We start from the raw sequence: 57,671 nt of genomic DNA, 5'->3' as shown, positions 1-57,671 counted from the left end.
GCTGGGCATGCTGGTAGTGACCTGGATCGTGCTCGGCACCTGGTACTGGTACACCACCAACCTGCACTGGCTCGACGCCCTGCGCCACGTGGCGCTGAACGTGACCTCGGTGGTCACCACCACCGGCTTCGCCCTGGGCGACTACAGCCTGTGGGGCAACTTCTCGCTGATGCTGTTCTTCTACCTGGGCTTTGTCGGCGGCTGCTCCGGCTCCACCGCCGGCGGTATCAAGATCTTCCGCTTCCAGGTGGCCTACATCCTGCTCAAGGCCAGCCTCAACCAGCTGATCCACCCGCGCGCGGTGATCAAGCAGAAGTACAACGGCCATCGACTGGACGAAGAAATCGTCCGCTCGATCCTGACCTTCTCGTTCTTCTTCGCCATCACCATCTGCGTGATGGCCCTGCTGCTGTCACTGCTGGGCGTTGACTGGATGACCGCACTGACTGGTGCTGCCGGCACCGTGTCGGGCGTGGGCCCGGGCCTGGGTGAAGTGGTCGGCCCTTCGGGCAACTACTCGACGCTGCCGGATGCCGCCAAATGGGTGCTGTCGACCGGCATGCTGCTCGGCCGCCTGGAGATCATCACGGTGCTGGTGTTGTGTATGCCGGCGTTCTGGCGTCACTGACTTCGGCAGGCTCCGCCCCCAGCCGGGCACGGTACTCGCTGGGGGTCACATCGAACCAGCGGCGAAACGCCCGATAGAAGTTGCTCGGGTCGGCAAAGCCCAGCAGATAGGCGGTTTCCAGCAGGGTCATGCCTGGTTGGGCCAGATACTGCTCGGCCAGCTCGCGGCGGGTGTCGTCGAGCAACGTCTGGAAGCTGGTGCCCTCTTCCTGCAAGCGGCGCTGCAAGGTGCGCTGGGACAGGTGCAGGGCCTGGGCCAGGGTTTCGCGCTTGGGCTCCCCTTGCGGCAGAATGCGGCACAGCACCTGGCGCACCCGGTGAGTCACGCGGCTTTCCGAAAAACGCGCGAGGTATTCGCCGGCAAAGCGGTCATGCAGGATGGCCATGGCTTCGTTGGCAGTGGGCAATGGCGCTTCCATGTCGGCCCGCTCGAACACCAGTGCATCGTGCGGAGCACCGAATATCAGCGGGGAATGGAACGCCACCTTGTATGGCTCGATATCCTTCGGCTGCGGCCCTTGCACCAGCACCCGCCGCGGCTGCACCGGCCGGCCACTGAGCCATTTGCACAAGGCCAGCGCGCAGGCCAACGACGCTTCGGCGCTGTGCCGGGTGGGTGGCAGGTGATCGCCATGCACGGTCAGAATCAGCGAATAGCCTTCAGGGCCGAGGATGAAGCTCAGGTCCGAGCTTTCGGCAATGATGCGCTGGTAGCGCACCAACCGCTCGAAACCTTCGGCCAGGGTGCGGCTGGACATCAACGCATAGCCCACCACATGGAATGAAGCCGGGCGCACCACCCGCGCCATGTTCAGGCCGATGGCCTCGTTGCCCGAGAGTTCGACCGCCAGCTGCCAGAGGCGGGTCATGGCGTCCTGCGGGAAGCGTGCATCCGGGTCGTCGAGTGCAGCGAAATCCAGCCCCAGCTGCTTGAACATGGCCGGGCAGTCGAGCCCTTCCAGCTCCAGCGCCTTGACAATCCCTGATGCCCAGCTGGCTGACGTGGTTCTTTCACTCATGGCAGGCTTCTTATACTGACCGCTTCATGCGGTGAACCCCAAGGATACTCATTTGGCACCTATTGTCACTGGCCGGCACCGCCAATGACTCTAGACTCGATTCAGGCTCCACGCCGTGTATCCTGTCCAAAAGTGATAATCCCGGAGCACTGCCCATGACCAGCACCGCGCAGTTTCGCAGTTTCGCCGAGTTCTATCCGTATTACCTGGGGGAACACAGCAACCCGACCTGCCGACGCCTGCACTTCGTCGGCACCAGCCTTGTGATTGCCTTGCTTGCCTATACCGTCGGCAGTGGCAAGTGGTGGCTACTACTGGCCGTACCGTTTTGCGGGTACGGCTTCGCTTGGGTCGGGCATTTCTTCTATGAGCGAAACAAGCCAGCGACGTTCAAGCACCCGTGGTACAGCCTGATCGGCGACTTCGCCATGTTCCGCGACATCCTGCTCGGCAGGATCAGCCTCTAGGCCGGCTCGCGCAGGGCCGTCGCGGCTTCGGCCTGGCGGGCCTGCGCGTCGGCCAGCCGATACAGCTCGATGCTGCCATCCCAGTGCTCGATCAGCGCCGTACACGACTCCACCCAATCGCCGCAATTGAGGTATTCCACCTCCCCCACCTGGCGAATCTCGGCATGGTGGATGTGCCCGCAGACCACGCCATGAAAGCCGCGACGGGTGCATTCATGGGCAATCGCATCCTCGAAATCGCTGATGAAGTTCACCGCACCTTTGACCTTGTGCTTGAGGTACGCCGACAGCGACCAGTAGCCATACCCGTAGCGCGCACGCCAATGGTTGAGCCAGCGGTTGAGCACCAGGGTGAACTCGTAGGCACGGTCGCCGAGGAAGGCCAGCCAGCGGTGATAGCGGGTAATCACGTCGAACTGGTCGCCATGGATCACCAGCAGGCGACGGCCATCGGCGGTCAGGTGCTCGGCCTCGTCCACCAGCTGGATGTTTCCCAGTATCAGCTTCGAGTATCGCCGCAGGAATTCGTCATGATTGCCGGTGACGTAGATCACCTCGGTGCCGCGCTTGCTCATGGTCAGCAAGCGGCGGATCACATTGGTGTGGGCCTGCGGCCAGTAGATGCCGCTGCGCAGCTTCCAGCCATCGATGATATCGCCGACCAGGTAGACGCGGTCGGCCTGGTAGCCCTTGAGGAACTGCGACAGGTGTTCGGCCTGGCAGTCACGTGTGCCCAGATGCACGTCAGATATCCACAATGTGCGCACACGCTGCTTGCGTGACGGGCGAGAGAGTTCGACATGGGTCATGGGCAGGCTCCGGCGCTGTTTGCTGGAGACTGGCAGGCACAGATGACAGGTTGGTGGCAGGGATGTGACGAGTGATGGTCTGCCACGAATGCGGCACAATGGCTGACAGCCCCACGAGGATGCCCCATGGCCGGCCCGATACTTTCCTTGCGCCACTACCGCGATGAGCTCATCGCTCACAGTCACGAGCACCCGCAATTGGTGTTCGGCCTGCACGGCCGCCTGGATTTCGAGGTGCAGGGCCATGGCGCCAGGATTGCTCGCCAGGGGCTGATGGTGGTGCCCGCTGGCGCCCATCACACATGCGCCAGCGACGTCGGCAGCGATTGCCTGGTGCTGGATGTGCCCGGTGAGCACTGGTTGCACGAGCAACTGGGGGCGCATGCCGATACCAGCCGGCACCTGCTCGACCAGCCTGGCGCCCTGGGGCTGGATGATCGCCAGCAGCAACTGGTGGACTGGCTGGCGACGAGCCCCATGGACGACCCGCTGATCGCCCGGCAAGGCGCGGTGCTATTGCTGGCCAGCCTCAACCCCAGTGCCTCGGCCAGGGTCACGCCCAGCCACCGCCTGCCCTATGCCGCGTTCGATGCGCATATCGAACAGCATGCAGCATACCCCTTGCAGGTGGCAGACCTGGCGCGCATCGCGGGTTTGTCCAGTGCCCGGCTGCATGCACGATTTACCGCCGAGTGCGGCATGACACCAATGGACTATATCCGCCAGCGGCGCCTGCTCAAGGCAAAGCGGCTGGTCACGCAGACCTTTCTACCCATGGGGGAGATTGCGGTGCAAGTGGGGTACAGCTCACAGAGTGCGTTTTCGGCGGCGATGCTACGGGCGTTTGGTTGCTCGCCGCTGGCCATGCGGCGAGAGTCTGTCGACAACTGATGCCAGGATGGCGACAGAACGTATCGGCCAGTGGCTTTACACTTTGCCTGTGCTGGCCCTTTCGCGGGGCAAGCCCGCTCCCACAGGTATTACATAGCCCTTGAGAACTGTACGATCCCTGTAGGAGCGGGCTTGCCCCGCGAAAAGGCCGGTCCTGCCATATAAAGATTCAAAGGACCCACCATGAACCACCGAACTGCCCTCGGCGCCCTGCACATTGGCGCGTTGTTCTTCGGCCTGACCGGCGTCTTCGGCAAACTGGCCGCCAGCGCCAGCCCGGCAATCATCGTCTTCGGCCGTGCCGCCTTCGCCGTGCTGGCCCTGGCACTGTTCGCCAGCCTCACCGGCCCCGGCTGGCGGCGCCTGAGCGGCCAGGACATTCGCCGCCTGCTGCTCGGCGGCGTGCTGCTGGCCGGCCATTGGGTCAGTTTCTTCATCGCCGTGAAGGTTGGCGGCGTAGCCATCGCCACCCTGGGCTTTGCCAGCTTCCCGGCCTTCACGGTGATCCTCGAAGGCCTGCTGTTCCGCGAGCGCATTCGTCGCAACGAAGGCGTGCTGGTGGTGCTAGTCAGCATCGGCCTGATCCTGGTCACCCCGGCATTCGACCTGGCCAGCCAGGCCACCGGTGGCCTGCTCTGGGCCTTGCTCTCCGGTTTGCTGTTCTCGTTGCTGTCGCTGACCAACCGTGCCGGCTCGGGGCGCTTGCCCGCCGTGCAGGCGGCGTTGTGGCAGAACCTGGTGGTCGGCTTGTGCTTGCTGCCCTTCGCCGGCCCGGGACTGACCCAGGTCGCCCGCATCGACTGGTTGTGGATCGCCTTGCTCGGGGTCTTCTGCACTGGCGTCGCCCACAGCCTGTTCGTGGCCAGCCTGGCGGTGATCAAGGCGCGCACCGCCGCCGTGGTGTTTGCCATGGAACCGGTCTACGGCATCGCCGTGGCCTGGGCGGTGTTTGCCGAAACGCCAACCCTGCGCATGCTGCTGGGCGGCGTGCTGATCATCTTCGCCATCGTGCTGTCGAGCCGCATGGCCGCCGAACAGCCACCCCGGCACAAGGCCGTGGCCGAGGGCGCCTGATCAGCGATCGTTGTGGCCCAGGTCGCGCTGCGGGTCGATCTGGTCGCGCACGCGCTGCTTGAGCACCTTGGCTTCGGGGAAGCCACCGTCGGCCTTGCGCTCCCAGATCTGCACGCCATCGCAGGTGACGCGGAAGATGCCGCCGGAGCCCGGCTCCAACGCCACCCGGGCAAGGTCGTCGGTGAACGTGCTGAGCAGCTCCTGGGCCAGCCAAGCGGCGCGCAGCAGCCATTGGCACTGCGTGCAATATGTGATGACGATTTCCGGCTTGTTGTCGGCCATGCTGAGGCATCTCCAGGTGAGGGGCCGCTTATACTAGCGGTCTTTATCCTTCGGTTTGAGACTCACGATGCGCCGCCTGCTGTTATGCCTTTTGCTGACGCTCACTGCCCTCACCGTATTCGCCGCCGAGCCTGCCCGCCCCAAGGTCGGCCTGGTGTTGTCTGGCGGTGCCGCCCGTGGCCTGGCCCATATCGGTGTGCTCAAGGCTCTGGAAGAACAAGGCGTGCACATCGATGCCATCGCCGGCACCAGCATGGGCGCCGTGGTGGGCGGGTTGTATGCCTCCGGCTACAGTATCGAGGAGCTGGAAAAACTCGCCACCACACTGGACTGGCAGCAGGCGCTGTCCGATGCACCGCCACGGGAGGACGTGCCATTCCGGCGCAAGCAGGATGATCGCGACTTCCTGGTCAAACAGAAGCTGAGCTTCCGCGACGACGGCAGCCTCGGCCTGCCACTGGGGGTGATCCAGGGCCAGAACCTGGCGCTACTGCTGGAAAGCAAGCTGGCCCACACCGCTGACATCCGCGACTTCGACAAACTGCCGATCCCCTTCCGCGCCGTCGCCACCGACATCGCCAGCGGCGAGAAGGTGGTGTTCAGCCGTGGCCACCTGCCGCAGGTGATTCGCGCCAGCATGTCGATCCCGGCGGTGTTCGCCCCGGTCGAGCTGGATGGCCGCCTGCTGGTAGACGGCGGGATGACCGACAACATCCCGCTCGACGTCGCCCGGGAGATGGGCGTCGACCTGGCCATCGTGGTCGACATCGGCACTCCGCTGCGCGACCGCAAGCAACTGGCCACGGTAGTCGACGTGCTCAACCAGTCAATCACCCTGATGACCCGACGCAACTCCGAGGAGCAGCTGGCCAGCCTGCACCGCGACGACATCCTGATCCAGCCACAGTTGGCCGCCTTCGGCGTCACCGACTTCGGCCGTGCCCAGGACATGATCGACGCCGGCTATCGCGCCACCCGCCTGCTCGACACGCGCCTAGCCGCGCTGCGCCAACCAGAGAGCGACGCCAGCCTCGCAGTGGCGCGCTCGCCAGGCCAGCGTACGCCGGTGATTACCGCGATCAGGATAGAGAACGATTCCAAGGTCAGCGACGACGTGATCCGCTACTACATTCGCCAGCCGATTGGCGAACCACTGGCGCTCGACCGCCTGCAGACCGACATGGGCACCCTGTATGGCCTGGACTACTTCGACCGGGTTCAGTACCGCGTGGTGCATAAGGGCGACGACAACATCCTGGTGATCAATGCCCGCGGCAAACGCGGCGGTACCGACTACCTGCGCCTGGGCCTGAACCTGTCGGACGACCTGCGCGGCGACAGCGCCTTCAACCTGGGCGCCAGCTACCGCATGAACGGCATCAACCGACTGGGCGCGGAATGGCTGACCCGTGCCCAGATTGGTGACCAGCAGGAGTTGTACAGCGAGTTTTACCAGCCGCTGGATGTGGGTTCGCGCTACTTCGTCGCGCCCTATCTGGACTTCGGTTCGCAGAACATCGAAGCGACCCTGGACAACGACCCGATCGCCGAGTACAGGCTGGAGCGTTATGGCTTTGGCCTCAACGTCGGCCGCCAGATCGGCACTTCCGGCGAGGTGCGCCTGGGCGTAGGCAAGGCCTGGGGCGAGGCTGACGTGCGTATTGGCGATCAGGACCTGCCCAGCGTCAGCTTCAACGAAGGCTTTTACGAGCTGAAGTACTCGTTCGACACCCTCGACAACGTGTACTTCCCGCACCGTGGCGAGGACATCGGCCTGACCTTCCGCAAGTACGACAAGTCGCTGGATTCGGACGAAGACTACCGGCAGTGGCTGCTGAACCTGGACAAGGCATTCAGCGTCGGCTCGAACACCTTTGTGCTGGGTGGGCGCTATGGACGCACGCTAGACCCAACGGAGGTGGTGACGTCGAGCTTCGTGCTGGGTGGCGCGAGGGAGCTGTCGGGCTTCCGTCAGGACTCGGTGTCAGGGCAGAACGTCAGCCTGCTGCGGATGGTGTACTACCGGCGCCTGACGCCGCGGGCCTATCTGCCGTTGGACTTCCCGCTGTACTTCGGTGGGTCGCTGGAGCGGGGGCGGGCGTGGAACAACGACAACGCGTTTGACAGTGGCTACATCAATGCGGCGAGCATCTTTTTGGGGCTGGAGACGCCGTTGGGGCCATTGAACCTGAGTTATGGCGCCAACACTGCGAATGAGCAGGCGGTGTACCTGAACCTGGGACATACCTTCTAGATGGCCGGGGCCGCTTTGCGGCCCCAGAAGATTCAGGATTTTTCGAGGTTGGCGAGGATCTTGGCATGCACCCGCATGCACACTTCCAGATCGGCCTCGTCCACGCCGGTGAACAGTTCCAGGCGCAGAGCATTGGCGATGGTCTCGATCTGCTCGATCAGCGGCTTGGCCGGTGGGCACAGCTGGATCTTCTTCGCCCGCCGGTCTTCCATCACCGCCTGGCGACGCACCAGCCCCTGGCCTTCCAGGCTGTCGAGCAGCCGCGCCAGGGTCGGGCCTTCAACGCCCACGCTCTGCGCCAGCTCGCGCTGGGTGGGCGCTTCTTCGAAGCGGGCCAGGTGCAACAACACCAACCAGCGCGCCTGGGACAGATTGAGCCCGGCCAGGCGGCGATCCAGCTCGGCACGCCAGCCACGGGACATCTGCGCCAGCTGCATGCCGAAGCGGTGTTGGTTGTCGGTCAGGGGCATAAGCAACTCATAGACTAGAACTAATTATTAGTCAGCTAACCATGCTCCGGGGCATCAGGCAAGGCTACCCGCCCCGGAAACGTCCGATAATCGTCAAAAAGGATGACAAACATCAGCAGTTGACGGAAATGCCGCCCATCAGAGCTGGAACTCCGCCGCCAGCGCCGCACGCACGCAGTACAACACGCCTTCCGGCACCCGTGCGCCGAACAACGGGGCAATCGCCGACACCGGCGGCAACTCGCCCTCGCCGTCGAGGAAGGCATCCTGCACTTCCATCATCAGGTCTTCCGGCAGGTCCAGCGCCTGCTCCAGGCTCAGTTCCTGGCGGCCAAGGGCTTCTGCCAGCAGGCTGTAGACGTTCTTCTCGCTGCAGTTGAGCTGCCCGGCGATCTGCGCCGGGGTCATGCCGGCGCGGGCCAGGCTGACCAGCTCGTGGCGCAGGTCGAGCACCACCTTCGGCGCCTCCTCGGTGCCACCGGCGCCATTGAGCACTTCGAGGAAGGCTTGGCCATAGCGTTCCAGCTTGCGCGCACCCACGCCGCTGACCTGGGCCATGTCGCTGAGGCTGGTTGGCTGGCTGCGGAGCATTTCCAGCAGGGTAGAATCGGGGAAGATGACGTAGGGCGGCACGCTGTGCTCTTCGGCCAGCTTGCGTCGCAAGGTGCGCAGCGCCTCCCAAAGCTCGCGCTCCTCGGCCCGTACCAACTGGCTGGCCGGGCTGCCGCCGCTGGAGGACGTCTTGGCCACGGTCTGTGGCTTGAGGTCACGGCGCAGCTGCAGGTTCACCTCACCGCGCAGCAGCGGCCGGCAGCTGTCGGACAGGCGCAGGCCGCCATAACCTTCCAGGTCGATATCGACCAGGCCGCGCGCCACCAGCTGGCGGAACAGCGAACGCCACTCGGCCTCGGCCAGGCCCTTGCCGACGCCGAACACCGAAAGTTTCTCGTGGCCGAAGTTGCGCACCTTCTCGGTGTCCTTGCCCAGCAGCACGTCGACCAGGTGGCCGACGCCGTAGCGCTGGCCGGTGCGGAACACAGCCGACAAGGCCTGGCGGGCCGGCTCGGTGGCGTCCCAGGTCTGGATCTGGTCGACGCAGTTGTCGCAGTGGCCGCAGGGTTGTTCGAGGATTTCGTCGAAATAGGCCAGCAGCGACTGACGGCGGCAGCGGGTTTCTTCGCACAGGGCCAGCATGGCATCAAGCTTGTGCTGCTCGATACGCTTGTGGCGCTCGTCACCTTCGGAGTTCTGCAGCATCTGCTTGAGCATCACCATGTCCTGCAGGCCGTAGGCCATCCAGGCATCCGACGGCAGGCCGTCACGGCCGGCACGGCCGGTTTCCTGGTAATAGGCCTCGAGCGACTTGGGCAGGTCGAGGTGGGCAACGAAGCGCACGTTGGGCTTGTCGATGCCCATGCCGAAGGCAATGGTGGCGACCATGATCAGCCCTTCCTCGTTGAGGAAGCGGTGCTGGTTGGCGGCGCGCGTCTCGGCGGCCAGGCCGGCGTGGTAGGGCAAGGCCGGGAAACCTTGCTCGCAGAGGAACGCAGCGGTTTCATCGACCTTCTTGCGCGACAGGCAGTAGACGATGCCGGCATTGCCGCGGCGCTCGCCAAGAAAGGCCATCAGCTGCTTGCGTGGTGCCTCCTTGGGCACGATGCGGTAGAAGATGTTCGGCCGGTCAAAACTCGACAGGAAGCGCTCGGCCCCCTGCAAGTGCAGGCGCTGGACGATCTCCTCGCGAGTTCGCATGTCGGCGGTGGCAGTCAGGGCGATCCGCGGCACATGGGGAAACAGCTCGGCCAGTTGCCCCAGCTGCAGGTACTCGGGGCGGAAGTCATGGCCCCATTGCGAGACACAGTGGGCTTCGTCGATGGCGAACAGCGAGATGTCGAGGTCACGCAGGAAGTCCAGCATGCGCGGTTGCACCAGGCGCTCAGGCGCCAGGTAGAGCATCTTCACCTCGCCCCGGCGCAGGCGCCCGGCCAGGTCACGCTGCTGCTCCGGGCTCAGGGTGGAATTCAGCGCCGCTGCGGCGACGCCGAGCTCGTCGAGGGTGGCGACCTGATCGTCCATCAGCGCGATCAGCGGCGACACCACCACCGTCAGGCCCGGGCGCAACAAGCCAGGCACCTGGAAGCACAGGGACTTGCCGCCACCGGTAGGCATCAGCACCAAGGCATCGCCGCCATTGGCCACGCATTCGATGATCGCTGCCTGGCGCCCACGGAAACTGTCGTAACCGAAGATATCCTTGAGAACGCGCTGAGCCTGTTCGAGCATGTGCAACTCCACAAATCGCCGTACCATCCTGGACACAGGCTGGACGAAAAACCCGCCCCGCACACGCCAAAAGCGTAAGCGGCTTTTGCCAGAGGGTCGGGAAAACCCGCCCCTGGATGAAAAACGGCGGAGTATACCGTAGTGACGGCCCGCACAGGATGCCCGGTGACAGACGTTCCCTTTGCCCCGCTGCCGCCGCAAGGTGCTAGAATTCACTATCGTTTATTCCCCAAGGTAGCCCTGTAATGTCCTTCGCCGAGCAACTGACCCGCCTGCAAGCCTTCCTCGACGCCGACGAGCTGCACGAAGAAGCGCTGGACTACGTCGCCGCACACGGCTACCTGACCGCGCTGTCGATCTGCTCCGAGGACGTCCCCGAGCGTGAATGGATCGACGCGCTGTTCGCCGAAGAACCCCATTACGCCAGCGATGCCCAGCGCACCGAGATCGAAGCGACGCTGGTGGCCCTCAAAGGCCACATCGCCCGCCAGCTGGCCAGCGACGAGGAATTCGACCTGCCATGCGACTTGGACCTGACCGACGAGCCGGACGATTCCGACCTGCGCGGCTGGTGCATCGGCTTCATGGAAGGCGTGTTCCTGCGTGAAGAGGCGTGGTTCGAGAACGCCGAGGAAGAAGTCAGCGAGATGCTGCTGCCGATCATGGTCGGCTCCGGCCTGTTCGACGAACAGCCCGAGTTCGCCGACATCGCCAGCAACGCCAACCTGCAGGACGACATGATCGTGCAGATCCCGGAAGCGCTGAGCGCGCTGTTCCTGCTGCTGCACGCTCCAGACGAGAAGCCGGCACTGCTCAAGCCACGCCACCACTGAGTCGGTCGTGCGCTACCTGCTGCTGGCCATCGGCTGGCTCAGTGTTGCGCTGGGGGTGCTGGGGATCTTCCTGCCGGTGTTGCCCACCACCCCGTTTCTGCTGCTGGCGGCAGCCTGCTTCGCCCGCAGCTCTCCGCGCTTTCACGATTGGCTGGTCAACCATCCCAAGCTTGGGCCGTGGGTCCGTGACTACCTGAGTGGCGAGGGCATTCCGCTCAAGGGCAAGGTCTATGCCATCGGGCTGATGTGGGCGAGCATCGGCTTGTCCTGCTACCTGGTGCCGTTGTTCTGGGCCAGGGCCTTCATGCTCACCAGTGCGGTACTGGTCAGCCTGTACATCCTCAGGCAGAAGACCTTGCGCCGGTCCGGTTGAATGCTGCTGTCTCCTGTTCAGGCCTCTTCGCGGGCTTGCCCCGCGAAGAGGAACAGGCAAATCAGACGGTATCCACCTTCAACGAATGGTCATTGATCATCCCGTTGATGATGGTCGCCGTATCATGCCCCGCCGAAATCACCCCGCCCGCCCCCGCAGTCACCCCGTAATGCTGGGCCAGATCGACCCCCGCCAGGTCGATGGTCTGGGTCGGCGCCGCCCCCGCCACGCTGCTGACTTCGATGGTCGAGACCACATTGCTGCCGCTGCCGCTGACCTTGAAGTGCAGGTAGTCATCCAGCGAAGCCGCCGTGGCATTCTCGCCCTGCAGCAGCTGCGACAGGTCCAGGTGATCGCTGCCCGGGGAGAAGTCGGTGACCGTGTCATGCCCGGTGTCGCCCTTCTGCCAGACGAAGGTGTCGTTGCCATTGCCGCCGGTCATGATGTCATCGCCCGGCCCGCCGATGAGGGTGTCGTTGCCGTCACCACCCTTCAGCACGTCGTTGCCCAGGCCGCCATCGAGCACGTTGTCACCGGCATTGCCGATCAAGGTGTCGTTGTAGTCGGAGCCGATCAGGTTCTCGATACTGACCAGGGTGTCGATGCCGGCGCCGTGGGTGTTCTGCGGGCCGCCCAGGCTGAGGTCTACCGTGACCGCGCTGGTGGCCGAGGCATAGCTGGCGATGTCGTTGCCGGCCCCGCCGTCGAGCAGATCGTTGCCGGCGCCTCCGATCAGCAGATCATCGCCATTGCCGCCGTACAGTTGATCGTTCCCTGCCCCCCCCACCAGCACATCATGGCCGTCACCACCATTGAGAATGGTGTCGGCGTTGCTTGCCATCAACACATCATTGCCGGCCGTGCCGTTCAGGGTAGTGCCGGCCTGGTAGGTGATATCCACCGCACCGGTAGCACCGCCGCCATGACCATCGGTGACCGTGTAGCTCGCCTGATGCACTTCGTTCACGGCGTTGCTGTAATCCACCAGCAGGCTCAGCTTGTAGCTCTCGGCAGCATTGCTGTGGTCCGACGGGTTGATCTGGTTGACCACATGGATGCTGTACACACCGTCGTGGCTGGCGGTGAAGCTGCCGCCATCGGCAATGGGCTGGTAGCTGCCGTTGGCATCCTTCCACTCCAGGCTCACATTGCCGTCTGGGCGATCATGGTCCAGTTGCAGGGTCTCGCCCTTGCGCAGGCTGACGGTGATCACATCCTCGCTGTTGGCATTGCTGTTGGTGATGCTGCCAAGGTAGCCGAGTACCACCAGCGCCGCGGTCATGCTGCCGGCCGCTGTGGTGAAGGCGCTGCGTTCCAGGGCTTTGAACTGGTTGTCGAGCGTATTGCCATGACCATCGAAGGAGATGCTCGCAACACTGTTGCCGAGGGTGAAGCCTGCCCCCTTGCTGGCAAAGTTCGTGTCAACGGTGATCGGCGCCGCACTCAGACGGTCGTGGTCGGCGTCGCTGTCGTTGGCCAGCAGCGCTTCGGACGGCACGGTGATACTGGCACCGGTAATATTGGTAATCACATGGTCCGCGCCTGCCACCGGCGCATGATTGCCATTGATCAGCACCAGCAAGTCGGCGCTGCTGGTATCGCCGTCATTGTCACTGACCATGAAACCAAAGCGTTCGAACTGCAAGTAGTCAGCGCCCTTGGGCGGCGTATAGGTGAACTCGCCGCTGTCCATGTTCACCAGCAGGCTGCCACCCAGGCTGGTCTTGATGGTGAGCGTATTGCCGGTGGTATCGAAGCTGGCGTTGTCCGCGCCACCGCTGGCCAGGTATCCGCCCTGCCCGGCGTTGGCTTTCGGGTCGTACGTGTAGGTAGTGCCGTCCACCAGCAGTGCCTTGATGAAGCCGCCATCGGCACCAAAGGTGCCATCGTTGAGCAGGCTGCCGGTGATCGGCGAGCCCTGCACGGTACCTGACAGCACGCCATGGAGCTGGTTGAAGTCGGTGACGATGACCGAGTTGGTATCGGTATGGCTGCTGCCGTCGTAGGCCAACGGGTTCAGGTTGCCCGCATTGATATCTTTGCCCAGGCCAATGGCGTACGACTTGATGCCATTGTTGTCGAGGAATGTTTCCCAGGTGGTTTCGCCCGAAGCGGTGATGGCATGCCCGGAGCTGGGTTCGCCATCGGAGAAGAAGTAGCTGACGTTCTGCGCGTCGGCCAGCTTGCCATTTTGGGAGAAGGCCGTCTGGGCAGCTGTGGCCGCGCTGTCGTAATAGGTCGAACCACCCGCGTGCAGGCCGTTGACGATCGACTTGGCGGCGTCAATGCTGACCCACTCGGCCGACTGGATCTGCGCGCCACCGCTGAAGGTGACGATCTGCACCTTGATGTCACCCATGTCGTCGTACTTGTCGAGCAGCGCAGCGATGGCCTGCTTGGCCGCCTCCAGGCGGGTCAGGCCGGGTATGCCTGAAGCAAAGTCCATGCTGCCCGACACATCAATCACCAGCAGGATGTTGGAGTCCACCTGGCCTGGCGTGATGCTGCGCTCGGCGCAGACCGCATTGGGTACATCGTCGACGATGGTGATGGCAATGTTGCTGGTGATGCTGTGGCCCAGCGAATCGGTGGCCTTGTAAGAGAAATTCTCGACCGTAGAATCGGCACCCGGTGTATTGGCGGGCGAGGTCAGCGTGTAGGTATAGCTGCCGTCAGGGTTGATGCTGATCTGCCCATACTGGCCGACCGCGTTGCCCACCAGGCTGTAGGTAATTGCCCCTACACCACCGGACACCGACCCCACCAACGAGCCGGACGCCGTTTCGCCGGTCGAGCTTGGATCACTGCCAATGGCACTGCCTGCCGCCAGGTCGTTGCCATCCTTGTGCAGGTCCAGGGCTTTCTCGAACACCGTGATATCGCGGTCCTCGCAGGCCATGAGCCTTGCGTCGTGCACGTTGACGGTAAGGGTCGTGGTGCTTTCGTCGCCATCGGCATCGCGGATGGTGTAGACGAAGCGGTCGACGGCATCCCGCGGCGACTCCACGTCGGGGTTGGAGTGGTAGACCGCGTTGCCCTTCTCGTCGATGGTCAGGTAGCCATACTGGCCGTCCACCTGGCTGTTCAGCTGGCCGATGGCCGAAGTGGATGTGTCGCTGCCGGCACGCACGCCGACCACGTAGTTGCCATCGCTGCGCACGTCGGCACCGACCACATCGTTGTACAGCACATTGCCGCGCACCTCGTCGCCCTTGTAGACGCTGACGAAATCGCAATGGGCCTGGGGCACGTCGTCGACAATGCTGATGACGATGGTGCTGGTGGCCGAATGGCCGTAGGCGTCCTGAACTTGATAGGTGAAGGATTCAGTGACGGTGTTGGCGCCATCGTTGGCATGGGTCGGTGAGCTTGCCGGTGAGGTCAGGGTATAGGTGTAGCTGCCGTCGGCATTCAGGTGAATCTGGCCGTATTGGCCAACGGCATTGCTGACCAGGCTGTAGGACAAGGCGCCGATGCCACCACTGGCCAAGCCGGCCAGGCTGCCAGAGGCGGTTTCGAGGGGCGATGTCGGATCACTGCCGGTGACCGTTCCGGCGGCCAGATCGCTGCCATCCTTGCTCAAATCCAGGGCTTTCTCGAACACCGTTGCTTCGCCGTCCATGCACACTTCGATGCGCGGGTCATGCACGTTGATGGTGATCGTCGTGGTGCTCTCGTCACCGTCGGCATCGCGGATGGTGTAGACGAAGGTGTCAACGGCATCTCGCGGCGACACCACGTCCGGGTTGGAGTGGTAGACCGCGTTGCCCTTCTCGTCGATGGTCAGGTAGCCGTATTGACCGTTCACCTGGGTGTTCAGTTGGCCGATGGCCGAGGTGCTGGTATCGCTGCCGGCGCGCACGCCGACCACGTAGTTGCCATCGCTGCGCACGTCGGCACCGACCACATCGTTGTACAGCACATTGCCGCGCACCTCGTCGCCCTTGTACACACTGGTGTAATCGCTGTGGGCTTGCGGTACGTCATCGACGATGGTGATGACGATGGTGCTGGTGGTCGAATTGCCGACCGAGTCTTTCACCTGATAGGTGAAGGTTTCAGTGACGGTGTTGGGGCCGTCATTGGCGTGGGTCGGCGAATTGGCCGGTGAAGTCAGGGTGTAGGTGTAGGTGCCGTCGGCGTTCAGGTGAAGCTGGCCGTACTGGCCCGTGGCATCGCTTACCAGGCTGTAGGTCAACGCACCGACACCGCCGCTGGCAGAACCGACCAAGGTGCCGCTGGCGGTTTCGCGGGTCGAGTCCGGATCGCTGCCAGTGACGCTGCCGGCGGCGAGGTCGTTGCCGTCCTTGTGCAGGTCCAGAGCGTTTTCGTACACCGTGACATCGCGGTCCGCACAAGCCATCAGTGAGTTGTGGACGTTGATGGTGATCGTCGTGGTGCTCTCGTCACCGTCGGCATCGCGGATGGTGTAGACGAAGGTGTCGACGGCATCTCGCGGCGACACCACGTCCGGGTTGGAGTGGTAGACCGCGTTGCCCTTCTCGTCGATGGTCAGGTAGCCGTATTGGCCGTTCACCTGGGTGTTCAGCTGGCCGATGGCCGAGGTGCTGGTATCGCTGCCGGCGCGCACGCCGACCACGTAGTTGCCATCGCTGCGCACGTCGGCACCGACCACATCGTTGTACAGCACATTGCCGCGCACCTCGTCGCCCTTGTACACACTGGTGTAATCGCTGTGGGCTTGCGGTACGTCATCGACGATGGTGATGACGATGGTGCTGGTGGTCGAATTGCCGACCGAGTCTTTCACCTGATAGGTGAAGGTTTCAGTGACGGTGTTGGGGCCGTCATTGGCGTGGGTCGGCGAATTGGCCGGTGAGGTCAAGGTGTAGGTGTAGGTACCATCGGCGTTCAGGTGAAGCTGGCCGTACTGGCCTGTGGCATCGCTTACCAGGCTGTAGGTCAACGCACCGACACCGCCGCTGGCAGAACCGACCAAGGTGCCGCTGGCGGTTTCGCGGGTCGAGTCCGGGTCGCTACCAGTGACGCTGCCAGCGGCCAGGTCGTTGCCGTCCTGATGCGTATCAAGGGCACTCTCGTGGACCGTTACCCCGCCAACGGGGCCGGCAACGAGCGAGCAGTCCTGCACGTTGATCGTGATGGTCGTGGTGCTCTCGTCACCGTCAGTGTCGCGAATGGTGTACACGAAAACATCGCTGGCGCCTTGCGGCAGCACCGCATTCGGATTGGCGTGATAGACCGCATTGCCCGCCGCATCAATGGTCAAGGTGCCGTACTGGCCAACGATCGCGGTGTTGAGATTGCCGATGGCCGATGTCGACGTATCGGAGCCGGCGCGTGCACCGACCACAACATTGCTGGTGCCCGCCTGGTCCGCCCCCAGCTTGTCGTTCCACAGGACGTTGCCCGTGGCTGTCCCGCCTTCCACCACGCTGGTGGTGTCGGCCGCCGCCTGCGGTACGTCATCGACGATGTTCACGTCCAGGCTGCCGGTGGCGGTGCTGCCATCGACATCTTTGGCGACCACGTCGAAGTGCTCGCTGATGCTGTTCGCGCCAGCACCGTCCGGGTGGCTTTCGTTGCCAGTCAGGGTGAAGCTGTAGCTCACCACCCCGGTGCTGGGGTTGTAGCCGGTGATGGTCAGGGTGTTGCCTTCCGGCGTCACCACCGATTGCGGGAAGCCGGCAGCCACGCCACCAGTGACCACGGCAATACCGCCCACGGTCAGGCTTTGCAGGCCATCCGCCGCCGTCACCTTGAAGGTGCCTTGCTGGGTCAGCGCATTTACATCCGGTGAAGTGCCGTCGCTCAGGTGCTTCTCGTAGACGGTCAGCTCGCCGTTCTGCACGCCCAGGCCGTCGAGGGTGACCGGGTCGTTGAGGTTGCTGATGTTCAGCGTCAAGGTCGCCGTGCTGGTGTCGCCGTCAGCGTCCTTGATCGTGTAGGTGAAGTTCTCCACACCATTGCCGCCACCACCCAGGTTCTTGAAGTCCGGGGCGTTGGGGTTGAGCGTGTAGGTGTAGGAGCCGTCTGCGGCCAGGACCAGCGTGCCGTAGGTGCCGGTGTAAGTACCGGCCATTACCGGACCACCAGCCACGCGGTCAGCACCTTGGGCATCATTGGTCAGCACATTCCCGGTCAGCTCGACATGCTGTTCGGTTGCCGTCACAGCGTTGCTGTCGTCCACCGCCTTCGGCACATCATCGACGATGTTCACGTCCAGGCTACCGGTGGCGGTGCTGCCATCGACATCTTTGGCGACCACGTCGAAGTGCTCGCTGATGCTGTTCGCGCCAGCGCCGTCCGGGTGGCTTTCGTTGCCAGTCAGGGTGTAGCTGTAGCTCACCACCCCGGTGCTGGGGTTGTAGCCGGTGATGGTCAGGGTGTTGCCTTCCGGCGTCACCACCGATTGCGGGAAGCCGGCAGCCACGCCACCAGTGACCACGGCAATACCGCCCACGGTCAGGCTTTGCAGGCCATCCGCCGCCGTCACCTTGAAGGTGCCTTGCTGGGTCAGCGCATTTACATCCGGTGAAGTGCCGTCGCTCAGGTGCTTCTCGTAGACGGTCAGCTCGCCGTTCTGCACGCCCAGGCCGTCGAGGGTGACCGGGTCGTTGAGGTTGCTGATGTTCAGCGTCAAGGTCGCCGTGCTGGTGTCGCCGTCAGCGTCCTTGATCGTGTAGGTGAAGTTCTCCACACCATTGCCGCCACCACCCAGGTTCTTGAAGTCCGGGGCGTTGGGGTTGAGCGTGTAGGTGTAGGAGCCGTCTGCGGCCAGGACCAGCGTGCCGTAGGTGCCGGTGTAAGTACCGGCAATCACTGGACCGCCTGCCACACGGTCGGCGCCTTGGATATCGTTGGTCAGCACGCTCCCGGTCAGTTCGACATGCTGCTCGGTCGCCTTGACCACGTTGTCATCATCGAACGCCTGCGGCGCATCATCATGGATGATCACATCCAGCAAGCCCTGAGCGACATCACCGTTACTGTCACTGACCAGGACCGGCAGGTGCTCGGTCAGCGACTTGGCCCCATCGTTCTCGATATGTTGCCCGGATGCCGTGAGCGTGTAGGTGTAACTCACCTCGCCCGTGCTCGGGTTGTAACCGGTAATCGTCAGGATATTGCCCAACCCGGTAGTGGTCGACTGGCCAACGCCGGTCACCACACCGCCCGTCACCACGTTGATGTCACCTACACTAAGGTTGAACACGCCATCCTGAGCGACCACGGTAAAGCTGCCCTGCCGGGTCAAAGCCGCCGCATCACTGGCAGAACCCAGTGGCAGATTCGCCTCGTTCAGGTTCAGCTCACCCGGGGCGATATCCAGGCCCAGCAACGTGACTGGATGATTTTCGTCTACCGTCGGGATGGACGGCTCTGTAGGTACCGTGCCGCCGTCACCACCGACAGGCCGACCGTTGAGCGAACTGCCATTGCTGGGGTCAAGGCCGCCAACTTCGCGGTTGGCAAGCTCGGGAAAGCCATTGAAGCCTGCCGTCGGGAAGCCCACCACGGGATCGACACGGGCGCCGACTTCATCGAGCATGACGAAACTGTGGCCACCTCCCAGCGCCCCGGTTGCGCTAGGGCTACCTGACCCGGCGGCGGTCGCCTCAGCGCTCTGGGTCGGGTCGTCACCTGCGGCAATCGCCTGCTGGATACGTTCCACATCACTCAATTGCGCGTCGCTCGGTGCTACATCGTGGTCCGGCGCATGGGGGGCCCGGTTGGCGAGCAGGTCCGGCGTCATCTCCAGGCTGCTGTCACGGCCCAGGGTCAACTCGGCACCGTTCTGCAGGCGTACCGCCACGGCCCCGGCAGCACCCGTCTCCAGTTGCTCGCCAGCAAACAGGCGATCGCCTTCGATCAGAGGGCGCCGACTACCATCGCTGGCGACTGCGATTACCTGGCCAATTACCTTGCTGACCACACCGACTAACTTAGCCATGAGCGAACACCTCCCTTACTGATCGGCTACATCAGCCAATGACATTGCGCAGGCAGGTGTGGGCATGGAGTCCGAAAAATCTCAACGGCGAGAATCGTTCTCTCAGGCACTACTTTGGCGATAGTAATAATGTAAGTTGGCCATCATTTCATGCCAATTTTTTGTCGCCAAATACTTCTTTCACCTATCCGTTCCGCGTCCTTAGCTGGAAAAAACCTGAAACTTGCTGAAGTGCTTGTAAGTCGCGCCTTGCAACGGTTCGCGAATTCACTTGGATGAAACAATGTCTTGCTTTGCATAGACCGCATAAGTTTTTTTTCGCATAGGTGTTATGAAAAAATCTTCTTAGCTCGCGCGTTAAATGTTCTTAGCTCTGTTGTTACAAACATGAAACGGTTTGAACTATAAAAATCGTCATTTTATTGGCGAAAAGCGGGATCTTTTTTGTGACCAGGGAGAAGTAGCCCATGCGCGTTCTAACCCCCCTCGCCAGCGCAATGCTGGTGGCCATGGCATGCACGAACGTCGAAGCGATGTCCCTCAACGAAGCCATCCAGAGTGCCGTGGATTACCACCCGCAGATCAGCTCGAACCGCAACAGCAAGCTTTCGGCCGATGAGGATGTCAAATTTGCCCGTGGCGGCTACTACCCAACCGTAGATCTGGTGGCAGGTTATGGGCGCCAGCGCTCTGACAACCTCAACACCCGCGGTCTCAACCCGAACGGCACGACCAACCACAACAAGGAAACCCTGAACTACACACAGTCGGAACTGCGCCTGCGGCAGATGATCTTCGACGGTTTCAACACCGCCAACGAAGTGGGCCGCACCGAGGCAGTTGCGACTTCTCGGGCCTACTACACCCAGGCCATTGCCCAGGACGTGGCCTTGCGTACCGTCGAGGTGTATCTGGAGGTACTCAAGCGTCGAGAGTTGGTGGACTTGGCCAAGAACAACCTGCAGGCGCACTTGCGCGTCAACGACCAGATCGGCCTGCGCAGCGAGCGCGGCGTTGGCAGCACTGCCGACCTCGACCAGTCCCGCGCCCGTCGCGCCCTGGCAGAAAACAACCTGGACACCGCCGAAGTCGACCTCGCCGATGCCGAAGCCAACTTCTACAGCGTGGTCGGCCGCGTGCCTGACGAACTGGAAGGCCCACGGTCGATCAAGGTGGAAATACCCGCCACGCTCGACCAGGCGCGCGAAGGCATGCGCCAGAACAACCCGTACCTCAAGTCGGCCCAGGCCGACGTCAATGCCGCCGAACAGCAATACGAAGTGGCCAAGTCGCCGTTCTACCCACGCCTGGACGCGGTGCTGGCCACCGGTGCCAACAACAACATCGGCGGCGAGCAGGGCCATGCCAACAATGACTGGCAGGCGGGCGTCGAGCTCAGTTACAACCTGTTCCGTGGCGGCAGCGACAAAGCCCGGCTGCAATCCGACGCGCACAAGATCAACCAGGCCCTGGACATCCGCAACAATGCCCTGCGCGAGCTGACCGAAAACCTCAGCCTGTCCTGGAATGCCATGAACAACGCCCGCAAGCAGACCCCGACCGCACGTGAATACGCCGAGACCACCCAGCGCGTGCGCGCCGCCTATCAGGACCAGTTCGGCCTGGGCCAGCGCACCCTGCTCGACGTGCTCGATAGCGAAAACGAGCTGTACAACGCCAACCGTCGCTACACCGAAGTGCGTTACACCGAAGAGTTTTCGATGTACCGGGTACTGGCGACCATGGGTGAACTGCTGAGCAAGCAACGCATTTCACTGCCACCTGAGGCTATCGCCAACAACGAGGTCCGGACCGAAGCCAGATTGCCCGACATGCGCTGAGCGTCGCACGCACTGGCACGGATCGCCTGCACAGCAACCCATCCACCCTGGCGGGAGTAGGCCATCGTGACCAGTATGCAAAGCGCGCAACCGCGTCCGGATGTCGATGACCCACTGCTCGATGGCCTGCTGATCCTGTGCCGGCTGCACGGTCGCCCGGCCAGCCGTGCCAGCCTGTGCAGCGGCCTGCCCCTGGCCCAGCAGCGCCTGGGCGTAGACTTGCTGCCGCGGGCTGCGGCGCGTGCCGGCCTGCAAGCGCGGGTGCTGGAACGAGCGCTTGATGACATCTCAGCTCTCAACCTGCCCCTGCTGCTATTGCTCGACAATGGCCGCAGCGCGGTGTTGCAGCGCTGGGGCGATGACGGCCGCGCGCTGATCCTGCCCTGCGAAGCTGAAGGCGGCGAGCAATGGGTCGAACGTGAAGCACTGCAGCAGGCCTACAGCGGCCACGCCCTGTTCGCCCGCCCACGCCATACCCTGGAAGACGTGCGTTCACCGCTGCTGCCGCGGGTCAACGCCTGGTTCCGCGACACCCTGCGCCATTCCCGCTGGCTGTACAGCGACGCCCTGCTGGCCAGCCTGCTGATCAACCTGCTCGGCCTGATGGTGCCGCTGTTCGTCATGCAGACCTACGACCGCGTGGTGCCCAACCAGGCGCTGTCGACCTTGTGGGTGCTGGTTGCCGGCCTGTTCATCGGCACCGCCTTCGAGCTGGTATTGCGCATGGTCCGCGCCCACCTGCTGGACCAGGCCGGCAAGAAGACCGACCTGATCCTCTCCGCCACCCTGTTCGAGCGCATCACCGGCATGGCCATGAAGGCCAAGCCCGCCACCATCGGTGGTTTCGCCCAGAGCATCCATGACTTCCAGGGCCTGCGTGAATTTCTCACCGCGGTCACCCTGACCAGCATCATCGACCTGCCCTTCGTGGCCCTGATGCTGCTGGTAATCGGCCTGCTCGGTGGCTGGCTGGTACTGATCCCGCTGATCGCCTTCCCGCTGGCAGTGGGCTTTGCCCTGATCATCCAGGCCCGCCTGCGCGATACCGTGCAGAAAAGCCTGAGCCTCGGCGCCGTGCGCCAGGCCCTGCTGATCGAAACCCTGGGCGGCCTGGAAACCCTCAAAGCCTGCGGCGCCGAAAGCGAACGCCAGTACCAGTGGGAGCACACCAACGCCGCCATCGCCCGCCTCGACGCTCATGCGCGCAACCTGTCGTCGCTGGCCAGCAACGGCACGCTGTTCATCCAGCAGTTCTGCGGCATGGCGACCATCGTTGCCGGGGTGTACAGCATCATTGCCGGCAACCTCAGCGTCGGCGCCCTGGTCGCCAGCTACATGCTCGGCAGCCGGGTGCTCGCCCCGCTCGGCCAGATCGCCGGGCTGATCACCCGCTACCAGCAGGCGCAGTTGACCATGCGCAGCACCGATGCGTTGATGGCCCTGCCCCAGGAACGTCAGCTCGACCAGCAGGCCCTGGAGCACACCACGCTCAAGGGTGGCCTGGCGCTGAGCCACATCACCTTCCGTTATCCAGGGCAAGTGAGCCCGGCACTGCACGACGTGAACCTGACCATCACCCCCGGCGAGCGCATCGGCATCATCGGCCGCAGCGGTTCGGGCAAGAGCACCCTCGGGCGCCAGCTGATGGGCTTCCATCACCCCGACGAAGGCCAGGTGCTGCTGGACAACCTCGACCTGCGCCAGCTGGACATCGCCGACCTGCGCAGCCAGATCGGCTACGTGGCCCACGACCTGCCGCTGCTGGCCGGCAGCCTGCGCGACAACCTGACCCTCGGGGCGCGCCACATCAGCGATGCGCGCATGCTCGAAGTGGCCGAATTGACCGGCGTCAGCGAGCTGGCCCGGCAACACCCGAACGGCTTCGACCGCCCGGTGGGCGAGCGCGGCCAGCTGCTCTCCGGTGGCCAGCGCCAGGCGGTGCTGCTGGCCCGTGCACTGCTACTGGAGCCGCCGATCCTGATCCTTGACGAACCCACCAGCCACATGGACAACAGCAGCGAGGAGCAACTGCGCCAGCGCCTGCTGAGCTGGGTGCCGGGCAAGACCGTGCTGCTGGTCACCCACCGCACCTCGATGCTCAGCCTGGTCGATCGGCTGGTGGTGCTCGACAACGGCAAGATCGTCGCCGACGGCCCGAAGGATTCGGTCGTCGACGCCCTGCGCAAGGGCCGTATCGGCTCGGCCCTGTAGGAGCTCACCATGCCTCTCATGCAAAGCGTACGCAGTAGCCATGGCGCCGACAAACGGGCCGAACGCGACTACATGCCGGAACTGGCCGGCGCCACTCTGCAGGACTCGCCACGCCTATCGCGCCTGACCGTGTTGCTGGCCGCAGCGCTGTTGCTGGTAGCGCTGGTCTGGGCCAGCCTGGCAGTGCTCGACGAAGTAACGGTCGGCGAAGGCAAGGCGATCCCGTCGAGCAAGGTACAGGTGGTGCAGAACCTCGAAGGCGGTATCGTCACCGAGATCTTCGTGCGCGAAGGGCAGATGGTCGAGAAAGGCGCCACCCTGCTACGCCTGGACGACACCCGGTTCAAGTCCAACAAAGGCGAAAGCGAGGCTGACCGTTATGCCCTGACCGCCCAGGTCGAGCGCCTGTCGGCGGAAGCCGAAGGCCGCCCGTTCACGCTCTCGGACGAAGTGCGCGCCAAGGCGCCCCAGGTCGCCGAAGACGAAATAGCCCTGTACACCTCCCGCCAACGCCGCCTGGCCAGCGAAAAACAGACCCTCAACGAACAGCTGCGGCAGAAGAACCAGGAGCTGGCCGAGTTCCGCTCCAAGGTCGATCAGTACCGCTCGGCCGTGGCGTTGTTGCAACAGGAGACAGACATGTCGGCGCCGCTGGTGAGCAAGGGCGCCATTTCCCCGGTGGAGATCCTGCGCCTCAAGCAACGCACCGTTGAAGCCCGCGGCCAGCTCAATGCCACCAGCCTGGCCATCCCCCGCGCCGAGGCGGCGATCGCCGAGATCAAGAGCAAGATCGAAGAGTCCGACGCCAGCTTCCGCTCGGACGCGGCCAAGGAGCTGAATGACAAGCGCACCGAGCTGTCCAAGATCACCGCCACCAGCATCGCCATTGATGACCGGGTCAACCGCACCACCGTGGTCTCGCCAGTGCGCGGCATCGTCAAGCTGCTGAAGGTCAACACCATCGGCGGCGTGGTACAGCCAGGCAGCGACCTGGTGGAGATCGTGCCGATCGAGGACAACCTGCTGATCGAGGCCAAGGTGCGCCCGCAGGATGTGGCCTTCCTGCACCCGGGGCAACCGGCGATGGTCAAGTTCAGTGCCTATGACTACACCATCTACGGCGGGCTCAAGGCCAAGCTGGAACTGATCAGCGCCGACACCGTCACCGACGACAAGGGCAATGCGTTCTACCTGATCCAGGTGCGAACCGAGAAGAACCACCTGGGTGGGGACAACAAGCCACTGCTGATCATCCCCGGGATGGTGGCCACGGTGGATATCATCACCGGGCAGAAGAGTGTGCTGGATTATCTGCTCAAGCCGGTGCTCAAGGCCCGGACCGAGGCGCTGCGGGAAAGGTGAGTCCTGTGCTGGCCTCAGCCTTTACCATGATTTCGGTTGAAGGTCTCGGCGCCCATGGCCTTGATCTGCCCTTCGATCAATACCTCGAACGGCTTCAGCAAATCATCGAAGTTCGATGGCTGCTCCATCACGTTCAACGCTTGCACCACTGCCTCGATGGTCGACACCGCTCCCGGCTCCGGCGCCTTGCGCAGGCGGTAACGTGAAGGCGTCACTTGCGCCAGTGTCACCTTGGGCAGCGCCTCCAGCAGCGGGTTCAGGTACAGCAGCTTGCGTGCCTTGCGCCAGGTGCCGTCGGGGACGATCAACATGTATGGCTTGTCGTCCGTTTCGCCGTAGCCTGTCAGCGCTTGCGCCTGCTCGCCGGGGAACAGCAGCACGGGCCGGTAGCCTGGGGTCGCCAACAATTCGGCAAGATCAGCGAAGACTTCGCCGACCCGCAATTCGGCATTGACCAGGCCCAGGGCGGCCAGGCGGGCGGTGTTCAGCGCGTGGCTGGTTTCACTGGGGTGCTGCAGCAGGACCACCCGGGTGCGGCTGTCGAGGCTGGGAATCAGCGGGCAAAGGCAATGGTCGAGCGGGCGCTGGCAGCGTTCGCAGCGGGGTCTGGGCATGGGGGTCTCCGTTGGCGGAGGGATTTTGCCACAGGCTGAAATTTTGGGCCCGCTTTGCGGGCCATTCGCGGGTCAAGCCCGCTCCTACAGGGGTTGCACATTATCCAAGCCATGTGAGGTGCCTGTAGAAGCGGGCTTGCCCCGCGAATGGGCCTGCAAACGTGAATCTATCGGTTAAACCGTTCCGCCAGGCTATGCAGGTACTCGGCCATGCGTTCTAGGTCCTGGCTGATCTCGGCCCCCTGCTTGGCCTGCCCTGCGCTCTGGTCGCACAGCTGGGCAATCCGCACGATCTGCTGGTTGATGTCCTCGGCCACATGGCTCTGTTGCTCCGACGCCGTGGCCATCTGCTGGCTCATGCCAGTAATGCGGCTGACCGCCTGGGCGATCCCGGCCAACGCCGCCTGCACCGCCTCGACACTATGCACGCTGTCCCGCGAAATCTGCTCGCCGCGGCTGGCGGTGCTCACCGCCCGCTCGGCGCCGGCACGCAGCGAGGCGATGATCTGGTGGATCTCGTCGGTGGAAGAGCGTGTGCGCTGAGCCAGCGACCGCACCTCGTCGGCGACCACGGCAAAGCCCCTGCCCTGTTCGCCGGCCCGGGCCGCCTCGATAGCGGCGTTGAGCGCCAGCAGGTTGGTCTGCTCGGCAATCGAAGTGATCACATCGACCACACTGCCGATCGACTGGGTCTGCTCGGCCAGGGCATTCACCGCCTGGCCGATGTCGCTGACCGCCTCGCTCATGCTGCCCATGGCCTTCAGGCTCTGCTGTGCCAGCTCGCTGCCGTGCTGGGCCAGTTGGTCGGCGTCACCCGCAGCATGGGCGGTGCTTTGTACGTTATGAGTGACCTCCTGGATGGTCGCGGCCATCTGCGCGATGGCCGTGGCCGACTGGTCGGTCTCGCTGCGCTGACGGTCGAGCATCTGTGCCTGGGCATCGGACAGGTCCGCCGATTGCGCGGCGCGAGACTTTACTCCAACGCCAGCATCCACCAGGCGGGTAAGCGCGGTTTGCAGGCGCGCTTCTTCACTGATGATGGCGAGGTCGAGCTGGCCCATCAGGCCAGGGTTATCACTGTAGGTCAGAGCCACCAGGGGGCTGGTGAACGCCTTCGGGTGTTCAGCAAGCGTGCGACGAATCGGTTGGTCTTGCTGACGTTCGATCAGGTACCAGGCCACCAGCAAGCTGGTCATCAGCACACCCAGCGCCAGATAAGGTGGCAACCAGAGGTAGCCGGCCGCCGACAGCAGGCCAGCGCCGATCAGTGGCCCGCCGCCGGCCAGGCCGTGCCCGAACCGGGCTGCCCAGGGCGTCGGCGACTTGCCTGCGCGCAGCCGTGCGTACAGGGCTTCGGCACGGCGGATCTGCTCGCGGGTCGGTACCGAACGCACCGACTCGTAGCCACTGATGCGGCCGTTCTCGTAGATCGCCGTGACATAGGCGCTCACCCAATAGTGATCGCCGTTCTTGGCGCGGTTCTTGACCACTCCCATCCAGGGTTTGCCTTGCTTGATGGTCTCCCACATATGGCCGAATACGGCGGGGGGCATGTCTGGGTGACGCACCAGGTTGTGCGTCTGGCCGACCAGTTCGTCGTAGGTAAAACCGCTGATCGCGACGAAAGCGTCGTTGCAGTAGGTGATGCGGCTATCGAGGTCCGTGGTGGAGATCAGGCGCTGCTCGCGGGTAAAAGTTCTTTCGTGCTCAGTGACGGGCAAGTTCATGCGCATCTTGAACGGTCCTTCGAAGAGGGATATGAGGGGGCAGCGCAACTAAATATCTAGCAGAGCGTGGGGAAGTTAGCGGCTATTTTGAAAATTTATTTAGGACATTCAGTCGGATTGTCCTACGAAATTTTACCCTTCAACCGACATTCAACTGGCTCTTGAGCAGGTCTCGGAATGTTTGAATCAGCGGCTCACGACTACGCCCCCTGCGGATGATCAGCGAGAAGGGCGCCTGATAACCGAAGGTGGCCGGCGATAGCACCCTGAGGTCACCCTTGTCGACCCAAGCCTGGGCGTAGTGCTCGGGCAGGTAGCCAATGTAGGCGCCCGAGAGAATCAGGATCAGTTGCGCCTCCATGCTTTCCACCGTGGCCGCACTGTGCTTGAAGCCATGCCTGGCCAATTCGGCCTGGCTCCAGTAGCCCCGCCCCACCATGCGTTGCTGGGTCACAACCTGCTCGGGGATGCGCCGCTCGGCGAACAATGGGTGGCGGCTACTGCAATACAACCAATGCTGCTCGCGGTACAGCGGCTGATAAAGCAAGCCACTCATGCGCGAGGAAAACGCACCAATGGCCAGGTCCAGACGGTTGTCCTGCACACCAAGCTGCAGCTCGTAGGGGCTGGACACCGACAGATGCAGGTGCACTGCCGGGTGCTCCTGGCTATAGGCCCCAATGGCCTCGGCCAAAGGCAGCGCCTGATCACCAACGGTGGAGTCGATCACACCGAGGTTGAGGGTGCCGCGCAATTCACCCTTGAGCGCTGCGGCATACTGTTCAAAGCCATCCAGCTCGGCCAGCAGGCGCAGCGTCTCCTGGTGAAACAGCTCGCCCTTGCTGGTCAGGCTGAAGCCACCGCGACCGCGATGGCACAAGACGATACCCAAGGCGCCTTCGAGCTGGCTCATGTAGGTACTGATTGCCGAGGTCGACAGGTTGAGCTCGCGCTGGGCATTGGCGAACCCCTGGTGGCGCACCACGCTGACGAAGATGCGCAGCAGTTTCAGGTCGGGCAAGGTCGAGGCCATCGTGCAACGAGTCCGCAGGGGTATTTGCGCGCAGTCTAACCGCTCCTGCGGCCTTTAGTTCAGAAATTCCTGAAGTAAGTATTTGCCGGTAGCGATTCTTCCCACGCACTACCTTGCGCAGACTTGGCCGAAATGTCCCTGCCCGCCAGCGATCCAGACTTTAAAGGCGTGCGGCGGCACAGGTTCGAACAAACAAAACAATCGACCGACTGATGAGGCCCACCGTGGACAAAGTTCTCCACCAACCACTGGGCGGCAACGAAATGCCGCGTTTCGGCGGCATCGCCACCATGCTCCGTCTCCCCCACCTGCAAAGCGCCCAAGGCCTGGACGCCGCGTTCATCGGCGTACCGCTGGACATCGGCACCTCGCTGCGCTCCGGCACCCGTTTCGGCCCGCGCCAGATCCGCGCCGAATCGGTGATGATCCGCCCGTACAACATGGCCACCGGCGCCGCCCCGTTTGACTCGCTGTCGGTGGCCGACATCGGTGACGTGGCGATCAACACCTTCAACCTGCTCGACGCCGTGCGCATCATCGAAGAAGCCTACGACGAGATCGTCGAGCACAATGTCATCCCGATGACTCTGGGTGGCGACCACACCATCACCCTGCCGATCCTGCGTGCCCTGCACAAGAAGCACGGCAAGATCGGCCTGGTGCACATCGATGCCCACGCCGACGTCAACGACCACATGTTCGGCGAAAAGATCGCCCACGGCACCACTTTCCGCCGCGCCGTGGAAGAAGGCCTGCTCGATTGCGACCGCGTGGTGCAGATCGGCCTGCGCGCCCAGGGTTATACCGCCGACGACTTCAACTGGAGCCGCCGCCAGGGCTTTCGCGTGGTGCAGGCCGAAGAGTGCTGGCACAAGTCGCTGGAACCGCTGATGGCAGAAGTGCGCGAAAAAGTCGGTGGTGGCCCAGTGTACCTGTCGTTCGACATCGACGGCATCGACCCGGCCTGGGCCCCAGGCACCGGCACCCCGGAAATTGGCGGCTTGACCACCATCCAGGCGATGGAGATCATTCGCGGCTGCCACGGCCTGGACCTGATCGGCTGTGACCTGGTTGAAGTCTCCCCGCCTTACGACACCACCGGCAACACCTCGCTGCTAGGCGCCAACCTGCTGTTCGAGATGCTCTGCGTGCTACCGGGCGTCGTGCGTCGCTGATCAGCATTGCCTGAAGTACCCCGGCAGGAGCCATGAGGGAGGGCCATAGAGGCCCGCCAACACAAGACAAGACCGCCGGGCGCCGTGAACACGCCTGCGCGGTCGATCTCGCCATAATAAAGATAATCGGGAGACCCCCAATGGCCTTGGACATCATTGTTGTAATGATCTATACCGTCGGCATGCTAGGGCTGGGCTGGTATGGCATGCGGCGCGCGAAAACTCAGGAAGACTACCTGGTGGCCGGGCGCAACCTCGGCCCGACCCTGTACATGGGCACCATGGCCACCACCGTGCTCGGCGGCGCCTCCACCGTCGGCACCGTACGCCTGGGCTACGTCCACGGCATCTCCGGTTTCTGGCTCTGTGCCGCCCTGGGCCTGGGCATCATCGCCCTCAACCTGTTCCTCGCCAAACCGCTGCTGCGCCTGAAGATCTTCACCGTCACCCAGGTGCTGGAACGTCGTTACAACCCGATGGCCCGCCAGGCCAGCGCGGCCATCATGCTGGCCTATGCGCTGATGATCGGCGTGACATCGACCCTGGCCATGGCCACCGTCCTGCAAGTGCTGCTCGACCTGCCGTTCTGGGCGTCGCTGCTGCTCGGCGGCGGTGTGGTGGTGGTTTACTCGACCATCGGCGGCATGTGGTCGCTGACCCTCACCGACATTGTCCAGTTCGTCATCAAGACCGTTGGCCTGATGTTCATCCTGCTGCCGGTGTGCCTGTACAAGGCCGGTGGCTGGGACACCTTGGTAGCCAAGCTGCCGGCGGCCAGCTTCAGCTGGACCACCATCGGCTGGGACACCATCATCACCTACTTCCTGATCTACTTCTTCGGCATCCTGATCGGTCAGGACATCTGGCAGCGGGTATTCACCGCCCGTGACGAAAAAGTCTGCCAGCGCGCCGGCACCACCGCAGGTGTGTACTGCGTCCTGTACGGCCTGGCGTGCGCCCTGATCGGCATGTCCGCCCATGTACTGATGCCGGACCTGGCCAACCCGAACAATGCCTTTGCCGAGATGATCAAAGGCCAGCTGCCGGAAGGCATTCGTGGCCTGCTGATGGCGGCAGCCCTGGCGGCCATGATGTCGACTGCCAGTGCCGGCCTGCTGGCGGCCTCGACCACCCTGACCGAAGACCTGCTGCCCAAGCTGCGTGGCGGCAAGCAGTCGAGCCTGGGCGTCAGCCGCCTGTTCACCCTGATCACCGGCCTGGCGGTACTGGGCATCGCCTTGGCGGTGAACGATGTGATCAGTGCCCTGACCCTGGCCTACAACCTGCTGGTTGGCGGCATGCTGATCCCGCTGATCGGTGCGATCTTCTGGAAGCGCGCCACCACCGCAGGCGCCATTGCCAGCATGTCGCTGGGCTTTGCCACCGCACTGTTCTTCATGTTCAAGGACGGGCTGGATGCCAACACGCCGATCTACTACAGCCTGGCGGTTGGCCTGGTGAGCTTCGTGCTGGTGAGCGTGCTGTCGCGCAAGCCGGTGGGTGAAGTGAAGCTGGCCTGATCAGGCCACAATAGCAGAAACAAAAAGGCCGCAGCATCTGACAGATGCTGCGGCCTTTTGCGTTTCAGCGACGACGCGGCTGGCGCTGGCGCTGCTCTTCATCAGTCGGGATCGGCACCGGCTGCAAGGGTGGTGGAATCAGCCCCAAAGCGACGGCCAGGTCGTGGAGCCAGTTGAACATTTGGTTTTTCATAATGCCCCCTTGACGGGTCAGCCTCACGGCAATTCAATCCTGCGATGTTTCATACAGATCATAGTCCGATGTCCTGTACTACGCATGCTCTTGTTCCTACAGATATGGGCTAGTTTGACGCGGATCAAGCGGAAACGGCGCATTCCGACGACTGGTTAATCGTTTCGCTTTGTTGCAAGTCGATCCAGGCCTGCAAATTCGCCCCGTGCATGCCCTGGCGCCACATCAACCAGGTTTGCGCGTGATCGAAGGGCGACTGCAGGCGATGGGCGCGAACCCGATCACGCCCGGGCAGGCTGTCGAGCATGGATTGCGCCATCAAGGCCACCCCCGCCCCAGCGATCACACAGGCCAGCATGCTCTGGTACGACTCGATTTCCATCACCCGCCCCATCGGCGTGTGGTCATGGGCATACCAGGCCTCCAGCCGCATCCGGTAGGAACAGCCCTGGCGGAAAGTGAACACTGCCTTGCCCGCCACGTCCTTGGCACTGCGCACCCTCGGGTGTTCCGGGCTGGTAATCAGTACCAGCACTTCATCGCACAGCGGCACACCATCCAGCCCGGCCAGGCTTGGCGGGCCGTCCACCAGTGCCGCATCCAGACGATGGCTGAGCAGGCCTTCAAGCAGGTCGCCGCTTGGAGCGGCCTGTACCTGCAGGTTCACCGCCGGGTATTGCTGGTGGTAGCGCGCCAACAGCCCCGGCAAGTGGATGGCGGCAGTGCTGTACATGGTGCCCAGCACGAAATCGCCGGCCGGCTGACCGCCTTGCACCGCCGCAACGGCTTCATCACGCAGCGCCGCCAGGCGATTGGCGTAATCCAGCAGCACCTTGCCGGCGGGCGACAGTTGCAGGCGCTGGCGTTCACGCAGGAACAGTTCCACCCCCAGTTGCTCTTCGAGCTGGCGCAGGCGCGTCGACAGGTTCGACGGCACCCGGTGCAGGCGCTCGGCGGCGCGGGTTACCGAACCTTCCTCGGCCACGGCCTGGAAGATGCGCAGTTGGCTGAACTCCATGACATTCTCCAAAACAGAACAACTTGATCATCATTATTCAATTTTATTGAAAGTCAACTCGACCTAACCTGCCATCCATCGCATTGATTCGCGCAGGAGAGTCCTCATGTCGCCGTTCGCACAACTGCTGGCCAGCGCCGTGGCCCTGATGATGGCCATGGGCATTGGCCGCTTCGCCCTCACCCCACAACTGCCGCAACTCATCGCCGAAGGCCAGTTCGACCTGACCGCCGCCGGGCTGGTGGCGGCAGCCAACTACCTGGGCTACTTCCTCGGCGCCTTGGACGCCATGTACGCCCGTCGGCCGAACCAGGTGAAACTGCGCCTGCACGGTGGCCTGTGGTTGTGCGTGCTGCTGACCTTGGCCTCCTGGGTTGCGGACGGCTTCTGGAGCCATTTGCTGCTGCGCTTCGGGACCGGCGTGGCCAGTGCCTGGGTGCTGGTGATGATCACCAGCCTCAGCCAGCAAGTGGCCAATGCCGACAACCGCCAGCGCCTTGGGGCGCTGGTGTTCGCCGGGCCTGGGCTGGGTATCGCGCTGACGGGTTTGCTGGCGTTAGCTGCGCATCTGTTGGGGCTTGGCTCGGCGGCACTCTGGCTGGTCTATGCCGTTGCAGCGCTGGTCATGCTGCTGGCCGTGCGCCCTTGGCTGCCTCGCGCCCAACCTGCCGTGGCGCCCGCCACCTCGCAGCAGGGCCCGAGCCGTAGCGTCGGCATTGGTCGCCTGGGCCTGGTCTATGCCCTGTACGGTGTGGGCTACATCCTGCCGGCTACCTTCCTGTCGCAGATGGCCAACCAGCAGTTTCGCGGCAACTGGATGGCCGACCTGTTCTGGCCAGCGTTCGGCCTCGCGGCGGCGCTGGGTGTGGTACTGGTGAGCCTGCGCCGGGCAGGCCGTACTTCGGCCTGGCTGACGGTCACCCTGTGGTTGCAAGGGTTGGGGGTGCTGGCCTGCCTGATGGGTGGTGGCGTTGGCCTGGCCCTGGGCGTGGTGCTGTGCGGCGGGCCCTTCCTGGCGTGCATGCAGCTGGTGATGCAGCGCTCGCGGGAACTGGCGCCGCATGCCACGCAGCGTAATGCCGGGCTGCTGACCGCATGCTTTGCCCTGGGGCAGTTGAGCGGCCCACTGCTGGCGGCGCTGAGCAACCACTACAGCGGGAGTTTGCAGCCGGCGCTGGTGCTGGCTGCAGCGGGCCTGGGGGTGGCGGGCGTGCTGGTGCTGAGCCGTGGACGCAGCCTGCACGGTTGCCGGGCTGAGCCGCAGAGCGCCGCTTAACCCACAAACTTGCGCAGTTGCTGTTTCACCCAAGGCTCGGCACTCACCAGGATTACCCCCAGCAGCACCATCAACGCCCCCAATACGAAGTTCGCACTCAACGGCTCGCCCAGCAGGACTACGCCAAAGGTCACGCCAAACAACGGTGTGATGAACGAAAACACCGCCAGGTTGGAGGCCAGGTACTTGCGCAACAACCAGAACCAGGTCAGGTAGCTGACGAACGACACCACGATCCCCTGGAACAGCACGCTGCCCACCGCCAGCGGCGTCAAGGTCACATCGCCGATCTGCCCACTGACCAGGGCAATCAGCAGCAAGCCGCCAAAGCCCACCGCCAACTGGTAGAACAAGGTCAAGGTGGCGGGTGCCTCCGAAAGGCGCGAGCCACGTACCACCACCGTGGTCGCGCCCCAGGCCAGCCCGGCGAGCACGCCGAAGGCATCGCCCAGCAGCATGCGCCCATCCATCTCGGCGAACGACATGCCCCCCGCGAATGCCATCGCGATCCCGGCAAAGGCCAGCAAGATCCCCAGCCACTGCAGCAACCGCAGCCGCTCGCTGGGGAGCATGAAGTGCAAGCCAAGTGCAGTGAACACCGGTGCCGTGTAGAGGAACACCGACATGTGCGCCGCCGAGGTCAGCTTCAGGCCCTCGGCAATGAACAGGAACTCCAGCCCGAACAACCCGCCGGCCACGAGCCCAGCCCGCCAGGTGTTGCCCACCTGTTCCCAGCCGCCGCGCCAGCAGATCATCAACCCCACCAGCACAGCGGCGATGCAATTGCGCAGGGCGGCCTGCATCACCGGCGCAATATCCACCGCCGCCGTCTTGATCAGCACTTGCTGGCAGCCCCAGATCAGGCACAGGCCCAGCATCACCTGGAAGGCAAAGGCGTCGGGGTTCTTGCGGGCCGCGCTCATGGGCGGGCCTTTTGGGTGGTCGAGGGCATCGGCAAGGGCTCGGCAGTGGTCAAGGAATACCGATTATCGGGTTTCCTGGCCTGCCCTTGCCAGCCTCAAAACGACCTCAAGCGATCTGTGCCTTGGCCGAAACCTGCTCGAAGGTGGTTTCGTCCAGCCCATCCTCCTGCTCATCGAGCACCTGACGCGGGTGTTCGAAGCCAGGGATACTGCTGTCGATCAGGCTGAGCAAACGCGAACCGCGCTCGGTGAGCACGAAGTTCTCGCCGTTGCCGCCCTCCTCCTGCTCACGGCTCTCGATAAAGCCGCGCTCGAACAGCAGCTTTTCGTACTCGCAGGCACGGGTTTTCAGGTGGTCCAGATCACCCACCGGTTGGCCCTTGGCGGCCAGCGCCGCAGCGTGCTGCTCGGCATAGGGGCGTGGCGTGAAGCTGTGACCGGCGCCGTTCTGCACCTCGTGCAGCAAACGCTCGATCAGGTCCCAGTCGTAGGTGCTGCTCATGGAGAGGGTCTCCTGCTGTGGACGAAGGGGTACACAGGTTGGGACCGGTTGGCAGGCGGGAGTGTTCCAAAAGTTATCTAGATACAAACCTTGCCCAATTGGGCTACGGCAGAATCCGCAACTGGAACGGGTTGAAACAAGCTCGCTCACATCGTGTATCAGTTGGCAAAAGGTAGAAACTATTTGCTGTATCCCACGAATGTATTTTATAAACTACATTCGCCCGATGAAAAAATTCGAATCCAGCAGTTTCAGAAAATGGGTGGTCGGGCTTCGAGATGCCAACGCAAGGTTCAGGATCATCTCCCGCATCAACCGGCTCGTGGAAGGCATGCCAGGCGATGTCTCGCCCGTTGGCCATGGCATCAGTGAACTGAGGATTCATTATGGTCCGGGTTACCCCGTGTATTTTCACCAATCGGGCGATACGTGGGTGATTCTGCTTTGTGGCGGCGACAAGAGTAGCCAACCAAGAGACATCAGGGCTGCCCACCAGATTCTGCGTTCGTGGAGGATGCAAAATGACTGAGAAATTCTTCGAATTCGATCCAGCGGATTACCTCACTACACCTGAGGCAATAGCGCATTTCATGACAGATGCGCTGGAGACAGGCGATGCTGGCTATGTTGCAAAAGCCGTCGGAGTCGTGGCACGGGCCAAGGGAATGAGCGAGCTGGCAAAAGAGACTGGCCTTTCACGAGAACAGCTTTATCGCTCGTTTAGCGAGCACGGCAACCCTACACTGAAATCTTTTCTGGCAGTGATGAAGGCTCTGGGTATCGACATGGCTGCAAAACCGCATCTGGCCCATTGATGCTTCAACAAAAGCTCAATCCTCTGTTTGAGGGCGAGACTAGAGGGCACCCAGTTGTATAGCCGTCGGTCGTTGGTGCTGAACCAACCATCGAAGGCAGGCCTCCACCGGGCAACACCACCGCCGGAGGTAGAAAGGATGAAACAGCTGCTGCGCATCGCCTGTGCCACAGCCCTGTGCTGCGCCCTGCCCGCCTGGGCCTGCACGCCGGAAGAGGCGACTCAGAAACGTGAAGAGCTGGCCGGGCTGGTCAGTCAACTGACCGAACAGAACCCGCAGAAGGCCAAGGAGATCAATGCTGAGCTCCAGGGAATGGAGCTGGGGACGGCAAGCAAGGACTTGCCCGACAAGTGTCAGCTGATCGACAAAAGGATCAAGGAACTGAAGGAAGCAGAGAAAAAATCTGAGTGAGCCATGAAGGCTGATGGGCCTATCGCCGGCAAGCCGGCGATAGGCCCTTGACGTGACTTACTCAGCCGCCGGCTTGCGCTTCTTCAGCGGCGCCAGGCCATCGGCGCTGGCCAGTGGCGCATTCGGCCGTGGCTTGGCGGTCGGCTTGCGCTTGGCAGCGGCCTTCTTCTCGCCAGTCTTCTTGTCGACCTTCTTCTTCTTGGCACCCACCGCCTTGCCCGAGGCCTTGACCTTCTTCGGACCGCTGTAGGTGCCCTTCACTTCCTTGATCACCCGGCGCTCGAACTGCTGCTTGAGGTAGCGCTCGATGCTGGACATCAGGTTCCAGTCATTGTGGGTGATCAGCGAGATCGCCAGGCCTTCGCCACCCGCACGGCCGGTACGGCCCACACGGTGCACGTACTCGTCACCGCTGCGTGGCATGTCGAAGTTGATCACCAGGTCCAGGCCGTCGATGTCCAGGCCACGGGCCGCCACGTCGGTGGCCACCAGCACCTTGGAGCTACCCTGCTTGAAGCGCTCGATGGCCAGCTTGCGGTCCTTCTGGTCTTTCTCGCCGTGCAACACGAAGGCCTTTACGTCCTTGGCCACCAGGTGGCCATAGATACGGTCGGCCAGGACGCGGGTGTTGGTGAAGATGATCGCCTTGTCGAAGGTCTCGTTGGCCAGCAGCCACTGCACGATCTGCTCTTTGTGCTGGTCGTGGTCGGCGGTGATGACCTGCTGGCGGGTGCCTTCGGCCAGCTGCGAGACGCTGTTGAGCATCAAGTGCTCAGGGTCTTTCAGGACCTTGCCGATGATGTCGCGCAGGGCCGCACCGCCCGTGGTGGCGGAGAACAGCAGGGTCTGCTCGCGGTTCTCGCACTCCTTGCACAGGCGCTCCATGTCTTCGGCGAAGCCCATGTCGAGCATGCGGTCAGCTTCGTCGAGGATCAGCACCTGCACGTGGGACAGGTCGAGGTTGCCGGCGTTGAGCTGCTCGAGCAGGCGGCCCGGGGTGCCGATCAGCACATCCGGCACCTTGCGCAGCATGGCGGCCTGTTCCTTGAAGTCTTCACCGCCGGTGACCAGGCCCGCCTTGATGTAGGTGAACTGCGAGAACAGCTGCACTTGCTTGAGGGTCTGCTGGGCCAGCTCGCGGGTCGGCAGCAGGATCAGCGAGCGGATCTCGACGCGCCCGCCTTTCAGGTCGACCAGGCGATTGAGCAGCGGCAGGACGAACGCGGCGGTCTTGCCGCTGCCGGTCTGCGCGGTCACACGCAGGTCGCGCCCTTGCAGGGCCAGGGGGATGGCCGCGGCCTGCACCGGGGTTGGCTCGACAAATTTAAGCTCGGCCACGGCTTTAAGCAGGCGTTCGTGCAGGGCGAATTGGGAGAACACGGAGGTAACCTCAGGCAAGTGCGGGAAATTCAGTTGCATAGGGTAACGTTTTCTGCAGCCTTAGCCGAATTTCTTTTGGCAACTTTGTCGGCTTCCGCGCTCTAATGGCGCTTCGTTTCGCTGTAAAAGACCGGTTACAAGCTTATGGACATCCAACGCATCTGGCGTGACAGCCTCGACTTGTGGGGCACCCTCGACCAACATCCACTGCTCCACGCCGCGATCGGCCTGGCCGTGCTGCTGCTGATTTCACTGGTGCTCGGGCGCCTGGCGCGCTTCCTGGTGCTGCACGGCACCCGCCTGCTGGCCCGCCAAACGGCGCTGAGATGGCTCGACGACCTGCGCCACAACAAAGTCTTCCATCGCCTGGCCCAGACCATCCCGTCGCTGGTGATCCAGTTCGGCCTGAAGCTGGTGCCGGAGCTGTCCGACACCGCCCAGCACTTCCTCGGCAATCTCGCCCTGGCCTTCACCCTGCTGTTCATGACCATGGCCCTGTCGTGCCTGCTCGATGCCCTGCTGGACATCTACGCCCGCACCGAACACGCCCGCACCCGCTCGATCAAGGGCTACGTGCAGCTGGCCAAGATGATGCTGTGGATCTTCGCCTCGATCGTCATCGTCGCCACCCTGATCGACCGCTCGCCACTGTTGCTGCTGTCGGGCCTGGGTGCGATGTCGGCGGTGCTGCTGTTGGTGTACAAGGACACCCTGCTGTCGTTCGTCGCCAGTGTGCAGCTGACCAGCAACGACATGCTGCATGTGGGCGACTGGATCGAGATGCCGCAGGTCGGCGCCGATGGCGATGTGGTGGATATCACCCTGCATACCGTCAAGGTGCAGAACTTCGATAAAACCATCGTCTCGATCCCGACCTGGCGCCTGATGAGCGAGTCGTTCCGCAACTACCGCGGCATGCAGCAGTCGGGCGGGCGGCGGATCAAGCGCAGCCTGTTCATCGATGCCGCAGGCGTACGCTTCCTGACCCCGGACGAGGAACAGCGCCTGAGCCAGGTGAGCCTGCTGGGCGACTACCTGGCCGGCAAGCGCCAGGAGCTGCTGGCCTGGAACGAGGCGCTGGGGCCAGTGCCAGAACTTTCAGCCAACCGCCGCAAGCTGACCAATATCGGCACCTTCCGCGCGTTTGCCCTCGCCTACCTGAAGAACCACCCGAACGTGCATCCGAACATGACCTGCATGGTCCGGCAGATGCAGACCACCGCCGAAGGCGTGCCGCTGGAGATCTACTGCTTCACCACCACCACGGTGTGGGCCGATTACGAGCGGATCCAGGGGGATATCTTCGATTACCTGCTGGCGGTGTTGCCGGAGTTTGGTCTGAGCTTGTATCAGCAGCCGAGTGGCAATGACATGCGGGTCGGTTTGGCTGGGCGGATTGTGGAGCCGGTATCGCGGCGGCTTGAAGAGGTGAGTGAGGCTTGAGATGCCGGGGCTGCGTTGCAGCCCCTTCCCCTCTCAAAGCCGCTTCATCTGCCTAGCTTGCCAAAAGCGGTTTGCTTTCGCGGGCGTTGACCATGCAGTACAGCGCACCAGCCAGGATCAAGCCCATCGCCCAGCTGATATCCGCCCCCAGCCACTCGGCCACGAAGCCCGTGTAGAACGACAGCTTCATGAACGGGATGGTACCGATGATCGATACGGCATACACCGCCAGGCTTCGACGATTGAAGCAACCGTAACGCCCCTTGGCGTCGTACAGCGCACCCACGTCATACTGGCCCCGGCACACCCAGTAGTAATCCACCAGGTTGATCGCGCTCCAGGGGATCAACAGGTACAGCTGGCCGATCAGGATGTCGGCGAAGAACGTATCGAAATTGTATTGGGTAGCGATGGCAATCAGCGTTGCCGCGGCGGTAAGGCCCACCATCACCAGCGCCTTGGCAGTCGCGGTCACGCGCCTGATGGTCTTGAAGGCCCCGAAGATCGTGACCGACGACATGTAGGCGCTGTACAGGCACAGGACGTTGTACTGGATCACCCCCAGCGCAATCACTGCCAGTGCCAACGGCGCCCACGGGCCAAACAACCCGGCAATCGCCGTCGCAGGGTCATGCCCCAGTGCCGAGGGTAGTTCCACGGCCACCAGCGCACCCAACGCCATCATGGCGAAGGAGCCTAGCGCACAACCGCAATAGGTGGCCCAGAATGTGGCGCGCGGGTTGACGTTGGCCGGCAGGTAGCGCGAATAATCTGCCACATAGGGGCCATAGCCCAACGTCCAGGAGGCGGCCTGGGCCACGATCAGGTTGAAGGCGGTGAACGAAAAGCCCGTCGTCACTGCCGTCGTGCCTGCCATGTCGCCGGGGTGCAGCAGGATCAGCACCAGGGCGCCGGCAAACACCAGCGTGGACAGCAGGCTCATCCACGCCCCCAGGCGGTGGATCAGTTCGTAACCGACAAAACCGATGATGAAGGTCAGCACGCCGACCACCACGATGGCCTGGTCGTCGCTCATGGGCACCAGTGCCTGAACGGCATTGCGCATCAGCACGCCACTGGCGGCGAGAAACAGTACAGCGGCCGTGACCATCACCAGCAACGGCAGCGCCGCGCCATGGACACCGAACTGGGCGCGGCTCTGGATCATCTGTGGCACGCCCAGGTGCGGTCCCTGGGCAGAGTGCGCGGCCATGAACACGGTGCCGATCAGGTTGCCGACCAACAGGCCCAGCAAGGTCCAGGCAAAACTCAGCCCCGAGGCAACGCCCAGGGTGCCGACCATCAGTGCGGTTATCTGGAAGTTGGAGCTGAACCAGATGGTGAACAATCGTTTAGGCGTGCCATAACGCTCAGCGTGTGGGACGAATTCGATACTTCGCGTTTCTAGCTTCACGCCGGTCTCCCGATTTTATTTTCATGATTATCGGGTAGGCACCGGCCGGGTTTGGGTTCATTAACGAACGCGCCTTAGCTAGCTGCGCCATGCCTTGCTTGATAACGTCAGGCTACCCATGCGGCTCATCCACACCGACGCCAGGATCACCGCCCCGCCGATGAGCAGCCTCCCCAGCGGCTCGTGCTGGTTCCAGATCAGCAAATTGAGCAGCAACCCGACCGGTACGTGCAAGTTGTTCATCACCGCCAGCGTAGCGCCCGAAACCAGGCAGGCGCCTTTGTTCCACCAGTACAACCCCAGCGCCGTCGGGCACAGGCCGAGGAACAGCAGCACCAGCCATTGCACGTTGGTGCTCGGCAGGTGCTGGGCGTTGCCGAACAGCAGGAACGCCGGCAGTACCACGATCAGCGCGCCCAGGTAGAAGTAGCCGAAACGCTTGTAGTGCGGCAGGTCGCTGGGGTGGCGGGCAACCAGGTGGCGGTACAGCACCTGGCCGGCGGCGTAGGTGAAGTTGGCCAGTTGCAGCAGCAGGAAGCCGATGAAGAAGTCGCCGCTGATGCTGTCGAAGCGGATCACCCCGGCCCCCGTCACGGCCACCAGGGCGGCGACCAGCGCCCAGGGGTTGAAGCGCCGGTTCAGGGCGTCTTCGATCAAGGTCACGTGCAACGGCGTGAGAATGGTGAACAGCAGTACCTCGGGCACGGTCAGCACGCGGAAGCTCAGGTACAGGCAGACGTAGGTGATGCCGTATTGCAGCGCGCCGATCAGCAGCATCGAGCGCAGGAACCGCGGCTCGACCTGGCGCCAGCGGGTCAGCGGCAGGAACACCAGGCCCGCCAGCACCACGCGCGCGAGCACGGCGAAGTAGCTGTCGACGTGCCCGGCCAGGTACTCGCCGATCAGGCTGAAGGAAAACGCCTGGATCAGCGCGACGATTATCAGGTAGCCCATGGTTGCCTCTCGTAATCAAGGGCGCGACCTTAGCGGGTTGCGCCGAATCAGTTCAACCATGAGGAATGTGGGGCCGAAATAAAAAAGCCCGGCCATCAGGCCGGGCAGGTACACCCAAAGGAGCAAAAGCAGGTGTCAGGGATGGGAATTCGTTGAACCTCAGGCCACCGCGGCCAGCTTGGCCTTGGCCTGGTTCAGGCCCTTTTCGTGGAACTCGCCACTCATGTTCATGCCTTCGGCATGGATGAAGTCGACATCGTGAATACCGATGAAGGCCATCACCTGGCGCAGGTACGGTTCCTGATGGTCGCTGGTGGCACCGGCATGGATCCCGCCACGGGCAGTCAGGACAATGGCGCGCTTGCCGGTGAGCAGGCCTTGCGGGCCGGTCGGGGTGTATTTGAAGGTGATGCCGGCACGCAGCACGTGGTCCAGCCAGGCCTTGAGGGTGCTGGGGATGGTGAAGTTGTACATCGGCGCGGCCATCACCAGCACGTCGGCTGCCAGCACTTCATCGGTCAGCTCGTTGGAGCGGGCCAGGGCCTCCAGTTCGGCGGCGCTGCGCTGTTCTTCAGGCTTCATCCAGCCACCGAGCAGGTTGGCATCCAGGTGTGGCACCGGGTTCACCGCCAGGTCACGCACGTTGATCTCGTCAGCCGGGTGCGCGGCCTGCCACTGCTGGATGAAGTCACGGGTCAGTTGACGGGAAACGGAATCCTGCTGGCGGGCGCTGCTTTCGATGATCAGTACGCGGGACATGGGGTGCCTCCATCGGCAAAAGGGGTTGCGATTCGATGGAGGTGAGATTAAGGCTTGACCTATCGATAAAAAAGCGTAAAAAGTGGGTTCAATCTATCGATTAATCCGTTTTATTGCGCTTTGCAGTCCAGCGCGATGCGCAGCTTGATGATCTGCCGATTGAAATTGGCCGTCACATCGACACTCTTTCCAACCGGTACGTTGACCCGGCGCACCCGGGGTGCCTCGGGCCCGTTGCGGAAGGTCACCTTGCAGGCTGCCGGCACTTGCCCATAGTTGTTCAGGGTAATGGACCCGATGTCGTAGGCCGTGTCGTAGGTGGTGTAGTCCAGCTTGACCCCGGTCAGTTCCTTCTCCACGTCGATGGGGTAAGCCATGGCCCCAAGGGGCAGGCACATCAAAATTGCCGCACAACATTTCTTCATGGGGCGCTCTCCTTGAAAGAGCGCAGCTTAGGACAACAGGAGCCAAACATGAAAGCGCCGCGCGTGACCCTGGATCAATGGCGGACCCTGCAAGCAGTGGTCGACCATGGCGGGTTTGCCCAGGCCGCCGAAGTCTTGCACCGTTCGCAGTCTTCGGTCAGCTATACCGTGGCACGCATGCAGGAACAGCTGGGTGTGCCGTTGCTGCGCATCGATGGCCGCAAGGCCGTGCTGACCGAGGCCGGCAATGTGCTGCTGCGCCGTTCGCGGCACCTGGTCAAGCAAGCAAGCCAGCTGGAAGACTTGGCGCACCACATGGAGCAAGGCTGGGAGGCCGAGGTGCGCCTGGTGGTCGATGCTGCCTACCCCAGTGCCCGCCTGGTGCGCGCCCTGGCTGCGTTCATGCCACAGAGCCGCGGTTGCCGGGTGCGCCTGCGTGAAGAGGTGCTGTCGGGCGTCGAGGAAGTGATGCACGAAGGCATCGCCGACCTTGCCATCAGCAGCTACAGCATCGGTGGCTACCTGGGTACCGAGCTCAGTTCGGTGGAGTTCGTCGCTGTCGCCCACCCGGAACACAGCCTGCATCGTCTGGGCCGGGAGATCACCTTCCAGGACCTGGAAAGCCAACTGCAGGTGGTGATCCGCGACTCCGGCCGCGCCCAGCCACGCGACGTCGGCTGGCTCGGCGCCGAACAGCGCTGGACGGTCGGCAGCCTGGGCACTGCCGCCACCTTCGTCGGCAGCGGCCTGGGCTTTGCCTGGTTGCCACGGCACATGATCGAACGTGAGCTGCTCGACGGCGTGCTCAAGCCATTGCCGCTCGATCAGGGTGGCAGCCGCCACCCACTGTTCTACCTTTATTCGAGCAAAGAGAAGACCCTGGGCCCGGCCACGCAGATTCTCATCGACCTGCTGCGCAATTTCGACACCGCGCCACTGGACGTGCCCTTCGCAGCCCCCCCACAAGCCTGAGAGGACCGCGCCCATGGCCTATTTCGAACATGAAGGATGCTCGCTGCATTATCAGGAATATGGCCAGGGCGAACCCTTGGTGCTGCTGCACGGCCTGGGCTCCAGCAGCCAGGACTGGGAGCTGCAGGTACCCGAGCTGAGCCGCTACTACCGGGTGATCCTCATGGACATCCGCGGCCACGGCCGCTCCGACAAGCCCCGCGACGGTTACCAGATCGCCACCTTCAGCGAAGACCTGCTGGCGCTGCTCGAACACCTGCAGACCGGCCCCGTGCACTTTGTCGGCCTGTCCATGGGCGGCATGGTCGGTTTCCAGTTCGCCGTGGACCACCCGCAATGGCTGCGCAGCCTGTGCATCGTCAACAGCGCCCCCGAGGTCAAGCGCCGCACCCGCAGCGACTGGCTATGGTGGCTCAAGCGCTGGGGCCTGGCGCGCATCCTCAGTGTCGAGACGGTCGGCCAGGGCCTGGCCGCGCGGTTGTTCCCCAAGCCGGGGCAGGCCGAGCTGCGCAAGAAGATGGCCGAACGCTGGGCACGCAACGACAAACGCGCCTACCTCAAGAGCTTCGACGCCATCGTAGACTGGGGCGTGCAGGAACGCATCGGGCAGATCCGCTGTCCCACGCTGGTGATTGCCGCCGACCACGATTACACCCCGATACACCTTAAAGAGCGCTACGTGGCCCTGATGCCCCACGCCAGGCTGGTGGTCATCGACGATTCCCGGCACGCTACACCCCTCGATCAACCCGAGGTCTTCAACCAGACCCTGCTGCAGTTCCTCGCAGCCGCTTCCACCTCTCAAGGATCATTGAGCCCATGCTGAAAAAACTCCTGCTCACCGCCTGCTCGGTCGCCTTCGCCACCAGCGTCATGGCTTCCGACAAGACCCCGCACGTTCAGCTGGACACCAGCTTCGGCCAGGTCACCATCGAGCTCAATGCAGAAAAAGCGCCGATCAGTACCAAGAACTTCTTGGCCTACGTCGACAGCGGTTTCTACAACAACACCATCTTCCACCGCGTGATCCCGGGCTTCATGGTCCAGGGCGGCGGTTTCACTGACCAGATGGTGCAGAAAGACACCAAGGAGCCGATCAAGAACGAGGCCAGCAACGGCCTGCAGAACACCCGTGGCACCCTGTCGATGGCACGCACCTCCAACCCCAACTCGGCCACCAGCCAGTTCTTCATCAACGTCGCCGACAACGACTTCCTCAACCCAGGCCGCGACGCCGGTTACGCCGTGTTCGGCAAAGTGACCCAGGGTATGGAAGTGGTCGACCAGATCGTCAACTCGCCAACCACGGTGAAAAAAGGCATGCGCGATGTCCCGGCCGACCCGGTGTACATCAAGTCCGCCAAACGCATCGACTGACCGCCGGTTTCACAGGGACGTGAAACCTTCCAGGGTCGGGTAGCACAGGAGTCTTGTCACCCATGCTGTACCGCCGTTTCGAGCAACTGATCGACATCTTCCGCGACGCGCCCAGCGAGTCGCCGCCCGGCCAGGTCTGGCCGTTCTACCTGTACTACCTGCGCCAGGTCTGGCCGAGCTTTCTCGCCCTGCTGGTGGTGGGCCTGTTCGCCTCGCTGATCGAGGTGGCGATGTTCAGCTACCTGAGCCGCATCATCGACCTGGCCCAGGGCACGCCCAACGTCAACTTTTTCAGCGAACACAGCGGCGAGCTGATCTGGATGCTGGTGGTGATCCTGCTGCTGCGGCCGGTATTCTTCGGCCTGCACGACCTGCTGGTGCACCAGACCATCAACCCCGGCATGACCAGCCTGATCCGCTGGCAGAACCACACCTATGTGCTCAAGCAAAGCTTGAATTTCTTCCAGAGCGACTTCGCCGGGCGCATCGCCCAGCGCATCATGCAGACCGGCAACTCGCTGCGCGACTCTGCGGTGCAGGCGGTGGATGCACTGTGGCATGTGCTGATCTACGCCATCACCTCGCTGGTGCTGTTCGCCGAGGCTGACTGGCGCCTGATGCTGCCGTTGCTGGTGTGGATCGTCGGCTACATCGCCGCGTTGTACTATTTCGTGCCGCGGGTGAAGGAGCGCTCGGTGATTTCCTCCGACGCCCGCTCCAAGCTGATGGGGCGGATCGTCGATGGCTACACCAACATCGCCACCCTCAAGCTATTCGCCCACACCGATTATGAACAGCAGTACGCCCGCGAAGCGATCCGCGAACAGACCGAGAAAACCCAGCTGGCCTCGCGCGTGGTCACCAGCATGGACGTGGTCATCACTACCCTCAACGGTCTGCTGGTGGTCACCACCACGGGCCTTGCGCTGTGGCTGTGGAGCCAGTCGCTGATCACCGTCGGTGCCATCGCCCTGGCCACCGGCCTGGTCATCCGCATCGTCAACATGTCGGGCTGGATCATGTGGGTGGTCAACGGCATCTTCGAGAACATCGGCATGGTCCAGGACGGGCTGCAGACCATTGCCCAGCCGGTCACCGTCACCGACAAACCCCAGGCGCCGCCCCTCAAGGTCAGCCGCGGCGCCGTGCGTTTTGACGACGTGGACTTCCACTATGGCAAGGCCGCCAACGTGATCGAAGGGCTGAACCTGGACATCCGCCCGGGCGAGAAGATCGGCCTGATCGGCCCGTCCGGCGCCGGTAAGTCAACCCTGGTCAACCTGCTGCTGCGCCTGTACGACGTACAGGGCGGGCGCATCCTGATCGACGGCCAGGACATCGCCGAGGTCAGCCAGGCCAGCCTGCGCGCGCAGATCGGCATGATCACCCAGGACACCTCGCTGCTGCACCGTTCGATCCGCGACAACCTGTTGTATGGCCGCCCCGATGCCAGTGACGCGGCGCTGCACGAAGCCGTGCGCCGGGCGCGGGCCGACGAGTTCATTGCGCAGTTGTCGGATGCCCAGGGCCGTACCGGCTTCGATGCCCATGTCGGCGAGCGTGGCGTGAAGCTGTCGGGCGGCCAGCGCCAGCGCATCGCGATTGCCCGGGTGCTGCTGAAGAATGCGCCGATCCTGATCATGGACGAAGCCACTTCGGCGCTGGACTCGGAGGTCGAGGCAGCCATTCAGGAAAGCCTGGAGACTTTGATGCAGGGCAAGACGGTGATCGCCATCGCCCACCGGCTGTCCACCATCGCCCGGATGGACCGGCTGGTGGTGCTGGACAAGGGGCGGATCGTCGAGAGTGGCAGCCACAGCGAGCTGCTGGAACAGCGGGGGTTGTATGCCCGCTTGTGGCATCACCAGACTGGGGGTTTTGTCGGGGTCGACTGAGTCCTGTTCCGGCCTCTTCGCGATCCGACTTGTCCCGCGAAGAGGCCGGCACAGGAAACATCTCAATCTTTGCGGTAAGGCAGCATCCCCTTGGCCTCCTCGGCATACCCCCGCACCCCTTCCCGCTCCTGCTGCAGAAAATCCGCCACCGCCCGCCTCAACCCCGGATGCAGCAGGTAATGCCACGAACGCGTCAGCACCGGCTCGAACCCGCGAATCAGCTTGTGTTCGCCCTGCGCCCCGGCATCGAAACGCTGCAGCCCTTCGGCAATCGCAAAGTCCATGCCCTGGTAGAAGCAGGTCTCGAAATGCAGCCGGTCGAACTCATCGAGGCAGCCCCAGTAGCGGCCAAACAGGCTGTCGCCACCGACCAGGCTCAAGGCCATGGCCACATCGCGCCCGCCTTGGCGCGCCATCACCACCCGTACCGCCTCGGGCATGCGCTCGGCCAACAGGCTGAAGAACTCTCGGGTCAGATAGGGGGAGCGTCTGCGCACCGCATAGGTGTTGGCATAACAGAGGAAAACAAAATCCCACTGCGCCTCGTCCAGCTCATCGCCGCGATACCAGCGAAAATCGATGCCCTGCCCGGCCACCTGCTCACGCTCCTTGCGCATCTGCTTGCGCTTGCGTGAACTGAGGCTGTCGAGAAAGTCCTGGAAGTCGCGATAACCGTGATTGCGCCAGTGGAACTGACATCCCAGCCGCTCCATCCACCCCGGCAAACCCGCCATCTGCGCATCCAGCTGTGGATCGGTGAAATTGATGTGCGCCCCGGAAAGCCCGGCTTTGCCCAGATACTCGGGCAACGCCTGCAGCACCAGCAGGCCATCGGCAGGGTCGGCCGCCAGCAGGCGCGGCCCGCTGACCGGGCTGAACGGCACGGCACCGAGCAGCTTGGGGTAGTAGGCGATGCCGGCGCGCTCGCAGGCATCGGCCCAACCGTGGTCGAACACGTACTCGCCATACGAATGCCATTTGCGATACGCCGGCAGCAGCGCACGCACCTGCCCGTCGCGCTCCAGCACCAGGTGTTCGGCTGCCCAGCCGGTGTTGCGGGCAACACTGCCGCTGTCTTCCATGGCACTGAGGAAAGCATGGCGCAGGAACGGTTGGCCTGGGGGGACCAGGGCATACCAGGTCGCCGCTGGCAGGTCACGCAGATGGGCAAGGCTGTAGAGACTGGTCACGTTTTCGACTCGCTGTTCAAGGCCATCAGTATCGGCGAACAGAGGCCCGTCGCTCAAATGAGGATCGGCCCGTTTCGCCTTTCATTCCCAATTACTTAACAGCAGTGCCACTAATTAGACATTAATCTGTCATTGGCCCCCGCAATACTTGCGCCTGTTTTCCGGAACCCTAGAACCTGTCTAGTCAGGCCCTTTCCGAAGACATGCCAACATGGGGGCGGGCGCTGAGCCTCCCCAAATCTTTTAAGTAGGGAGAACCTTATGCGTCTTGTTTCTACACTTACCGGAGTGAGCCTCACCGGCATGATGCTGGCTCTGAGTACTCCGGCCAGTGCTGCCGTCGACGCCAAGCTGCTCGAAATGCTCCGCGCCAATGGTTCGATCAACCAGGCGCAGTACAACGAACTGCAGGGCGACCTGGCTCAGGAAACCAAGGAAAAGGCCGCTCAGAAAGCTCAGTCCGACCGGATGAGCTCCTTCGAACAAAAAGTGGCATGGGCCGCCAAGACCCAGATCAAGGGTGATGTACGCCTGCGTTACGAAGACGTCAACGTCGATAACCCGATCTCCCGCAGCCCTAACCAGGACCGTGAGCGCGTGCGTGCCCGCGTCGGCTTCTACAGCGAGATCAACCCGCAGGTTGATGCTGGCGTGCGCGTGGCCACCGGCAGCAGCGCTGATGCTCGCTCGACCAACCAGAGCCTGGACAACTACTTCGATAAGAAATCCCTGTGGGTCGACCTGGCCTACCTGGACTGGCACCCGACTGCCGTCCCGAACCTGCACCTGATCGGCGGCAAAATGCTGCAGCCATGGGTGAGCATGGGCGACATCATCTGGGATAGCGACATCAACCCGGAAGGTGTGGCCGTCACCTACAAAACCAACGCCGGCCCGGCCGAAGTGTTCGGCAGCATCGGCCACTACAACCTGAAGGACAACGTCGACGGCGACGGCGTGCAGTACAAGCACGACGCACAGCTGTACGCGGCCCAGCTGGGTACCAAGTTCAACGCAGCTGACACCGTCAAGGTCACCGTCGGTGCCAGCCTCTACGGCTACGACAACGACAAGGCCTCGGCACTGCTGCGTTCGCTGGGTAACACCACCGACGAGTTCAACCTGGTTGAAGGTTTCGGCCAAGTCGACTTCACCGGCTTCGCCATCCCACTGTCGGCTTACGGCCAGTACGTCAAGAACACCGAAAGCACCGACGGCATGGACACTGCCTGGCTGGCAGGCCTGAAGTCCAAGATCGGCGCCTGGAGCCTGGACTACAACTACCGCGACGTGCAGCGTAACGGCGTAGTCAGCCTGTTCACAGACTCCGACTTCGGTAACGGCTTCACCGGTTCCCGTGGTCACAAGTTCAAGGTCGGTTACGAAATCGACAAGAACTTCACCCTCGGCGCGGCCTACATGATGGCCAAGACCGACTACTCCAACCTGCCGGACAGCAACGCCAGCGTAGACACCCTGCAGGTGGACCTGGAAGCCAAGTTCTAAGCGACACACTCCCCTGCTTCACTCTGAGGCGGGAAATGCCGACCCCATCCGGCATTTCCCGCCTTTTTTTGCCTGCAAAAAAGAGGGGACCGCAAAGCGGCCCCCTCGATCTGGCATCTAACGCGACAATCAACGCTTGCGCAGGATCACGCTACCAATCGAATAGCCTGCACCGAACGAACTCAGCACGCCAAGCGACCCTTGGGCCAGATCGTCCTGGTACAGGTGGAAGGCAATCACCGACCCTGCCGAACTGGTGTTGGCATAACGATCGAGAATCACCGGTGCCTCCTCCTCGCTCACCTCGCGCCCCATCAGCTTCTTGACGATCAGGTGGTTCATGCTCAGGTTGGCCTGGTGCAGCCAGAAGCGCTTGACGTCGGACGGCTGCAGGTTGTTTTCGCCCAAGTGCTTGCCGATCAGCTCGGCGACCATCGGGCAAACTTCGCGGAACACTTTGCGCCCTTCCTGCACGAACAGTTTGTCCGGCGCGCCGATCCCCTCTTCCGCCGCGCGGTTGAGGAAGCCGAAATTGTTGCGGATGTTGTTGGAGAACGCAGTCTGCAACTTGGTGCCCACGATGTCGAACTGGTGCGCCGAAGTGGCTTTGTCGGCACGCTCGACCAGTACCGCCGTGGCGGCATCACCAAAGATGAAGTGGCTGTCGCGATCGCGGAAGTTCAGATGACCGGTGCAGATCTCCGGGCTGACCACCAGCAGTGCACGAGCCTGGCCCAGTTGCACGCTGTTGGCAGCGGTCTGGATGCCGAAGGTGGCCGACGAACAGGCCACGTTCATGTCGAAGGCGAAGCCGTCGATGCCCAGCGCCTGCTGCACTTCGATGGCGATGGCCGGGTAAGGGCGTTGCAGGTTGGAGCAGGCGACGATCACCCCGTCGACATCTGCCGGGGTACGACCGGCGCGTTCCAGCGCCTGGCGGGCAGCGGCCACGCCCATTTCACAAAGGATCGACTGCTCGTCGTTGGAACGCTCGGGCAGGCGCGGCTTCATCCGCTGCGGGTCGAGGATGCCGGCCTTGTCCATGACGAAGCGGCTCTTGATGCCCGAGGCCTTTTCGATGAAGGCGGCGTCGGACACGGGGGCTGCTTCGATTTCACCACGCTCGATGGCGGCGGCGTTGTCCTGGTTGTACTGCTGCGACCAGGCGTTGAAGGAGGCCACCAGTTCTTCGTTGGAAATGCTCTGGGCCGGGGTATACAGGCCGGTGCCGCTGATCACGACGTTATGCACGATCGATCCTCTGCTCAAAGGCCATCGCCACGGGGCGCTGGCTGGGAATATGACAGAATAATGGCACTTTAGTACCAATTTCACGGCGAGGGCTGTGCCCTCGATGGCGGATAAATCCGCTCCTGCAGGTGTGTGCAATACCTGTAGAGGCAGGTTTACTCGCGATGGGCCGCAAAGCGGCCCAAATTGCATCAATATTGCCACATCTGCGGAAGTTTATCCCTCCACCTGGCTCCACTGCTTGCTCAATCTCTTGTCGGAAATCGGCATCTTGGTGCCCAACTGCTGGGCAAACAGCGACACCCGATACTCCTCCAGCAACCAGCGGTACAAGGTCAGCTGCTCATCGCGCTTGCCTTCCTGGACATGCTTGTCGGCCCGCGCCTTGTACTGCGCCCACAGGTTGCCCAGCTCGCCGCTCCACACACGGTCCTTCTGTACCTGGGCGCCCAGCTTCTCCAGGCGCAGTTCTACCGCCTTGAGGTAGCGCGGCAACTCCTTGAACCACACGGCAGGGGTTTCGCGCACGAAGCCCGGATAGACCAGGTTGGCCAGCTGCTGCTTGATATCGTTCAGCGCCACCGCCTGGCTCAGGTCGATCTTGCCCTTGAAGCGCTTCTGCAAACCGTGCCACAGCTTCAGCACTTCCAGTGTCTGGCGGGCCAGGCGTTCGGCATGCTCGGCCCAGCTGCCACGCTTGCGCTCGGCCAGCCCGGCCAAGGCTGCGCCGTCACGCGGCAACGTGGCTTCACCGTCGAGGATGCAGCTGTCCAGGCTGGCCAGCAGGATGTCCTCGACCAGTGCCTCGATCCGGCCCAGCTCGCGGTACAGCAGGCCCAGCTCGGTCAAGCCCGGCAGCTTGCCACGCAGGAACTTGGCGGGCTCCGCCAACTGCTGCAGCAACAGGCGCTGCAAGGCGCGACGGTGCTGGAACTCGGCTTCGGCCTGAGTCGAGAAACGCCCTTCGCGCACGGTGCCGTTTTCTTCCACCAGCGCCGGGTACACGGTCATCGACAGGCCGGCGATCTTCTGCTGGGCGGTCTGCTTGACCTCGCTGAAGGCCTTGGCCTGCACCGGCTGCTCGCTCTTCTCGGTACGCGGCACGGCCAACGCTGCCTGGCTGGCGGCAGCAAAGCGGGCGGTCAGCTCGGCCAGGTCGCGGCCTTCGCCGAGGAACTTGCCCTGGCCATCGACCACTTCAATGTTCATGCGCAGGTGGCCTTCGACCAGGTTGACCGACTCGGCCCAGGCCTCATCGGAAACCCGCGCGCCGGTCATGCGCAGCAACTCCTGGCCCAAGGCCTGGGGCAACGCGCCCTGGCCGAAGGTCATGCGCGCCAGCGAGGCCTTGACGAAGTCCGGCACCGGCACGAAGTTCTTGCGCAGTGCCTTCGGCAGGTTGCGCACCAGGGCTACGCACTTGGCCTCCAGCAGGCCCGGCACCAGCCATTCCAGGCGCTCGCCAGGCAGGTTCGGCAACAGCGGCGCCGGCACCCGCACGGTCACGCCGTCACGCGGGTGGCCGGGCTCGAAGTGGTAGGTCAGCGGCAGGCGCAGCTCACCCACCTGCATGCTGTCCGGGTACTGCGCGGCGGTGACTTCGCTGGCCTCGCGGGCCAGCACGTCTTCCTCGCGCATGATCAGCAGGTTCGGGTCCTTCTGGCTGGTCATGCGGTACCAGGCATCGAAGGTCGCGGTCTGATGGATCTCCGCTGGCAAGCGTGCTTCGTAGAAGGCGTACAGGGTTTCTTCATCGGCGAGAATGTCGCGCCGACGGGCCTTGGCCTCCAGTTCGTCGAGCTCTTCGAGCAGGCGCTTGTTCGCGGCCAGGCACTTGGCCCGCGACTGGATTTCACCGCCGACCAAGCCTTCGCGAATGAACAGTTCACGCGAGGTGACCGGGTCGATCGGGCCAAAGTGCACTGGGCGGCGGCCGACCAGAATCAAGCCGTACAGGGTGATCTGCTCATAAGCCACTACTTGCCCGCGCTTCTTCTCCCAGTGCGGCTCGAAGTGGTTCTTCTTGATCAGGTGGGTCGCCAGCGGCTCGATCCAGTCAGGCTCGATCTTGGCGACCATACGCGCATACAGCTTTGTAGTTTCCACCAGTTCAGCGGCCATCACCCACTGCGGGCGCTTGCGGCCGATGCCCGAAGACGGATGCACCCAGAAGCGCCGCTGGCGGGCGCCCTGGTAATCGCCTTCCTCGGTCTTCTGGCCGATCTGGCTGAGCAGGCCGCTGAGGATCGCCTTGTGCACCTTCTGATAATCGGACGGCTCTTTGTTGACCGTCAGTTGCAGCTCGCGGCAGATCAGCGACAACTGGCGATGGGCATCGCGCCATTCGCGCAGGCGAAGATAGTTCAGGAAGTTCTTGCGGCACCAGTTGCGCAGCGGGCTGGCCGTCAGCGCCTGGCGCTGCTCTTCGAAGCCACGCCAAAGATTGACCAGCGCGGCGAAGTCGGTATCGGCGTCCTTCCACTGCGCATGGGCCTGGTCGGCAGCCTGCTGGCGCTCCGGCGGGCGCTCGCGGGGGTCCTGCACCGACAGCGCACTGGTGACGATCAGCACCTCCTGCAGGCTGCCCTGGCGGGCGCCCTCAAGCAGCATGCGGCCCAGCCGCGGGTCGATCGGCAGGCGCGCCAGCTGGCGGCCAATCGGCGTCAGCTGGTTCTCGCGGTTGACCGCCGAAAGTTCCTGCAACAGGTTGAAGCCGTCGCTGATGGCCTTGCCATCCGGCGGCTCGATGAACGGGAAGGCGTCGATCGAGCCCAGGCGCAAGTGCAGCATCTGCAGGATCACCGCTGCCAGGTTGGTGCGCAGGATCTCCGGGTCGGTAAAGGCCGGGCGACCGTTGAAGTCTTCTTCGCTGTACAGCCGAATGCAGATACCCGGCTCTACCCGGCCGCAGCGGCCCTTGCGCTGGTTGGCACTGGCCTGGGAAACGGCTTCGATCGGCAGGCGCTGGACCTTGGCACGGTAGCTGTAGCGGCTGATGCGCGCGGTACCGGTGTCGATCACATAACGGATGCCCGGTACGGTCAGCGAGGTTTCCGCGACGTTGGTGGCGAGCACCACGCGGCGCCCGGTGTGCGACTGGAAGATGCGCTGCTGCTCGGCCGGCGACAGGCGCGCATACAGCGGCAGGATCTCGGTGTGACGCAGTTGCGCCTTGCGCAGGATCTCCGCGGCATCGCGGATTTCCCGCTCACCCGGGAGGAACACCAGCACATCGCCGGGGCCTTTGCCCACGCTGCGTTCATGCTGGGCGATCTCGTCGAGGGAGGCGAGGATCGCCTGGTCGACGGTCAGGTCATCCTCGACCTGGTTACCCTCCTCGTCCTGCTCGCTGGTCAGCGGGCGGTACCAGGTTTCCACCGGGAAGGTACGGCCGGACACCTCGATGATCGGCGCATTGTCGAAGTGCTTGGAAAAGCGCTCCAGGTCGATGGTCGCCGAGGTGATGATCAGCTTCAGATCCGGGCGGCGGTGCAGCAAGGTCTTCAGGTAGCCGAGCAGGAAATCGATGTTCAGGCTGCGCTCGTGGGCTTCGTCGACGATGATCGTGTCGTAGCGTTCGAGAAAACGGTCGTGCTGGGTTTCGGCAAGCAGGATGCCGTCGGTCATCAGCTTGACCAGGGTGTTGGCATCGCTCTGGTCCTCGAAACGCACTTGATAGCCAACCAGCCCGCCCAGCGGCGTGCCGAGCTCTTCGGCAACCCGGGCGGCGACGCTGCGTGCGGCGATTCGCCGTGGCTGGGTATGGGCGATCAGGCCATGGCTGCCGCGGCCCAGCTCCAGGCAGATCTTCGGCAACTGGGTGGTCTTGCCCGAACCGGTTTCGCCGGCGATCACCAGTACCTGGTTCTCCGCCAGGGCTTTCTTGATCTCGTCGCGCTTGGCGGCGATCGGCAGGCTGTCGTCGTAGCGGATCTGCGGCACGCTGTTCTGGCGTGCGGTGACCTGGGCACAGGATGCCTGGACCTTTTCTACCCACTGCGCCAGCTTGGCCTCGTCGGGGCGCTTGCGCAGCTCATGCAGTTGCCGGCGCAGGCGGTGGCGCTCGGCGATCATGGCGTGGTCGAGGTTTTGCAGCAGTTTGTCGATGGCTTGGTCAGTCATGGGGCTTTTTAGTGATGCAGGTGGGCCTGCTTTTTCATGATCGGCATTCGAAGGATGCGCGATTGTCGCAGATTTGCCGGCGCTCTGCTGGCTGGACGAATGTTTAGCCAGTACCGATGTGAACGTTGCCATTCACTGCTTTAATCAACCTTACCCCGCATGTGAGTATCAAAGGCATGACTCCCGTCCAGACCATCGCCCCACCGTCGTCCCGCCCTTCGCTAGCGAAGGCCCGGTCCCGCGCCGGTGAAAATCCGCTGGTCCACATCATTCTCGCCTTCTGGGCCCTGTGGCATTGCCGCCATGCACGCCCACCGGATGCTTCGCTCACGCCTTTGTGACCCAACTCGGCCGCAGCCCGGCCGTTTGACTCAAGTGGACCGCGCCTGCGCGCAGGTCCCGTGCGCCTGTGAGCGAATCGATCATGCACTTTGCACCTGTAGAGCACGCCAGCCGTTTCCTGGCCGAAAACCCTGATATCGAACTGTTCGAGCTGTTCATCCTGGACGCCAACGGTGTACCACGCGGCAAGCTGCTGCACCGCGAGGAACTGCTGGCGGTGTATCAGAGCGGCCGGCCACTGCCCAGCACCATCCTCGGCCTGACGCTCAATGGCGATGACGTGGAAAACTCCGGCCTGGTCTGGGATGTCGGCGATATCGACTGCCGCGCCTACCCGCTGGAAGGCAGCCTGGTGCGCCTGCCCTGGCGCCGTGTGCCGACTGCCGCCGTGCAGGTCAGCATGCACCCGAGCGAAGGCCTGCCAGCCAGTGTCGCCGACCCGCGCCATGTATTGCTGCGCACCATCGAAGCGCTCAAGGCTGACGGTTATCACCCGGTAATGGCCTGCGAGCTGGAGTTCTACCTGCTCGACCAGCAGCGCGATGCCCAGGGCCGCCCACAACCGGCACTGGACAACGACGGTGGCCGGCCGCGCACGACCCAGGTCTACGGCCTGCGCGAACTGGAACAGATCGAACCTTTCCTCGCCGACCTGTATGCCGCATGCAAGGCCCAAGGCATTCCGGCGCGTACGGCGATCTCGGAATATGCTCCGGGCCAGGTGGAAATCACCCTGGAGCATGGCGATGCCCTGGAAGCAATGGACCAGGCCGTGCGCTACAAACGCCTGGTCAAGGGCGTGGCCCATGCCCACGGCATGCAGGCTTGTTTCATGGCCAAGCCGTTCGCGCAACTGGCCGGCACCGGTATGCACATGCACCTGAGCCTGGCCGACAGCGCCGGCAACAACCTGTTCGCCAGCGAAGACAAAGCCGGCACCCCGCTGCTGCGCCAGGCGGTGGCCGGCATGCTCCGCCACCTGCGTGACTCGCTGTTGCTGTTCTGCCCCAACGCCAACTCGTTCCGCCGCTTCCAGGCCAACAGCTATGCCCCGCTGGCGCCGACCTGGGGCGTCGACAACCGTACCGTCAGCCTGCGCGTGCCCGGCGGCCCGGCCAATAGCCGGCATGTCGAGCACCGCATCTGTGGCGCCGATGCCAACCCGTACCTGGCGGCCGCCGCCATTCTGGCCGCGAGCCATCGTGGCATCCGCGAGCAGCTGGACCCCGGTGCGCCGGTGGAAGGCAACGGCTATGCCCAGGCCACCGAGCACCTGCCCACCGACTGGCTGACTGCACTCGACGCACTGGAGCGCTCGCACTGGGCGCGGGAAGCGTTTGGCGAGGCGTTCCTCGGCGTCTACCTGAAGGTCAAGCGCGCCGAGTACCGCCAGTTCATGGCAGAAGTCAGTGAACAGGACTGGCGCTGGTACCTGCACCAGGCCTGAGCCTTACCCTATTCAGAACAAGGAACACCCATGAACGCAGCATTGAACAACGGCCCGGCCCAGCGCGCGCCGTCCTATTACAGCGCCTCGCTGAACGACCACACCGAGTACCCGCAGCTCAAGGGCACGGTGCAGGTCGACGTGGCGATCATCGGCGGTGGTTTCACCGGCGTGGCCACTGCGGTGGAGCTGGCCGAGCGCGGCCTGAAGGTGGCGATTATCGAGACCAACCGGATCGGCTGGGGTGCCAGCGGACGCAATGGCGGCCAGGTCACCGGCAGCCTGTCGGGTGACGAGGCCATGCGCACGCAGATGCGCAAACACCTGGGCGCCGAGGTCGATGATTTCATCTGGCACCTGCGCTGGCGTGGGCATCAGGTGATCGAGCAACGGGTCGAGCGTTACGGCATCGACTGCGACCTCAAGCGCGGCCACCTGCACGCGGCGATGAAGCCTTCGCACATGGAGGAGTTGCGCAGCTTCCAGGCCGAAGCCGAACGCCGTGGCATGAGCGACCAGGTACAGTTGCTCGACCGCAAGGGTGTCGCCGAGCACCTGCAGAGCCCGCTATACCTGGGCGCGCTGAAAAACCTGCGCAACCTGCACCTGCACCCGCTCAACCTGTGCCTGGGCGAAGCCCGCGCCGCCCACAGCCTGGGCGCGTTGATCTTCGAGAACTCCGAAGTACTGGACATCGTCCATGGCCCGCGCCCGGCGGTCGTCACCGCCCACGGTCGGGTCGAAGCACGCCAGGTGATGCTCGCCGGTGACGTCTACCACAAGCTGGAAAAGCGCCAGCTCAAGGGCAAGATCTTCCCGGCCATGGGCGGCATCGTCACCACCGCTCCGCTGGGTGAACTGGCGGAGCAGATCAACCCACAGGACTTGGCGGTGTACGACTGCCGCTTCGTCCTCGACTACTACCGCCTCACGGCTGACAAGCGTCTGCTGTTCGGCGGCGGCGCCAACTACTCGGGCAAAGACTCGCGTAACATCGAAGGCGAGCTGCGCCCGTGCATCGAGCGCACCTTCCCGGCGCTCAAGGGCGTGCCGATCGAGTTTCAGTGGAGCTGTGCAATGGGCATCGTGGTCAACCGCATCCCACAACTGGGCAAGCTGTCGGACAACGTGTGGTACTGCCAGGGCTATTCCGGGCACGGCATCGCCACCAGCCACATCATGGGCGAGATCATGGCCGAGGCACTGACCGGAACGCTGGAGAAGTTCGACACCTTCGCGCAGTGCAAGCACGTGCGAG

Annotated in this window: 45 protein-coding genes (2 of these 45 running past the window's edge); 24 read left to right on the top strand and 21 right to left on the bottom strand. The window is 63.2% G+C overall.

The features are described from left to right. Positions 1-628 carry the 3' end of a TrkH family potassium uptake protein gene (locus tag ACOKS3_RS07765; protein WP_103446407.1) on the top strand. The gene continues 827 nt to the left of window position 1, outside the view, so the window shows 628 of its 1,455 coding nt (coding positions 828-1,455); its start codon lies off the left edge, out of view; its stop codon occupies positions 626-628. On the opposite strand, the gene ACOKS3_RS07760 is transcribed toward ACOKS3_RS07765, so the two are convergent. Further along, positions 585-1,646 (bottom strand): AraC family transcriptional regulator, encoded by a 1,062-nt coding sequence (locus ACOKS3_RS07760; protein ID WP_103446406.1) that lies wholly within the window; start codon positions 1,644-1,646, stop codon positions 585-587. The genes ACOKS3_RS07765 and ACOKS3_RS07760 overlap by 44 nt on opposite strands. Before the next feature lie 155 nt (positions 1,647-1,801). Here ACOKS3_RS07760 and ACOKS3_RS07755 point away from each other — a divergent pair, with 155 nt between their 5' ends. Next, entirely contained in the window at positions 1,802-2,113 is a 312-nt protein-coding gene (locus ACOKS3_RS07755) for an Mpo1-like protein (protein ID WP_103446405.1), read from the top strand. Here ACOKS3_RS07755 and ACOKS3_RS07750 read toward each other — a convergent pair. Beyond that, a complete protein-coding gene (locus ACOKS3_RS07750; RefSeq protein WP_103446404.1) occupies positions 2,110-2,922 on the bottom strand; it encodes a UDP-2,3-diacylglucosamine diphosphatase in 813 nt (270 codons plus the stop codon). The two genes, ACOKS3_RS07755 and ACOKS3_RS07750, sit on opposite strands and share 4 nt — an antisense overlap. A 126-nt stretch (positions 2,923-3,048) precedes the next feature. Here ACOKS3_RS07750 and ACOKS3_RS07745 point away from each other — a divergent pair, with 126 nt between their 5' ends. Then, the gene (locus tag ACOKS3_RS07745) at positions 3,049-3,813 is read left to right on the top strand and encodes a helix-turn-helix domain-containing protein (RefSeq protein ID WP_103446403.1); all 765 of its coding nucleotides are present in this window, start codon (positions 3,049-3,051) and stop codon (positions 3,811-3,813) included. A 183-nt stretch (positions 3,814-3,996) separates the two neighbouring features. Next, complete coding sequence (locus tag ACOKS3_RS07740; protein ID WP_103446402.1) at positions 3,997-4,887, top strand: DMT family transporter; 891 nt, start codon at positions 3,997-3,999, stop codon at positions 4,885-4,887. Here ACOKS3_RS07740 and ACOKS3_RS07735 read toward each other — a convergent pair whose 3' ends face one another. Continuing rightward, positions 4,888-5,169, bottom strand: coding sequence for an Rdx family protein (locus ACOKS3_RS07735; protein WP_103446401.1), 282 nt, complete (start codon positions 5,167-5,169; stop codon positions 4,888-4,890). Positions 5,170-5,236: 67 nt separating this feature from the next. On the opposite strand from ACOKS3_RS07735, the gene ACOKS3_RS07730 reads away from it, so the two are divergent. Beyond that, positions 5,237-7,423 (top strand): patatin-like phospholipase family protein, encoded by a 2,187-nt coding sequence (locus ACOKS3_RS07730; RefSeq protein ID WP_422763218.1) that lies wholly within the window; start codon positions 5,237-5,239, stop codon positions 7,421-7,423. Between the two features lie 32 nt (positions 7,424-7,455). On the opposite strand, the gene ACOKS3_RS07725 is transcribed toward ACOKS3_RS07730, so the two are convergent. Both ACOKS3_RS07725 and recQ read right to left on the bottom strand, forming a co-directional pair. Then, positions 7,456-7,893, bottom strand: a complete 438-nt coding sequence (locus tag ACOKS3_RS07725; protein WP_103446399.1) for a MarR family transcriptional regulator — start codon at positions 7,891-7,893, stop codon at positions 7,456-7,458. A 138-nt stretch (positions 7,894-8,031) separates the two neighbouring features. Continuing rightward, positions 8,032-10,176 carry a DNA helicase RecQ gene (gene recQ / locus ACOKS3_RS07720; RefSeq protein WP_422763217.1) on the bottom strand — a complete coding sequence of 715 codons (2,145 nt, stop codon included), beginning with the start codon at positions 10,174-10,176 and terminating at the stop codon, positions 8,032-8,034. Positions 10,177-10,421: 245 nt separating this feature from the next. Between recQ and ACOKS3_RS07715 the strand changes: the two genes are divergently transcribed. Together ACOKS3_RS07715 and ACOKS3_RS07710 are read left to right on the top strand one after the other, a co-directional pair. After that, the gene (locus ACOKS3_RS07715) at positions 10,422-11,009 is read left to right on the top strand and encodes a YecA/YgfB family protein (RefSeq protein WP_012315632.1); all 588 of its coding nucleotides are present in this window, start codon (positions 10,422-10,424) and stop codon (positions 11,007-11,009) included. Between the two features lie 7 nt (positions 11,010-11,016). Further along, the gene (locus tag ACOKS3_RS07710; protein ID WP_103446396.1) at positions 11,017-11,382 is read left to right on the top strand and encodes a YbaN family protein; all 366 of its coding nucleotides are present in this window, start codon (positions 11,017-11,019) and stop codon (positions 11,380-11,382) included. A gap of 61 nt (positions 11,383-11,443) precedes the next feature. Here ACOKS3_RS07710 and ACOKS3_RS07705 read toward each other — a convergent pair whose 3' ends face one another. Then, complete coding sequence (locus ACOKS3_RS07705) at positions 11,444-19,315, bottom strand: retention module-containing protein (protein WP_463581475.1); 7,872 nt, start codon at positions 19,313-19,315, stop codon at positions 11,444-11,446. A 467-nt stretch (positions 19,316-19,782) separates the two neighbouring features. Here ACOKS3_RS07705 and ACOKS3_RS07700 point away from each other — a divergent pair, with 467 nt between their 5' ends. The 3 genes from ACOKS3_RS07700 (at position 19,783) to ACOKS3_RS07690 (ending at position 24,729) form a co-directional block, all read left to right on the top strand. Further along, positions 19,783-21,156: a TolC family outer membrane protein gene (locus ACOKS3_RS07700; RefSeq protein WP_422764244.1), complete on the top strand. Its 1,374-nt coding sequence runs from the start codon at positions 19,783-19,785 to the stop codon at positions 21,154-21,156. A gap of 75 nt (positions 21,157-21,231) precedes the next feature. Next, entirely contained in the window at positions 21,232-23,367 is a 2,136-nt protein-coding gene (locus ACOKS3_RS07695; protein WP_103446394.1) for a type I secretion system permease/ATPase, read from the top strand. 18 nt (positions 23,368-23,385) lie between these two features. After that, positions 23,386-24,729 (top strand): HlyD family type I secretion periplasmic adaptor subunit, encoded by a 1,344-nt coding sequence (locus ACOKS3_RS07690; RefSeq protein WP_103448215.1) that lies wholly within the window; start codon positions 23,386-23,388, stop codon positions 24,727-24,729. Between the two features lie 14 nt (positions 24,730-24,743). Here the strand turns inward: ACOKS3_RS07690 and ACOKS3_RS07685 are convergent, their stop codons facing one another. The 3 genes from ACOKS3_RS07685 to ACOKS3_RS07675 form a co-directional block, all read right to left on the bottom strand. Continuing rightward, positions 24,744-25,343 carry a tRNA-uridine aminocarboxypropyltransferase gene (locus ACOKS3_RS07685; RefSeq protein ID WP_103446393.1) on the bottom strand — a complete coding sequence of 200 codons (600 nt, stop codon included), beginning with the start codon at positions 25,341-25,343 and terminating at the stop codon, positions 24,744-24,746. Positions 25,344-25,510: 167 nt separating this feature from the next. Next, entirely contained in the window at positions 25,511-27,076 is a 1,566-nt protein-coding gene (locus ACOKS3_RS07680) for a methyl-accepting chemotaxis protein (RefSeq protein ID WP_103446392.1), read from the bottom strand. Between the two features lie 133 nt (positions 27,077-27,209). Continuing rightward, positions 27,210-28,103 carry a LysR family transcriptional regulator gene (locus tag ACOKS3_RS07675; protein WP_103446391.1) on the bottom strand — a complete coding sequence of 298 codons (894 nt, stop codon included), beginning with the start codon at positions 28,101-28,103 and terminating at the stop codon, positions 27,210-27,212. Positions 28,104-28,327: 224 nt separating this feature from the next. On the opposite strand from ACOKS3_RS07675, the gene speB reads away from it, so the two are divergent. Together speB and ACOKS3_RS07665 are read left to right on the top strand one after the other, a co-directional pair. Next, a complete protein-coding gene (gene speB, locus ACOKS3_RS07670; protein ID WP_008090804.1) occupies positions 28,328-29,278 on the top strand; it encodes an agmatinase in 951 nt (316 codons plus the stop codon). A 140-nt stretch (positions 29,279-29,418) separates the two neighbouring features. Continuing rightward, positions 29,419-30,798 carry a sodium:solute symporter family protein gene (locus tag ACOKS3_RS07665; RefSeq protein WP_103446390.1) on the top strand — a complete coding sequence of 460 codons (1,380 nt, stop codon included), beginning with the start codon at positions 29,419-29,421 and terminating at the stop codon, positions 30,796-30,798. 64 nt (positions 30,799-30,862) lie between these two features. Here the strand turns inward: ACOKS3_RS07665 and ACOKS3_RS07660 are convergent, their stop codons facing one another. Beyond that, complete coding sequence (locus tag ACOKS3_RS07660) at positions 30,863-30,991, bottom strand: PA1414 family protein (protein WP_308451135.1); 129 nt, start codon at positions 30,989-30,991, stop codon at positions 30,863-30,865. 124 nt (positions 30,992-31,115) lie between these two features. Beyond that, on the bottom strand, positions 31,116-32,009 hold the full coding sequence (gene ptrR, locus ACOKS3_RS07655; protein WP_103446389.1) for a putrescine utilization regulator PtrR: 894 nt from the start codon (positions 32,007-32,009) through the stop codon (positions 31,116-31,118). A gap of 106 nt (positions 32,010-32,115) precedes the next feature. On the opposite strand from ptrR, the gene ACOKS3_RS07650 reads away from it, so the two are divergent. Continuing rightward, positions 32,116-33,285: an MFS transporter gene (locus ACOKS3_RS07650; protein WP_103446388.1), complete on the top strand. Its 1,170-nt coding sequence runs from the start codon at positions 32,116-32,118 to the stop codon at positions 33,283-33,285. Here the strand turns inward: ACOKS3_RS07650 and ACOKS3_RS07645 are convergent. Beyond that, entirely contained in the window at positions 33,282-34,208 is a 927-nt protein-coding gene (locus ACOKS3_RS07645; RefSeq protein WP_103446387.1) for a DMT family transporter, read from the bottom strand. The genes ACOKS3_RS07650 and ACOKS3_RS07645 overlap by 4 nt on opposite strands. Before the next feature lie 106 nt (positions 34,209-34,314). Continuing rightward, positions 34,315-34,710, bottom strand: coding sequence for a transcriptional regulator (locus tag ACOKS3_RS07640; protein WP_103446386.1), 396 nt, complete (start codon positions 34,708-34,710; stop codon positions 34,315-34,317). Between the two features lie 226 nt (positions 34,711-34,936). Between ACOKS3_RS07640 and ACOKS3_RS07635 the strand changes: the two genes are divergently transcribed. The 3 genes from ACOKS3_RS07635 to ACOKS3_RS07625 all read left to right on the top strand — a co-directional run bounded on the left by ACOKS3_RS07635 (position 34,937) and on the right by ACOKS3_RS07625 (position 35,936). Continuing rightward, positions 34,937-35,239 carry a type II toxin-antitoxin system RelE/ParE family toxin gene (locus ACOKS3_RS07635; protein ID WP_103448214.1) on the top strand — a complete coding sequence of 101 codons (303 nt, stop codon included), beginning with the start codon at positions 34,937-34,939 and terminating at the stop codon, positions 35,237-35,239. Continuing rightward, positions 35,232-35,525 carry an addiction module antidote protein gene (locus ACOKS3_RS07630; protein ID WP_085675807.1) on the top strand — a complete coding sequence of 98 codons (294 nt, stop codon included), beginning with the start codon at positions 35,232-35,234 and terminating at the stop codon, positions 35,523-35,525. Before ACOKS3_RS07635 ends, ACOKS3_RS07630 begins: the two co-directional genes overlap by 8 nt. A gap of 138 nt (positions 35,526-35,663) precedes the next feature. Continuing rightward, complete coding sequence (locus tag ACOKS3_RS07625) at positions 35,664-35,936, top strand: hypothetical protein (RefSeq protein WP_103446385.1); 273 nt, start codon at positions 35,664-35,666, stop codon at positions 35,934-35,936. A gap of 57 nt (positions 35,937-35,993) precedes the next feature. On the opposite strand, the gene ACOKS3_RS07620 is transcribed toward ACOKS3_RS07625, so the two are convergent. Next, positions 35,994-37,355 (bottom strand): DEAD/DEAH box helicase, encoded by a 1,362-nt coding sequence (locus ACOKS3_RS07620; protein WP_103446384.1) that lies wholly within the window; start codon positions 37,353-37,355, stop codon positions 35,994-35,996. Positions 37,356-37,460: 105 nt separating this feature from the next. Here ACOKS3_RS07620 and ACOKS3_RS07615 point away from each other — a divergent pair, with 105 nt between their 5' ends. Beyond that, complete coding sequence (locus ACOKS3_RS07615) at positions 37,461-38,759, top strand: mechanosensitive ion channel family protein (protein ID WP_103446383.1); 1,299 nt, start codon at positions 37,461-37,463, stop codon at positions 38,757-38,759. 52 nt (positions 38,760-38,811) lie between these two features. Here the strand turns inward: ACOKS3_RS07615 and ACOKS3_RS07610 are convergent, their stop codons facing one another. The 4 genes from ACOKS3_RS07610 to ACOKS3_RS07595 form a co-directional block, all read right to left on the bottom strand. Next, positions 38,812-40,173 (bottom strand): purine-cytosine permease family protein, encoded by a 1,362-nt coding sequence (locus ACOKS3_RS07610; protein ID WP_103446382.1) that lies wholly within the window; start codon positions 40,171-40,173, stop codon positions 38,812-38,814. Between the two features lie 78 nt (positions 40,174-40,251). Beyond that, positions 40,252-41,127, bottom strand: coding sequence for a carboxylate/amino acid/amine transporter (locus tag ACOKS3_RS07605; RefSeq protein WP_422764245.1), 876 nt, complete (start codon positions 41,125-41,127; stop codon positions 40,252-40,254). 159 nt (positions 41,128-41,286) lie between these two features. Next, positions 41,287-41,886 carry an FMN-dependent NADH-azoreductase gene (locus ACOKS3_RS07600; protein ID WP_422764246.1) on the bottom strand — a complete coding sequence of 200 codons (600 nt, stop codon included), beginning with the start codon at positions 41,884-41,886 and terminating at the stop codon, positions 41,287-41,289. A gap of 110 nt (positions 41,887-41,996) precedes the next feature. Continuing rightward, positions 41,997-42,311: a 3-phosphoglycerate kinase gene (locus tag ACOKS3_RS07595; RefSeq protein ID WP_103446379.1), complete on the bottom strand. Its 315-nt coding sequence runs from the start codon at positions 42,309-42,311 to the stop codon at positions 41,997-41,999. A 48-nt stretch (positions 42,312-42,359) separates the two neighbouring features. Here ACOKS3_RS07595 and ACOKS3_RS07590 point away from each other — a divergent pair, with 48 nt between their 5' ends. The 4 genes from ACOKS3_RS07590 (at position 42,360) to ACOKS3_RS07575 (ending at position 46,555) form a co-directional block, all read left to right on the top strand. Continuing rightward, positions 42,360-43,283, top strand: coding sequence for a LysR family transcriptional regulator (locus ACOKS3_RS07590; protein WP_103446378.1), 924 nt, complete (start codon positions 42,360-42,362; stop codon positions 43,281-43,283). Positions 43,284-43,296: 13 nt separating this feature from the next. Beyond that, positions 43,297-44,109, top strand: a complete 813-nt coding sequence (locus ACOKS3_RS07585) for an alpha/beta fold hydrolase (protein ID WP_103446377.1) — start codon at positions 43,297-43,299, stop codon at positions 44,107-44,109. Continuing rightward, positions 44,103-44,660 carry a peptidylprolyl isomerase gene (locus ACOKS3_RS07580; protein ID WP_103446376.1) on the top strand — a complete coding sequence of 186 codons (558 nt, stop codon included), beginning with the start codon at positions 44,103-44,105 and terminating at the stop codon, positions 44,658-44,660. Before ACOKS3_RS07585 ends, ACOKS3_RS07580 begins: the two co-directional genes overlap by 7 nt. Positions 44,661-44,722: 62 nt before the next feature. Then, complete coding sequence (locus ACOKS3_RS07575) at positions 44,723-46,555, top strand: ABC transporter ATP-binding protein (protein ID WP_103446375.1); 1,833 nt, start codon at positions 44,723-44,725, stop codon at positions 46,553-46,555. 62 nt (positions 46,556-46,617) lie between these two features. Here ACOKS3_RS07575 and ACOKS3_RS07570 read toward each other — a convergent pair whose 3' ends face one another. Then, complete coding sequence (locus ACOKS3_RS07570) at positions 46,618-47,745, bottom strand: GNAT family N-acetyltransferase (protein ID WP_422764247.1); 1,128 nt, start codon at positions 47,743-47,745, stop codon at positions 46,618-46,620. A 261-nt stretch (positions 47,746-48,006) separates the two neighbouring features. Between ACOKS3_RS07570 and ACOKS3_RS07565 the strand changes: the two genes are divergently transcribed. Continuing rightward, on the top strand, positions 48,007-49,251 hold the full coding sequence (locus tag ACOKS3_RS07565) for a putative porin (protein ID WP_103446374.1): 1,245 nt from the start codon (positions 48,007-48,009) through the stop codon (positions 49,249-49,251). Positions 49,252-49,380: 129 nt separating this feature from the next. On the opposite strand, the gene ACOKS3_RS07560 is transcribed toward ACOKS3_RS07565, so the two are convergent. Next, positions 49,381-50,502, bottom strand: coding sequence for a beta-ketoacyl-ACP synthase III (locus ACOKS3_RS07560; RefSeq protein WP_103446373.1), 1,122 nt, complete (start codon positions 50,500-50,502; stop codon positions 49,381-49,383). Positions 50,503-50,718: 216 nt separating this feature from the next. Then, the gene (hrpA, locus tag ACOKS3_RS07555; protein ID WP_422764248.1) at positions 50,719-54,624 is read right to left on the bottom strand and encodes an ATP-dependent RNA helicase HrpA; all 3,906 of its coding nucleotides are present in this window, start codon (positions 54,622-54,624) and stop codon (positions 50,719-50,721) included. A gap of 424 nt (positions 54,625-55,048) precedes the next feature. Here hrpA and ACOKS3_RS07550 point away from each other — a divergent pair, with 424 nt between their 5' ends. Both ACOKS3_RS07550 and ACOKS3_RS07545 read left to right on the top strand, forming a co-directional pair. Then, positions 55,049-56,413, top strand: coding sequence for a glutamine synthetase family protein (locus tag ACOKS3_RS07550; protein WP_103448212.1), 1,365 nt, complete (start codon positions 55,049-55,051; stop codon positions 56,411-56,413). A gap of 30 nt (positions 56,414-56,443) precedes the next feature. After that, on the top strand, positions 56,444-57,671 hold the 5' portion of the coding sequence (locus tag ACOKS3_RS07545; protein WP_103446371.1) for an NAD(P)/FAD-dependent oxidoreductase. Its footprint extends 80 nt past the window's final position; only the first 1,228 of its 1,308 coding nucleotides appear in the window; its start codon is at positions 56,444-56,446; the stop codon falls past the right edge of the window.

Source organism: Pseudomonas sp. HS6-2, assembly GCF_049325675.2.
GTDB classification, from domain to species: domain Bacteria; phylum Pseudomonadota; class Gammaproteobacteria; order Pseudomonadales; family Pseudomonadaceae; genus Aquipseudomonas; species Aquipseudomonas putida_N.
This window is presented reverse-complemented; position numbering and strand designations above follow the sequence as displayed.

Bases quoted from the DNA above. Each gene is read 5' to 3' on its own strand.
- ACOKS3_RS07760 (WP_103446406.1), bottom strand. From the start codon at position 1,646: ATGAGTGAAAGAACCACGTCAGCCAGCTGGGCATCAGGGATTGTCAAG.
- ACOKS3_RS07755 (WP_103446405.1), top strand. From the start codon at position 1,802: ATGACCAGCACCGCGCAGTTTCGCAGTTTCGCCGAGTTCTATCCGTAT.
- ACOKS3_RS07750 (WP_103446404.1), bottom strand. From the start codon at position 2,922: ATGACCCATGTCGAACTCTCTCGCCCGTCACGCAAGCAGCGTGTGCGC.
- ACOKS3_RS07745 (WP_103446403.1), top strand. From the start codon at position 3,049: ATGGCCGGCCCGATACTTTCCTTGCGCCACTACCGCGATGAGCTCATC.
- ACOKS3_RS07740 (WP_103446402.1), top strand. From the start codon at position 3,997: ATGAACCACCGAACTGCCCTCGGCGCCCTGCACATTGGCGCGTTGTTC.
- ACOKS3_RS07735 (WP_103446401.1), bottom strand. From the start codon at position 5,169: ATGGCCGACAACAAGCCGGAAATCGTCATCACATATTGCACGCAGTGC.
- ACOKS3_RS07730 (WP_422763218.1), top strand. From the start codon at position 5,237: ATGCGCCGCCTGCTGTTATGCCTTTTGCTGACGCTCACTGCCCTCACC.
- ACOKS3_RS07725 (WP_103446399.1), bottom strand. From the start codon at position 7,893: ATGCCCCTGACCGACAACCAACACCGCTTCGGCATGCAGCTGGCGCAG.
- recQ (WP_422763217.1), bottom strand. From the start codon at position 10,176: ATGCTCGAACAGGCTCAGCGCGTTCTCAAGGATATCTTCGGTTACGAC.
- ACOKS3_RS07715 (WP_012315632.1), top strand. From the start codon at position 10,422: ATGTCCTTCGCCGAGCAACTGACCCGCCTGCAAGCCTTCCTCGACGCC.
- ACOKS3_RS07705 (WP_463581475.1), bottom strand. From the start codon at position 19,315: ATGGCTAAGTTAGTCGGTGTGGTCAGCAAGGTAATTGGCCAGGTAATC.
- ACOKS3_RS07700 (WP_422764244.1), top strand. From the start codon at position 19,783: ATGCGCGTTCTAACCCCCCTCGCCAGCGCAATGCTGGTGGCCATGGCA.
- ACOKS3_RS07695 (WP_103446394.1), top strand. From the start codon at position 21,232: ATGCAAAGCGCGCAACCGCGTCCGGATGTCGATGACCCACTGCTCGAT.
- ACOKS3_RS07690 (WP_103448215.1), top strand. From the start codon at position 23,386: ATGCAAAGCGTACGCAGTAGCCATGGCGCCGACAAACGGGCCGAACGC.
- ACOKS3_RS07685 (WP_103446393.1), bottom strand. From the start codon at position 25,343: ATGCCCAGACCCCGCTGCGAACGCTGCCAGCGCCCGCTCGACCATTGC.
- ACOKS3_RS07680 (WP_103446392.1), bottom strand. From the start codon at position 27,076: ATGCGCATGAACTTGCCCGTCACTGAGCACGAAAGAACTTTTACCCGC.
- ACOKS3_RS07675 (WP_103446391.1), bottom strand. From the start codon at position 28,103: ATGGCCTCGACCTTGCCCGACCTGAAACTGCTGCGCATCTTCGTCAGC.
- ACOKS3_RS07665 (WP_103446390.1), top strand. From the start codon at position 29,419: ATGGCCTTGGACATCATTGTTGTAATGATCTATACCGTCGGCATGCTA.
- ACOKS3_RS07660 (WP_308451135.1), bottom strand. From the start codon at position 30,991: ATGAAAAACCAAATGTTCAACTGGCTCCACGACCTGGCCGTCGCTTTG.
- ptrR (WP_103446389.1), bottom strand. From the start codon at position 32,009: ATGGAGTTCAGCCAACTGCGCATCTTCCAGGCCGTGGCCGAGGAAGGT.
- ACOKS3_RS07650 (WP_103446388.1), top strand. From the start codon at position 32,116: ATGTCGCCGTTCGCACAACTGCTGGCCAGCGCCGTGGCCCTGATGATG.
- ACOKS3_RS07645 (WP_103446387.1), bottom strand. From the start codon at position 34,208: ATGAGCGCGGCCCGCAAGAACCCCGACGCCTTTGCCTTCCAGGTGATG.
- ACOKS3_RS07640 (WP_103446386.1), bottom strand. From the start codon at position 34,710: ATGAGCAGCACCTACGACTGGGACCTGATCGAGCGTTTGCTGCACGAG.
- ACOKS3_RS07635 (WP_103448214.1), top strand. From the start codon at position 34,937: ATGAAAAAATTCGAATCCAGCAGTTTCAGAAAATGGGTGGTCGGGCTT.
- ACOKS3_RS07630 (WP_085675807.1), top strand. From the start codon at position 35,232: ATGACTGAGAAATTCTTCGAATTCGATCCAGCGGATTACCTCACTACA.
- ACOKS3_RS07625 (WP_103446385.1), top strand. From the start codon at position 35,664: ATGAAACAGCTGCTGCGCATCGCCTGTGCCACAGCCCTGTGCTGCGCC.
- ACOKS3_RS07620 (WP_103446384.1), bottom strand. From the start codon at position 37,355: ATGCAACTGAATTTCCCGCACTTGCCTGAGGTTACCTCCGTGTTCTCC.
- ACOKS3_RS07615 (WP_103446383.1), top strand. From the start codon at position 37,461: ATGGACATCCAACGCATCTGGCGTGACAGCCTCGACTTGTGGGGCACC.
- ACOKS3_RS07605 (WP_422764245.1), bottom strand. From the start codon at position 41,127: ATGGGCTACCTGATAATCGTCGCGCTGATCCAGGCGTTTTCCTTCAGC.
- ACOKS3_RS07600 (WP_422764246.1), bottom strand. From the start codon at position 41,886: ATGTCCCGCGTACTGATCATCGAAAGCAGCGCCCGCCAGCAGGATTCC.
- ACOKS3_RS07595 (WP_103446379.1), bottom strand. From the start codon at position 42,311: ATGAAGAAATGTTGTGCGGCAATTTTGATGTGCCTGCCCCTTGGGGCC.
- ACOKS3_RS07590 (WP_103446378.1), top strand. From the start codon at position 42,360: ATGAAAGCGCCGCGCGTGACCCTGGATCAATGGCGGACCCTGCAAGCA.
- ACOKS3_RS07585 (WP_103446377.1), top strand. From the start codon at position 43,297: ATGGCCTATTTCGAACATGAAGGATGCTCGCTGCATTATCAGGAATAT.
- ACOKS3_RS07580 (WP_103446376.1), top strand. From the start codon at position 44,103: ATGCTGAAAAAACTCCTGCTCACCGCCTGCTCGGTCGCCTTCGCCACC.
- ACOKS3_RS07575 (WP_103446375.1), top strand. From the start codon at position 44,723: ATGCTGTACCGCCGTTTCGAGCAACTGATCGACATCTTCCGCGACGCG.
- ACOKS3_RS07565 (WP_103446374.1), top strand. From the start codon at position 48,007: ATGCGTCTTGTTTCTACACTTACCGGAGTGAGCCTCACCGGCATGATG.
- hrpA (WP_422764248.1), bottom strand. From the start codon at position 54,624: ATGACTGACCAAGCCATCGACAAACTGCTGCAAAACCTCGACCACGCC.
- ACOKS3_RS07550 (WP_103448212.1), top strand. From the start codon at position 55,049: ATGCACTTTGCACCTGTAGAGCACGCCAGCCGTTTCCTGGCCGAAAAC.